This window comes from Deinococcus sp. QL22 (genome assembly GCF_023370075.1).
Taxonomy (GTDB): domain Bacteria; phylum Deinococcota; class Deinococci; order Deinococcales; family Deinococcaceae; genus Deinococcus.
In genome coordinates this window covers 1624922-1675474 of the sequence record NZ_CP097149.1, presented here as the reverse complement: position 1 = coordinate 1675474, position 50553 = coordinate 1624922, and the positions used below count along the sequence as shown (strand labels likewise).

Sequence of the window (50553 nt, the reverse complement as noted above, 5' to 3'; positions counted from 1 at the left end):
TTCGAGCCGTTTCATACGCACCCCAGCAACCCCAGTGCCGCCGCTGCCGAAGCTCTGGACGGTCTGATCTTGCCGGGTAACCTCCGTATTCATTCGGTTCTCCTGCCCGTCGAACCTCACCCCGCCCGCGCCCGATTGCTGCCCTTGCTGGGCGAACTGCGGCCAGACGCCGTGCTGCTGACGGGTCTCGCGGCAGGCAGGCCACAGGTGACGCTGGAGCGGGTGGCCCTGAATGTCATGGATTTTCAGATTCCAGACAACGCGGGGCAAACCTACCGCGATCAGCCTGCCGAAGTGGCTGGCCCCCCGGCGCTGCTGGGCACGCTGCCGATGCGGGCCATGCTGGCGGCGTGGCGGGCGGCGGGCATTCCGGGCGACATCAGCAATACGGCGGGTCTGTATGTCTGCAATTACGTGATGTACCACGCGCTTTACATCCTGCAAACGCAGGGCCGCGCCCACGTGCCCGCCGGGTTTTTGCATCTGCCCGCCAATGCCGAAGTTGCGCTGGCAGTGGCTCCGGACCGCCCGCCGCTTCCCTATTTGCCGCAGGAAGAACTGACGCGGGCGGTGCGGGTGGCGGCGGGGGTGTTGGGGTAAAAAGTGCGTGAAGGCGGAAGGTGAACCCCCGTTGCTGTGCAACGCCCCCCGTAGAGGGGAGGACAAAAGCACTTTCGCTCCCCTTTAAGGGGCTGGCTGTGAAGCAGACTGGGGGTCTACACGCGACTTTAACCGGACTTGGAAGCCAAACCACTTACGGAAACGGCGCACGCCCCGCGACCCATCCCCCCGCCGCTCCCCCGGCCCAGTGCCAGCCCGATACTGACGGTTCGGACGGCTTTTGAGCCAACGCTGCCAGCACTGCGGCCAGTGGCACGCGGCGGGCAAAGCGGGTACGGGCGTGCCACGCGGCCAGCACCGTTTCTGGATGCTTGGGGCGCAGCCCGCGCAAAGCAGCGTCGGCGCGGTTGACCGCCAGATCGAACAGCGCGGGCGGCACGGCCCCCAGCGGCGTCGTGCCACCCGGATCAGGGTCGTGCAGAAAGGGGCGCTCGGTGGGCATCAGGCAAGAACCTGAATTAAGCGGAGCGTTCGCGGCGAGCCAACGCGGCAATCTGTCCGGCGTGCCAGGCGGTGTGGCGGGCGTTCAGGCGCAGCAGTTCGGATACGGTGAGCGGCGTGCCGGAATGCGTGACCAGCAGGCTCAGCGCCGATTCGGGCAGGGCGCGGGCGGCGGCCACTTCCCATGCCATCAGGCGGGTCAGGCCCGCGTCGCCGGGTGGGGGCGGCACAGTATTGCTCCCAGCACTGGCGACACCAGAAATCAGCGTCCAGTACGCCCGTTTGGTGGCCGTCAGGTGCGAGGCCAGCGCCGCAATCCGGGGATGAGGTTGTCCCTCGGCCCCCGCCAACGCCGAGCGAACACTCTCCCAAGGATGTTGGTTGGCCTCGTCCAGCAACGTAGCCAGAGCATCTGCTGAGAAGACCACAGTCATAAGGACCGCCGATTTTGAGCTTGATGCTGCTGGATCAGGCGGTATATGCCGTCGCCATCGTTCAGCAGGCGGCCAGTTTGTACCATGTGCCGGGTCACGGCCTGGGCCTGCGCGGGCGTCAGCGGGCTGCTGGCACTCAGATCGGCCAGCGTAAAGCGTCCGCCTTTGCGGTGTGCCAGGCGGTACACCATGCGCTCCTGCACGTCTGGGCGCTCGTTTCCACCCAGCGCACGCCCCACGCGGCGGCCAAACAGCCACCAGACGAACGCGCCCACCATCAGCCCGATCAGCAGTTCCAGCGGCACGAGGCGCACGGCCACGTCTGGCACGGCAAAACTCTGGGCCACTGCCAACGCCTGTGCTTTGGCCGCCGCCACTTCTGCCGCGCCCGCACCGCTGGCAATGATGTCGCGCAGGTCGCCCCGCGCCCGCAGGAACCGCATCACGCCGCCGAGGTCGCCCTGCACATAGATAACGCCGAACGCAATCAGCGCCGCCGAAAGCCCTGCAATCACCGATAATCCCCACCGCGCCACGTTCACGCCCTGCATGCTACGTGAAGGAGACGCTGGGGAGGGTGTCAGAGACGCAATTGGGCCCCTGAATGCCAGCTTCTAGCGCAGATTCGGGCGGCGGTTCAGTTGCGTCCAAAAGGCCGTAATGGTGGTCATGGCCTCCCGAAACTGAGTGAAATCCAGCGGCTTGATGACGTAGGCGCTGGCCCCGTGTGCATAAGAATCGCTGATGTCGCGGGGTTCACCACTGGTGGTCAGCATCACCACTGGAATATCACGGGTGCGGACGGTGGCGCGAATGGCGTCCAGCACAGCCAAGCCGTCCATCTGCGGCATTTTCAGATCCAGCAAAATCACGTCGGGGAGAAGATTGGACGTCCCACTGGCGTTCAGCAGGGCAATGGCCTCGGCCCCGCTGCTCGCCACGGTTACGTTGTGGAACACCTGCTGATGCTCGCCGCTTTCACGCAACACCGTCAGTGCCAACTCCACATCGTTGGGGTTATCGTCCACCAGCAGAATTCGGCGTTGCTCCACAGTCTCTCCCTTCCCCCTTTTCGTGAAAATGCGTCTTGAACTGCAGTCTATCCCTAGACTATGAAGATTATATCAAGGTTTGATCAGATTTATGTGCTCAAAACACAAAATATGATTTGATTTCTAAATTCTTCTTTACCTACACCAAGGGTGCAATATGAACCTGATCAAGAAATGACTGGGGGTCACCAGTGGAGCGCAGGCCAGGTGTGGGTGGGTGCGGCCTCTGGTTCTGGTCGCCGCCCTACACTGGGGACGTGTTGACTAAGCGCATCATTCCCTGCCTCGACGTCCAGAACGGGCGTGTGGTCAAGAACGTCCGGTTTTTTGAAAACCACCGAGACGCCGGAGATCCCCTGCTGTTGGCGCAGGCCTACGAGGCGCAGCAGGCCGATGAGCTGGTATTTTACGACATCACCGCCACGCACGAGGGCCGCAGCCTGATGCTGGACGTGGCCGCGCAGGTGGCCGAACAGGTGATGATGCCCCTGACGGTGGGCGGCGGCGTGAACCACCTGTCGGATTTCCGGCAACTGCTGATGGCGGGCGCAGACAAAATCAGTGTCAACAGTGGGGCCGTGAAGCGCCCAGAGTTGATCCGGGAGGCCAGCGACCACCATGGGGCGCAGTGCGTGATGCTGAGCATAGACGCCAAACGCCGCGCCAATGGGCAGGGTTGGACGGTGCATGTGGGCGGCGGGCGCGTGGATACCGGGCTGGATCTGATCGAGTGGGCAGTGCGCGGGCAACAGCTTGGGGCGGGCGAACTGTGTCTGAACATCATGGACGCCGACGGTACCCGCGCCGGATTTGCGCTGGACGCCACCCGCGCCGTGTCCCGCGCCGTAGACCTGCCCGTGATCGCGTCGGGCGGGGCCGGGCAACTGACCGACTTCCGCGACGTGCTGCGCGGCGGCGATGAGGGTGGGAACGCCGACGCGGCCCTCGCTGCCAGCGTGTTTCATTTTGGAGAACTGACCGTACCGCAGGTCAAGGCCTACCTACAGGCCGAAGGAATCGCGGTGCGCCCCGACTGGCAGGATACGGATTCTGACAATGTGCGAGGCTACACGGTATGAGTCCCGCTTCTCTTTCCGACCTTAACTTTGGCGCCGATGGACTGATTCCCGTGGTGACGCAAGACGCCCGCACAGGCGCAGTGCTGATGCAGGCCTACGCAGACCGCGCCGCCGTAGAACGCACACTCGCCACCTGCGAGGCCACCTATTTCAGCCGCTCGCGGGGAGCGCAGTGGATCAAGGGGGTCACCAGCGGCCACACCCAGCGCATTGTGGATGTGCGCATGGACTGCGATGGAGACAGCGTGCTGTACCGCGTGGAACAGACCGGGGGGGCCTGTCATACCGGGGAATACAGCTGTTTTTACCGCTCCTTGTTGGAGGGTGAACCGGAAGCGGCAGCCCATCACGCCGCCACAGAGAACGGACTGGACGGCACGCTGGAACGCGTGTACGCCACCATCACCGAGCGCCTCGCCACGCTGCCCGAAACCAGTTATGTGGCCCGCCTGCACGCCGGAGGCCTAGACCGGGTGCTGAAGAAAATCAGTGAGGAAAGCGGCGAAGTGCTGCTGGCCGCCAAAAATGGAGACCGCGCCGAGCTTGCCACCGAAGTCGCAGATTTGCTCTTTCATACGCTGTTTGCGATGGCCGAAGTGGGCGTCGCGCCTGCCGATGTGGCCGCCGTGCTGCGAACCCGCGAGGGCAAAACGGGCCTGAAGGGGCCAAAAGAGATCGGCTGAATCTGAGCATTCTTCATACGGACTCCGATTGAATCCCAAAACTACGGGATCCAATTCGAGCGGAGCGAGTACGAGAAAGTACGGATTCCGTATGATTCCCGTACGGTCAGAACCGCACCGCCTGTCCGTTCATCTCCCGGAATCCTTATCACAACTCCAGGCATGAGAGACACCTAAAGTACCGCCCAAAGCCGCCCTGTGATCCAAATGGGCGGCTTTCGCTTATACCTATCTAAAGCCCCACCCGGAGGTTCCACCCATGAACAAAACACTGACCCGCTTCGCCCTGCTCGCCGCTGTTTCTACTGTTGCCCTTGCCTCTTGCAACTTCACTGCTGTTCCCGAAGCCCCCACCGGGCGCATGGCCTACGGGATCGACGCCACCGGGCAACTCGCCAGCTTTGGCCTGGGCAACGCGGGCGCAAGCTACAGCACCCGCGCTTTCACAGGTCTGGGCGCGGGCGAAACCCTGGTGGACTTGGACTTCTGGAACGTAGACAGCGCCCTGTATGGCCTGTCGAGCAACGGCACGCTGTACAAGGTTGACCCGGCCACCGGCGCACTCACTAAGGATTATGTCGGCACGACGCTGGGCACGCCCACCGCGATGGACTTCAACCCCGTTGCTCGCCGCCTGCGCGTCTTCAACAGCACCGACGACAACTTCCGGATTACGCCGCTGGGAAGCCCCGCCACCGCTGGAACTACTGCGGACGGCAAATTGGTCTACGCGGCAACCGATTCCAAAACCGGAACCAATCCCATGCTGACCGCCGCCGCCTACACCAACTCGTTTGCTGGGTTCACGGCTGCCGACACCGCCACAGTCCTGTACTCCATCGACGCAGGTACGGATTCACTGGTCATGCATACGGTGGGGCCAGCATTCAGCACGTTGAATACGGTTGGGCCCCTGAACATAGACGCCCGTGACGGCGCAACCGGATTTGACATCGTGGGCACGAACGAGGCGTACCTCAGCACCAGCACTGGCAATACCGCCACGCTGTATACCGTCAACCTGACCACCGGAGCCACCACCCAGACGGCCACCATCAACGGCAGCCTGAAGACGTTTGCCGTCAGCCTTCCGGCCCGGCCCGCCGCCGCAACCCCGCTCTCCAAGTAAGCCAGAACCTATCAGAGCAAGTTCGGGAGCAGTCCCGGCTTGCTCTGTTTTGTTGGGTAGACGTTGCATACTTTTGGGGATGCCGCCCAGTTCAGATCTCCCCATTCCAACTGCATCCAAAAGTGAATGGCGGGCGTGGGCGCGGGAAGTTCGGGCAGCTTTACCAGATCAATCACAGGCACTGACCGCTCATCTAGCAGCCTTTTTGCATTTGCACAGAGCGCGGCGTGTGCTGGCTTACCGGGCCTTGCCAGGAGAGCCGGATGTGTCGGCGCTGGCAGGCCAATTTGAACTCTTGGCTCCCCGCGCCCGCTGGAAGCCGGAGCCTCATCTGACCCTCCATGCCTGGGAGACGGCCACCGAACTCAGCCGCTTTGGGGCGCTTCAGCCGCCTGCAAGTGCGCCGCGTGTGTTGCTAGGCAGTGTGGACGCCGTGTTGCTGCCCGCCCTCACCTTCGATGAACAGGGCGTGCGCCTAGGCTACGGCGGCGGCTTCTATGACCGCCTGCTGCCCGGATTTACGGGCCTGACGGTGGGCGTGGTGTGGGCAGACCTGATCGTGCCCACACTGCCCACCGAGGCCCATGACGTGCGGGGACAGTGGTTGGCAACTGAACTGGGTGTCCGTACCACCCGGACGACCACGCCCCCCATTCGCTACAGTTGACGGGTGACCCTGACCCCCGAACAGACGCTGAAGCGCACGCCGCTGCACGCCGCCCACCTGCGTGCCGGGGCCAGAATGGTGCCGTTTGGCGGCTGGGATATGCCCGTCCAGTACAGCGGCGTGAAGGCCGAACACGACGCCGTGAGAACCGGGGCAGGCGTATTCGACGTGTCCCACATGGGCGAGTTCCGGATCACTGGGCCAGATGCCGCCGCCTTCCTGAACCGCGTGACCACCAACGACGTGACCAAGCTGAAGCCCGGACGCGCCGCCTACAACTGGTTGCCCAACGATTCGGGCGGATTGGTCGATGATGTTTATGTGTACCGCGTGGCCGCAGAGCAATTCTTTCTGGTGGTCAATGCGTCGAACATAGAGAAGGACTGGGCGCATTTGCAGCAGCACACAGCGGGCTTTGACGTGACCCTGACCGACGAATCAGACCGCTGGGGGCTGTTGGCGGTGCAGGGGCCACAAGCCGAGGCCATGCTGCAACCGCACAGCAGCGTAGACCTGAACGCTGCCAAAAAGAACGCCTATTTTGCTGCCAAACTGTTTGGCTTCGATGTGTGGCTGGCCCGTACCGGCTACACGGGCGAGGACGGCTTCGAGGTCTTTACCGACGCCTCGGAGGCCGAAACCATCTGGGACAAAATGCTGGCGATCGGCCTGACGCCTGCGGGCCTCGGCGCACGCGACACCTTGCGGCTGGAAGCAGGCTTTCCCCTCTACGGCCATGAGTTCGCCGATCATATTCACCCGCTCAGCAGCACGTACACCTGGGTGGTCAAGAACACCGCCCACCTCGGCGCAGAACACATTCAGACCGCGCCCAAACAAAAGCTGATCGGTCTGGCGCTGGACAAGGTTCCGGTGCGCGAAGGCTACCCGGTGCACCTCGGAGGCGCGGTGGTAGGTCATGTCACCAGCGGCAGCTCCAGCCCCACGCTGGGTCACCCGATTGGAATGGCGCTGGTTGCTGCTGAGGCTGGAAACGCCGACGCCTATGAGGTAGAAGTGCGCGGCAAGCTGCACCCGGCGCGGCGCGTGGAGTTGCCCTTCTACAAGCGGGCCTGAACAGCTCCTGAAGATTTCTGCAAGTCGCCATAGCCGATCCCACACAGCACCACACAGAATTAGGGAGAATAAACCATGCAAACCCCCAACGAACTGAAATACGCGCCGTCGCACGAGTGGCTGTCTGAGGACGGCACGGTGGGCATCTCCGACTTTGCTCAGGATCAGTTGGGCGACGTGGTGTACGTGGAACTCCCCGAAGTGGGCCGGATCGTGACCGCAGGCGAAACCATAGCCGTCGTGGAGAGCGTGAAGACAGCGTCCGACATCTACGCGCCCGCCACCGGAACCATTACCGCCGTCAACGACGCCCTCAGCGGCGGCCCTGAACTGGTCAACAGCAGCCCCTACGAAGATGGCTGGCTGTTCAAGATCGACGTGACCGAAGAAAGCGCCGAACTGCTGAGCGCTGAGGATTACGCCGCCGCTAACAACTAAAAGGCGGTCTAAGGGTCTAAGAACAGCTTGAAAGACCAGTGGGGCGGCTGGCTTGCCCCAAGTCTTGGCCTGTACCCGCCCGCCCTGCCACGCCGAACATCTGCACCTTAGACCTTTAGACCCCAACAGGAGCCATCCCATGCGCCCATTAACCGAACTCCTTCAGACCGACGATTTCACCCGCCGTCACATCGGCCCCAGCGAGGGCGAGCAGGCCGCGATGCTGAATGAGCTGGGTTACGACAGCCTGGAAACCTTCATTCGCACGGTGGTTCCGGCGGCGATTGTGCGGCCTACCGAGATGCAGGTGGGCGGGCCAGTCACCGAAGCCCAGGCTCTGGCTGATCTGAAGGCGGTGGCGGCCAAGAACAAGGTCTTCCGCTCCTATATCGGCATGGGCTACAGCGGCACACACACGCCGCCCGTGGTGCTGCGGAACCTCCTGGAAAACCCCGGCTGGTACACCGCCTACACGCCGTATCAGGCCGAGATTTCTCAGGGACGGCTGGAAATGCTGCTGAACTTTCAGCAGATGGTGATGGATTTGACGGGCATGGAAGTGGCGAACGCCTCGCTGCTGGACGAAGCCACCGCCGCCGCCGAAGCGATGACGCTGGCCAAGCGCACGGCCAAAGCCAAAGGCAACGTGTTCTACGTGGCCGACGACGTTCATCCGCAAACGCTGGACGTGATCCGCACGCGGGCCGAGTTCTTTGGCTACGAGGTGCAGACGGGCGCGGCAAACGCACAGCTTCCAGAAGGAACGTTTGCCGCGCTGGTGCAGACTCCCGGTACCTACGGCGATTTGCATGACCTCTCCCATATTGCTGAGCGGGTGCATACGGGCGGCGCGGCGTTAATCGTGGCAACCGACTTGCTGGCCTGTGCCTTAGTCACTCCTCCGGGCGAGCAGGGAGCCGACATCGTGATCGGCAACTCTCAGCGCTTCGGCGTACCGATGGGCTTTGGCGGCCCACACGCGGCGTTCCTGGCCTGCCGCAGCGCGTACCAGCGCAGCATGCCGGGACGCGTGATCGGCGTTTCCAAGGACAGCAAGGGTAAAACCGCCCTGCGAATGGCGATGCAAACCCGCGAGCAGCACATTCGGCGCGAGAAAGCCACGAGCAACATCTGTACCGCACAGGCATTGTTGGCAAATATGGCCGCCGCCTACGCCGTGTGGCACGGGCCAGAAGGGATTAAAACCATTGCAGAGCGCGTGCATGTTATGACGGGGATGCTGGCGAAGGCTCTGGTCAACTCGGAGTACGAGCCGAACCTGACTTTCTTCGACACCCTTACTTTTGAGGCAGACACCGCCAAACTTCGTCTCCGAATAGAAGCCAGCGGCATCAATGTCCGCTACGAAGACGACCGCATCGGCGTCAGCTTGGACGAGACGACAACCACTGAACAGCTTGCCGATCTGATTCAGGTTCTGACCGGAGAACCTGCCGATCTCGACGCCCTAGATTCCGAATACCTGCTCGGCATTCCCGCCAATCTTCAGCGCACCACGCCCTACCTCACACACCCGACCTTTTCCGCGCACCACTCCGAACACGGCATGCTGCGTTACCTGAAACAGCTGGAGAACAAGGATTACAGCCTGACGCACGGCATGATTCCGCTGGGAAGCTGCACCATGAAGCTAAACGCCACCACCGAGATGATTCCGGTGACGTGGCCCGAATTCGGGCAGATTCACCCGTTTGCCCCCGCCGATCAGACCGAAGGCTACACGCACCTGCTGGCGGAACTGGAAGCGTGGCTGGCCGACGTGACCGGATACGACGCCGTGAGTTTGCAGCCCAACAGCGGGGCGCAGGGCGAGTACGCGGGCCTGCTGACGATTCGCAAATATCACGCGGCCAGAGGCGACAGCCACCGTACCGTTTGCCTGATTCCAGCCAGCGCCCACGGTACCAACCCGGCCAGCGCGGCCATGATGGGCATGAGCGTGGTGGTGGTCAAGACCGACGACATCGGCAACATCGATTTTGAAGACCTGAAGGCCAAGGCCGAGCAGCACAGCGACAACCTCGGTGCGTTGATGATTACCTATCCCAGCACGCACGGCGTCTTCGAGGAAAACGTGCGCGAGGTGTGCGACCTGATCCACGCGCACGGCGGGCAGGTGTATCTGGATGGGGCCAACATGAACGCGCAGGTGGGCCTCACCAGCCCCGGTTTTATCGGCGCAGACGTGAGCCACCTGAACCTGCACAAAACCTTTGCTATTCCGCACGGCGGCGGCGGACCGGGCATGGGGCCGATTGGGGTGAAGGCCCACCTCGCGCCCTATCTGCCCAATCACAGCGTCCGAGCCACATCCGAGAGCCAGACCGGAGCCGTGAGCGCCGCGCCGTATGGCAGCGCCAGCATTCTGCCTATTTCCTACCTGTACATCCGTCTGCTGGGAGCGGCGGGCCTGAAGCGGTCTACCGAGATTGCCATCCTGAACGCCAATTACATCGCCCACCGACTGCGCGGCGCGTACCCTGTGCTGTACACCGGGCCAGATCACGACGGATTGGGCGGGCGCGTGGCCCACGAATGCATTCTGGATATTCGGCCCCTGAAACAGGCCAGCGGCATCAGCGAGGAAGACATCGCCAAGCGCCTGATGGACTACGGATTTCACGCGCCCACCATGAGCTTTCCCGTGCCCGGCACGCTGATGATCGAACCTACTGAGAGCGAGCCGAAAGCCGAACTCGACCGTTTCGTGGCCGCCATGTTGGGCATTCGCCGCGAGATTCAGGAAGTGGAAGATGGCCTGCTGAGCGCCGAGGACAGCCCGCTGAGGCACGCGCCACACACGCAGGGCGACCTGATTTCGGATGACTGGAACCGGGCCTACAGCCGTGAAGTGGCCGCCTTCCCCTCCGCCGCGCAGCGGGCGTGGAAGTACTGGCCCGCCGTGAACCGCGTGGACAACGTGTACGGAGACCGGAACTTCGTGTGTAGCTGCCCACTGATCAGCGAGTATGCAGAATTGCAACTGAGCGAATAAAGGCATTTAGGAAGGTGGGGCCGTTCAGCGCAGAATGGCCCCGCTTCCGTTTATCTTTCCCACCCCGCTTAAACCCTTGTTCAGCCCTTCCCTAACTCGGCAGGAGCCAACGCCAATCTGGTTCTGGGCTGCGGCTCATGCCAGGGCGACAGCCTGAAGCATGCATCCACGCACCCTGAACACCGCCAACCGCGCCGCCAACTTTCTGGGCTGGTTCAGCATCAGCCTCGGCACTCTGGAAGCGGTGGCCCCGGCAGCCCTGGGCCAACTGCTGGGACTGGAGCGCCATCAGACTCTGCTGCGCCTATACGGGGTGCGCGAACTGACCGCAGGCGGGGCGATTCTGACGCAGACGACCACGCCGCAGTGGATCTGGGCGCGGGTGGCAGGTGACGCGCTGGATATTGCCACGCTGGCCCTTGCACTGGGGCCGCAGAATAAGAAGCGGGCCAACGCCGCTGCCGCCCTCGCTGCCGTTGTAGGGATCACGATGCTGGATCTCTGGACGGCGCTTCAATTGACCCGGCATGAGGCGGAAGCCAAGCACCCGGCGTTGAACCCTGTAGGCTGAGCGGGCCTATTCCTCTCCCCTTCTTGGCCTTCCCTGCCATGCCAGCCACACTGCCCATAGGTTCACAGCAGCGGCGGCCAGATGCCACGGCACCAGTTGCCCGCTTGCGGCCCACGCCAGTGCGGTTAACGCACACAGCGCATTCAGTCCTGTACCGATGAGGAAGGTGAGGCGTTCGTGCGGCGTGGAATACATGGGCGTGCGTGGGCTGGGATCGGTCATGGCGTCGTGCGCCTCGGCGTACCGGATCAGACTCAGCACGCCGAAGACCAGAAGCAGTCCCGCCAGCAACATGCCCCACAACCCCAAATACCGGTCTACATTGCCGTAGTCCAGTGCCCCCAATCCAAAGTGCGCCAGCGACCCCAGAATGCTGACCAACGCGAGGCCCAGCGTGCGCGGCGTGGAGTAGTTGGGAGCGTCACCAAGGGGCATTTGGGGCAGTGTAAGGGGCAGAGGGCGAAGGTCAAAGTGTGGAAAGGCGTGTTTTGGGGGCAAGTGTGCGGAGAGGCACTCGCTGGCGCTCACTTCCCCTCACCCCGCTGTTGGCGCAGCGCCCCTCTCCGTGTGAGGCCCCAAGATGCGTGCAACACGCAGGCCAATTCCATGTTCAAGACGACTGGCAGTTCCACTTCAAATGAACGAGCAAGTCGAGTCTAGATGCGACAAGATCAATCCAATCCTCCTCAGCAGAGCGGCAACCTCCCCTGACCCCTGTGGGGCGAGGGCTGGGGGAAGCCATCGCAGTCACCAAAAAAACTTATTTTCCCGGCGAAATCACTTCTACCGCCGTCAACGTCTCCGTGATCCGGTAGGTGTGACTGGCCCCACTCGGCACACAATACGAATCCCCCGGCGCAAGCGAGATCGTCTGCCCATTCACGATCAGTTCGGCGCGGCCCTCTATCACGTAGCCCAGTGTTTCGTAGTCATTCACGCTTTCGGGCTTGGCGGGGTCGGGTTCCTCGCGGTGCCACAGGCGCATCTGTCCCGTTTGGCCGCGAATCAGGTGATGCTCGCCGTGTTCGCCGTGCTGCGTGTCACTCTGGCTGACCTTGTACGTCTGGGTTGTCATGCCTCAGCCTGCGCCCCAATGGCCGCGCCGGGGTGAGGGGAAGCTTCAGGGCGGCAGAGCTTTGGCCGCCAAGCCGCAAGGCCGACGCCCACGCATTTTGTCCGGGAGTCAGCAGAGAGAAACCCAAAAACGCTGTTCTAAACGGTATATTTTTGAATCTGACGCGATTTGGCAAGAAGCCGTTTGGGGGCGTACACTACAGCTCTAACTCTGAAGAAGTTCAGACGAAGCGGACACAACGCCGGGGGGTGGGGCAACAACGTGGGAACCAAAGAAGACGTCCGTTCGCGGCTAAATATCGCGGAGGTCATCGGAGAATATGTGAGCCTCACGCCTGCGGGCAAGGGGCGCATGAAGGGGCTGTGTCCGTTCCACAAGGAAAAAAGCCCCTCGTTTCAGGTGGACACCGAGCAGGGCTATTACTACTGCTTTGGGTGCAAGGCGGGCGGCGACATCTTCAGCTTTGTGCAGCAGACCGAGAACCTCAGCTTTGGCGATTCTCTGCGGAAACTGGCCGAAAAAGCAGGCGTGCAGGTGGAAGCCAAATACGGCGAGAAGTCCAGCCGTGACCTGTACGACGTGAACGCCTTTGCGCTGGCCTATTTTCAGGAGCATCTGCCGGGGCCAGCGCTGGACTACCTACGGGCACGTGGCCTGACCGACGCCTCCATCGCCGCCTTCGAAATCGGTTACGCCCCTGAAGGCTGGGATGGCCTTGTCAAGCGGGCCAAAAGCCGGGGCATTACAGACCGCCTGCTGCTGGAAGCTGGCCTGACCACCGAAAACCCGGAATCGGGCCGAATTTATGACCGCTTCCGGGGTCGGGTCATGTTCCCCATCCGCGACCACTTGGGAAGACTAGTAGGCTTTGGCGGGCGCGTGCTGGACGACAGCAAACCCAAGTACCTGAACACGCCCGACACCGAAGCCTTTAAAAAGGGCGAACTGCTGTACGGGCTGGACAAGGCCAGAAGTCTTATTTCTGGGACGGGCACGGCGGGCGGCGGGGAACTGATCGTGGTGGAAGGCTACATGGACGTGATCAGCCTGCACCAGCACGGCTTCACGGGCGCAGTCGCCAGCCTCGGCACGGCCCTGACCGCCGAACACGCCACGCTGCTGGAACGGCTGGGGGCGCAAAAGCTGACGCTGATGTTCGACCAAGATCAGGCCGGGCTGAAGGCCACCCTGTCGGGGCTGGATCAGGTGTTGGGGGCAAAATTCCGGGTGCGGGCCACCAGTGTGCCCAGCGGCAAAGACCCCGCCGACGCGCTGCTGGCCGGAGACGAGGCGGGCATCCGTCAGGCGCTGTTGGGCGGGCTAGACGAGGTGCATTACCGGGTGCAGGCCGCGCTAGAAAAATACGATGTGGGCACCACCACAGGCAAGCGCAGCATCCTGATGGAACTGCTGCCCCGTATGCAAAACCTTGATCCGCTGGACGAGGGCGCGGAGCAGATGCGCACGATTGCCTGCCACACGCTGGGCATCAAGCCCGAAGCCCTGCTGGAATGGATCGGTTCGAAGGCCAAGCGCCGCACCCTGACCGACACCCACATGGCCGGCATGAGCGCCCACCGGGGCGAAGAAGACCGGGAACTGTCATTACTACGGCAACTGCTGGTCGACCCCAGCCTGCTGTCGAAGTTGGACGGCAGCACGCCCTGGCGCAACGAATCGGTACGCAAGGTGATGCTGGCCGCGCTGGGGCAGGGCGTGGGCGGCGCAAATGCCGATTCCATCCTAGAAATCTTCCGGGGCCAACCCGAAGAGCAACTGCTGATCCGCCTGATGTTCGAGGGCCGCGACACTGGGGCCATTTCCCGCGACACCAACCAGATGTACGAGCAGAAAGTGAACGGCTACGCCGCCGCCGCCGTGGACGATATTCAGGTCAGCATGAGCATCGATTCCATGCGGGCCGAAGTAGACCTACTGAAGCGGCAGGTGGCCGAAGCCGAAGCCGCCGAGCAACTCAGCTTGCTGCGCCAAATCGGGGAATTGCAACGGGCCATAGAAGCGGAGAAGCGGGCGCGGCGGAGTACGGCCTAGTGGGTAAAATAAGCTGAGCAACTAATAAAGATCACACCCGCAAAAGTGGGAGTGTTTCTTTGGTGGGCGGTATAGGACTTGAACCTACGACCTTTCGCGTGTAAAGCGGAATAAAACGAGAAACATACCGTGACATTCGAGAACGCTCAAGCCCATCACCGCCCTCTCAGACAGCATATTTCGAATTGAGTTGTGACATGTGGAGACATGAGAAAACGTTTGAAAACTCCACCCATTACGCACGCCCAAAGTTATCAACACCCCCAAGGTCAGCCTGTGGACAAAAAAAGCTCTCACCCACACACCAGCGCAGGCAAGAGCTTCTTTTGCTCTCTTTGAATCACCCGTCTCTCGTTCCGCCCTTGTCTGGCTGAGGTACGGGTGGTGTAGGCGGCGTAGGCTTGTCTGCTTTCGGCATGGCTCAGCGTGCGCCTGATCCTGTGACAGGAACCTGACGACACCTCACCTGTCCGGTAGCTGGACGGCGTCCAGCTGCGGTACGCGTCCCCCACGCTTCGGCAGGAGCAAGTCTCGCCAACTGCCACCGCGCCCCGCTCTGAACAGGGCGGTTTCTTCGCCGAAGCCCGATGCATGCCTTACATATGAGCTCTATACCGCGCTCTCTTGGAGAGACCAAAGGTGATCCCCCACGGGTCGCCTTTTTCCTTTGCCACGTGCTTCGTGCGCCATCAAGGCACAGAACGCCAACGCCAAGAAAAAGCCCGACCGCTAGAATGGGTCGGACTTCTTGTGGCTGAAGGTTAACGCGGGGTTGTGGAGGTGACGACGCGTTCCTGCTCCGGCTGACGGCGCAAGCCCGCCAGACCCGCCAGGCCCAGAAGACCGAGCCAGCCCCAGTCAAATCCGTCGTTGTTGTCATCGTTCTGGTTGGCCGTCGCGGTGGTGTTGGTGGTATCGGTGGTGTCCTGAGCCTGGGCCACGCCAGGGGCCAGCAGCAGAGAGAGCGCCAATAGAACAGTCTTCGTTTCAGATTTCATGGGTTTACCTCCAGTGGATATGAATTGCTCGCCCGAAGGCTCCAGGACAACTGTGTCAATAAATACCACTGGGCTGATGCGCTATGTCTAAAGCGGCCTTTTTTGACTGTGTGGGAAACCTTGCGGGAACGCGCTTACGCTTGCAATCCGGGAAATTGTGTACTAGCGGGAACCACTTTGCCCACGCTTCAGCGGGAGTAGATCTCCCTATCAGCTGCACCGCCCCGCTCTGAACAGGGCGGGTTTTAGTTGGCAGCAACAGGCCCGCGCTGAGACCTTGCGGCAAGCCACAGCTCTGTTACAGAGTTAAAATGGTGTCGACCAGATCAGCAAAGCCCGTCAATCCCAACGGCTTTTCGAGGTACGCCAGTGCGCCCTGATCGAGCACGGCCTGCACTTCGTCCGGGTGGGCGTGACTGCTCCAACACACCACCTGAAGAGACGCACCCACGTTGCGCCGCAAACTGGCCAAGACGTCCCAGCCCGCCTCTCCCGGTAAATGCATGTCCAGCACCACCAACTGCGGGGGGTCGCTCGACAGGCACCGCGCCACGGCCGTGGTGCCGTCAATCACCGAGTGCACTTCAACGTCCGGAGCCTGCTCTGCAAACGCCATCTCAAGTAAGAGGGTGTCTGCAGCGCTGTCCTCGACAATCAAGACCTGACGGATTAGAGGAATACGTGCCTCTCCCCACTGGTCAACGGCCACATTTTAGGAGCTTAACAGAAAGCTTAGTTTGAGCCCTTTAGGGAGTGATCATTTCGGACCGCGTCGTGACGCGGGCCTGAATCCAAAACTCAATGAACTTCTCGATTTGCTCCAAGGACGTCTGAAACGACGCAGATTTGATCATGTAGGCGCTGGCATGCAGGATATAGGCTTGAGAGACGTCTTTAGGAATGGCCGACGTTGTCAGCATCACGACAGGAATCAACAGCAACTGTGGAGTGTCTTTGAGCTTGGCCAGCAGCTCAAAGCCGTTCATGCCCGGCATGTTGACGTCCAGCAGCAGCACGTCCGGCAACAGGGTCTCCGGGTGGGTGAGCAGCTTCAGCGCTGCCTCACCGCTCTCGGCGGTGACCAAGTCACACGGTCGATCAATCAAGCCAAAGGCTTCTTCGGCCAGCAGGCGATCTGTCAGGTTGTCATCCACCAACAGCACCCGCAGGGGTCGGGCGTGAGTCATGGCTGAAGCCGCGGGACACCTGAGGTCACCGGCTGCATGAATGGGTGGTGGGTCATGTCTACAGATTAATTGAAGCTTCATCAACAAAGCTGGGTATCGTTACAATTCCATTGGGGCTCCGTGGAATTGAAGTCACGATGCAGTGCGCTCTGGAGAGACCACAGGCGGGCTGATTCAGCCACTGAGGTCACTGGCCGGCCAGCCGCTCAAATGCAGGTAAAGATGACGTCCTCTCCCAGCACCCAAGCCCGTTGACCCAACGTCATGGCCCAACTCAACCGCATCCTCTGGCCACTCCATGTCTGTCGCCTTTCTGTCGGCTGATCGACCCGACAGGTGGGAGAGGACGTTAATTCAGTCATCCATCCTCAGTGGAAGGCGCTTGATCAGAGGCTGACGGCAGCCGACCAGCCTCTGACGGCTCAGGGGATTCTGCTGAGGACTGGAGCGCCTGCAGGGCCTCCTGCGTCTCGCCCGCCGCCGTTTCCAACATTCGCCGCTGAACACTGCTGGCGTCCCGTTGCTCTTCCAGGCGGGTGAGCTCCACCCGGTCTTGAACTTCGGCGTGTTCGAGCCGGGCCAGGTACGCTTGGGCTCGTTCGGCCTGGTTGACTAGGTGATGCCTCTGGTCGGCGTGGGTGTAGCCTTGCTGTTCCAACTGCCGGATCTGCTCGAGGGTGTCGGCCGCTTGCCGTTCCAAATGCACCAGGGTGCGTTCGCTCTGGCGATGCTGTGCCTGGCGAAGGCGCTCGGCCGCTTCGGCCCTTACCCGCTCCAGCTCGGCAATCTGGATCAAGGAGCTGGCCTGGGCCACCGCTGCCGAGATGATGTCTTCCAAATTGCTGGCCTGCTGATGCACCGCCTCGCTGAGGGTGTTCAGCAGGTGGCCGCTGACGTGTTCCAGAGGCGTTGCCCGAACCTGGATCAAGGTGTGCTGGATGATCACCTGCAGGTCATAGGCCGTCTGAATTTGGCTGCGCCCGGAAGAGACGATGCCTTCTAAGGTGGCGACATGGACTGCGGCCGCAGAGCCAATTTCGGCCAAAGGCGTGACCCGCAGCTGCTCCAAGGTGGCGTTGACTACCCGTCGCAGCGCTTGGGTCACCACGAGATGTTCCCGGCCCGCGTTAATGATGTGTTCCAGCACATCTTGCTGAATGAATCCCGCCTCCCCCACATGCCGCCGGGCTGCTGAGAACGAGGCCCATTCTTCACGGGGATCAAGCTCACCCGGCAGGTCATCATTGGGAGGACGGATCATACCGCAGTCTACGAGGTGGCTCCTGCCCGCGGGTAGGCTGCCTCCCGAACCGAAGTTCAGATCCTCGCTGCCTCGTTCAGACGCTCGTTTCCTGCGTCAGCCGCTCCAGTTCCTCTGTGATCACGTCGGCATGGCAGGCCAGCGGCGCACACCAGCAAATCAGCAGCAGGCTCTCCCCTGCCCTGATGCGGTTTGCAAGCGCTTCGAGGGCACGGGTTTGCGGCGTGTCGGCGTTGAGGCGAAGTGGGAGCCACTGACGGTACAGCGCGATGGCCTCTGCCCGCGTGCCGTGTTTGCGGAGCGTATAGGGGTTGCCGAGGATGCTGAAATCTGCGCCAAACTCTGGACGGTAGGTGGTCTTGCGGCCCACATAGACGGGGGTACAGCCCTTGGGGATAGGTTTGCGGGCGTTGTGGACAGTGATCGTCATGGTGCAGCTCCTGCACGTCTCAGGGTAATGCTCCAAGAATGACTTCCAGAATCTGACCCTCTTGAAGCGAGGGACGAGCACACTGGAGAGCATCATGGGGAAACAACGGAAAACCTGGACGACCGACGTCAAAGAAGCCATGGTCTTGAGCGTTTTGCGCGGAGAACTGGGCGTGGCAGAAGCCGCCCGACAGCATGATGTCCATGAAAGCCTGATCCACAGTTGGAAAGCCCAGTTCCTGGAGGCGGGCCGTGCCCGCCTCGCCGGAGATCGTCCGGATCAAGGTGTGAGTCTGTTGGAGCGGGAGAACGACCGACTCAAGCGCATTGTGGCGGAGAAGGAACTGGAGTTGGATATCGCGCGAAAAGTGCGGCGGCTCTGACGATGATTGATACGATCGTCCTCCGGCAGAGCCATCCCCAGCTCAGCTTGCGGCGCTTCGCCCACTACGCTGAAATCCCGTATTGGCGACTGCGCGACCATGAGCACAGCGCGCCGGTGCGCTGTGCGCGCCAGCAGCATCGGGATGAACTGTACGCACAGGTGCGCCAGACCGCGTTGTTGCACCCCACCTCTGGCTACCGCTTGCTCTATCAGGAATTCAAGGCTCAAGGCGAAGCCATTGGCTTACACCAGATTCGAGTGGCGCTCGGTGCGCTGCAGTTGAATCCCCCACAACCTCGGAAAACAAGAAACCCTTCCCCTAAAGTGTCCAGTCCTCAGGATTGGCCCGAAGGCCGCCGGGTGCAGATCGACGCCACACGCCTCTCGCTCCCGGATGGTGTCTGCTGGATCTACTTCGTGCTGGACGTCCTTTCACGGGTGGTCTTGGCCAGCCGTGTCGTGCGGAGCCTGTCGATGCACCTCGCCAAGCTCACGCTTGACGAAGCCGTTGCCGTCCTGCGGGCCGAGGGCCACCCGGACACCATCCTCGTGCAAAGCGACGGTGGCAGCGACTTCACCCGTGAGGTCTTCCAACAGGGCTGCTTGAAGTACGGCCGCTGGGTGCGCTCAAAAGTCTCCCAACCCGGCGGCACTGGAATCCTAGAACGACTCAACAGAACCTATAAATATCAATTTGCTTTCCGTCACGACTGGCAGACGATGGCCGAGGTTCGCGCGGCCATGCCCGACGTTCATCACTGGTACAACCACCAGCGCCGTCACTCGGCGCTGGGCTACGCCACGCCTTGGTCTACACTCACCTCATCGGCGAACACTCGTAACGCCGCTTGAAGAAGTTCTTGGAGCACTACCCAGCGTGGTCATCCCTTCGCTGATGTCTTGGAGAAGTCGCCCATCATTCTCTGTCAAAATTGTCGCCGCTTGAAAGGTGTATTCAGGCACGGAGCGGAGAAGCGCGGCATGCTCACTGGACACGCTATAGGCTGCCATCTGCAGTGGACTGACCCCATCTGACAGGACCACAGGCCAAAACACTTTGCCCCATTCAGCGGATACGCTGATTGCATCGCGAAGGAGATCAGATGCCAGGACGAAATCACAGCCGCGACTTCAAACTTGAGGTTGTCAGCCAGATCAACAGCGGGCAGCACACCACGGCCCATCTCAGTCGCCTTCATTCACTGGCTCCGAGCTTGATTCATCGGTGGCGCAAAGAGGTTGAGGCACGTGGGGAAGCCGCGTTTACCGATGGTGCCACGACGGATCGCAGCGACGAACTCCGGATTGCCGAGCTGGAACGGTACTGTGGTCAGCTCGCTCTGGAGAACACGATTCTGAAAAAATCGTTGGCGACGTACCGCTCGAAACACGGCACCAAATGATTGCGGATGCGCGAGTCGCGCATCCCAGGGTGTCGGTACGTCGCTTGTGTGAGCTGCACGCGGTCAGTCGGTCGTGGTATCTGGGTCAGCAGACTCGGACACCGATAGACCCGGATCTTGGGCTGGCCAAAGAGATTGAGGCGGTGGTGTTGAAGTGGAGCGGGTACGGGTACCGTCGTGTCACCCATGAACTGGCCCGCCGGGGACGCCCGACCAATCACAAACGCGTCTTACGCGTGATGCGAGCAGGAGGGTTGTTATGCCGTCCCAAACGGCGGTTTCAGGCCACCACGGACTCGACGCACAGCGAACGTCGTTTTGAAAATCTGTTGCCAACCGTGGTCCCTAAGCAACCCAACCAGGTCTGGCAAGTCGATCTCACCTACGTTCGGGTCAAGCATGGCTTTGTGTACCTCGCCTGCGTCCTCGACAGCTTCACCCGAGAAATCGTGGGCTGGGCCATGTCCAGGTGCATTGACGCGGCGCTGGCCGTGAAGGCACTCAACAACGCGCTTGGGGCGCGTTGCCCAGCTCCAGGTCTCCTCCACCATTCTGACCAGGGGTCTCAATACGCAAGTCGCGTCTACGTGGATCGGCTTCGGGAGGCCGGGTTGATTCCCAGCATGTCCAGGAAGGGCAACCCCTACGACAACGCCCGCATGGAAAGTTTTTACAAAACCCTGAAAACAGAAGAAGTTGATCTCCAGGACTATCTCGACTTCGACGACGCACAGCGCCACATCAACCACTTCATCGGTCAGCTGTACAACCAAGAACGTCTGCATTCCAGTTTGGGGTATGTCCCACCAGCCGAGTTCGCCACCCACTATCATTGCGCCTAGAAGTGACTTGCCTGCTGGCCCGGTACTTTGGGTTCACTCCAGCAGCAAGGTCTGAGAAGGGAGGCCGTAAGCGTCAGTCAGCGTATCGCCGAGGGTCGTGGTCATGCGTTGGCCTCGCGCAACACCACGTCATGCGTCAACCCTCTGTCTTGGCGGTAAGGCGCGTCCAGCAGGTCAGGGAGTTCGACAGAGGTGAGATCACGCGGGTGCATTGAGCCCCACTCAACGCTCGGTCCGCTGCTCGTCCTGACTCGGCCTGCCTCTCCACTGGTTGAGAGCAGCGCAGCATTCAAGCATGAGCCACCTGACGCTGAAGCCAAAGGAGTTTGCTGTTGAGCTCCGCAATCTCAATCAGGGTGTACCGGTGGGCTTGACTGTTGCCCCCCATGATCAAGACGTTGGCCAAACGGTCTTCTGCTTGCTCCACTTGGCGCTGCAGTTGGGCCATGAGCTGTTGGAGTTCGCTCGGCTCTGCTGGCAGATGGTTCACCCACGCTGCCCATTCTCCCGTTTTCATCGTGCACCTACAGGCAGGCCCCAGTGAGGCGAGGAAGTGAGGCAGCTCATGCTTCTCAGGGTAGAGAGGGAAGCTGACTCGACTCCTAGAACCTCATGAAGAGAAGAGAGGTGATCAGAGGCCCCGCCTTCCAGCCGAGGCTGGGGCGGGAGCAATGTCGGATCAGTCCAGTCCGGTGAAGGGCACCAACTCTTAACCCAACCTTTACGCTGGGACTATTTTCTCTACAAACGTTCTCCTTACCCTGAAGGGTGTGCTCCCTCCACCGACTGCCTTCGCGACACCCACTCCTCTCCAGCAACACAGAACCCGACGACAAGTTGCTGAAGTCTTGGCCTTGCTGGCGGCCTCTCCCTATGAGACAGACCTCGCCTGCTGGCTCAAAACGCGGTACCCGAGTTCGGCCCAGTGCGCCCACCAGCTTCGTCAGGTGTACTGCACCGCTCACTATCTGACCCGAGCGGCTCGGCAACCCCGGCACTTCTGGGCGTGATGGCTCTCTTGCATACTCAACAGGTTATGGCCTGAGGTCATCCTCTTGAGGGCGAGGTCTTCAAAAGCATGGTGCACCTTCTGGGGTGACTCTAAAGAGTACCTCGCTCTCTGAACTGCAAGCGAGGCAGCGGGAAGCTGAAGCCTCTCGTCCGGCCGTCCCCACAGCCGAAGCTGGAGCGGGGGCCTTTCGACGGAGGAGACTCTTCAGAGACGCCAGTCTTGATCGTTGGGGAGCATCGTTTGTGCGATTTTTGCGAACGTTCTCTTACGCTACAGGACGTGACTCCTCGACAGACGGACTCCGAGTTGTCCCCATTAGAAGAACAACGGCAAGTCACCCTGGTGGCGATCTTGCACGCTCAACAAGCCCTGACCCGAAGTCCTCTTCCCGAGGTCAGGGTCTTTCAACGCATGGTTTCTCTGTTGGAGACCGCCTTGAAAAGCACCGTACTCTCTGAACTGCAAGCCATTCAGCAGGAAGCCGAAGCCTCCCGTCCAGCTCCTCCGCACAGCTAAGGCTGAGTTGAGGGCATCGTTATGGACAACTCCCAAAGTTAGCAATGTTGACTAGCGTGTGGAACAGACGGGGCTCTGAAGAAGAGCCCAGCGTCTCTAAAGAATGTCTTGAACTTATGACGCTATTAATAATGCCTTTTTCTGTGCACATTCATAACTTTACGGAGATCTCACGCTTTCCGGGGCGTGTTTGGGTTGCTATTCTCGCTACCAACGGCGGCAAATGCCGACTTAACTCAACTACTCTACTTCACATACTCAGACTCTACTAAATGGATTTTCTAGGGAACCTCACATAAATAGCGTGCCGGTTCATTTTCAACTTCACCACACAGTGCACTCAACCTATATGCTTCGGCATGACCGTCATCGTTCGAGTGAAAGGTGAAGAGAATACACTCAGCTACAAAGAGTGGAAAATCTTAGGCAGTGATCATCCCCTGTTTGTTGCTCAACACTGCTCTTTGCAGCTTGGAACTTGGGCTGAAGGAGATGCCATTGCTGACGGCCTGACACAATTTATGAGGGAGAGCGAAATCTGAGCACCCAGCCGCCTTCTAAAGCGTCCACAGAACTGACATGCGATTTCTTGCGACGTCCGGGAGGCGCCGGATCGGCGCCTCCTTGGAGCGTCAGGCGGTTGAGTACTGCCTGCCCCCGGCTCAGCGCGAAGTGGACGCCGCGTAAACCAAGTTTCAAATAGCTCAGGGCGCGGTTCCAATGGGGATCAATGGTTCTGCGCACACCCTGCTGCACGAGCTGGAGTCCTTCGGAGACGAGCAGGAGCGTGGCCACAGAGATCACCAGGATCAGGCGTTCGAGGCTGGCGGCATCACGCAGTTTGGAGTCCTCCAGACCGAAGAGGCCACTCTTATCATCCAAGAATCCTTCCTCTATTTGGAAGCGCTCGCCGTACTCAGCAAACGTTGCACGACTGGTGGGTTCATCGCTCACCACCTGCCACTGCTCTGGGCCGTCCGTGGACGGCCCAGAGCCACATGCACCGGCCCAAATCGGTGTCCGGTGATCGTGACGTTGTGGAAGCAGCGCGTTTCGCGCGCTGCGAGTTTGATTTCCCCGATGGTGCAGACCCGTTGCCCGTCTGGAGCGGCCAGAATCAGGCTCGATTTGATGCGGATGCGGAAGTGCCATCCGCAGACGCGGAGCCAGCCCATCAAGGCCGTGTCGCAAAACCCCGATCCGCCAGGAGTCGAACATCGTGCAGCCCAAGAAAATCCAGCAGGCCTTTGACCTCGGCGAGGACAGGCAGGAGTTGTTCGGTGCCGACCTGAGCACTGGCATGCTCTAGGACGCGGGAGACGAGCGGTACCGCGCGTCCCCGGTAGAGGACGGCCACCCGGATCAGACAGAAGCGTCCGAACAGGATGCTGGTGTCCAGCGCCAGCGTCAGGAATGCGGGCCCCAATCCCGCAAGGCTCGGGTAATCAGGGGGCCATACACACTGCCAGGGGCGATGGCTGGATTCTCCAGCCACCGTCGGCAGCGACGTTCGGTGCTCTGGGCGACCGTGGCCTGGGAGTGGATGTGCGGCAGCCAGGAGGGAATGGAAACGCTCTGGGACAGCACCAAGCCGCTGACCATCCAGGCCAGCGTACGGGCGTTGCGGACGTCGTTCCACAGGGCGGGGTGGAGGTGGGGCAGGATCGCTTGGTACAGTCGGGGGGCGTCCCCGGTGGCATTTTCGGTCTTCACAAACAGAAAGTGTCCCCTACCGGGGACGCTTTCTCATAAATTGTGTCAGGCCATCAGGATGCCATTGTCTATAACCAGCAGATTCTTATTCTCAGGAATCTTCAGTTCACTCCTGCCAAACATGGCTATCAAGTGGCCACCTTTGAGCTAGAGGCTGCCGCGTCAGGTGAATTCAGTTCTTGATCGCCCTGTTCTTGGGGGCCGTCACTGATTCTTCCAATGAGCGTCCGCCCTGTCTGCGCTAGGTCAGCATCGCGGGACGGGCCGGACGGGTCTCTTGTACCGCCGCTGTGGGGCCGGAAAAACCCGCAAAACGCCCCTACCCACAGCCGAAGCTGGGGTGGGGGCTGGTACTGTTCAACAGCTTTAGAGACTGTCTGGAAAGGCAGGGATCAGAGAGAAACTGCGGTTGGCTGGGCAAAAACAGTGAGTCTGCGAATCATACAACGAATGAAAGCCAGGAAAATAAAGGCTTCAGTGGTCTGGGGGAGCAGGTCATATTCACGGTTGAGTCGACGGTCAAAGGACAGCCAGGCGAAGCTGCGCTCCACGACCCAACGCTTCTTGATGACCACGAAGCCACGGTGGCCACGAAAAGTTTTGATCTGCTCCTCCGTCAGTTTCTGCCCCTCTGGGAGCCAATACCCCCGGGTATTGGCATCGGAGCGCTGAGAAGGTCTCTCCGGTGTCGCCGAGGGTCGTTTTGACCCAGCCCTCCCATTTGCCTGTGTCTCCACCGTCGGCGAACAGATGGAGCTTCATCTGGGGCTGGTTCTGGCGCAACTCCTGCAGGAGTTGCTGGCTGCCTTCCCGATCGGTGATCTTCGCGGGCAAGACCTTGACCCCCAGCAGCAAGCCCTGAGGATCAACGATCAGGTGATGTTTTCGTCCGTTGACTTTCTTGCCACTGTCGTACCCTCGGACCCCCCTTGTTGCGAGGTCTTCACGCTCCTCGAATCGACGATCCCCGCTGTGGGCACCGCATTGCGTCCCACAGCCTCTCGCGTGCGGACGCGGAGCGTGTCATTGACGCGCGCCCACAGGCCATGTTTGTTCCACTGTTGAAAATAATCGTAGACCGTTTTCCAGTGCGGGAAGTCAGCGGGCAACATGCGCCACGACACGCCACCGCGTTTCACGTAAAAGATGGCATCGACGATGTCACGGCGAGCGAGGTGAGCAGGCCGTCCGCCAAGTCGTGGGGCAGGGATCAGTGGGCCGAGAATGACCCACTCTTCATCGCTGGTGTCGCTGGGGTAGGTGGGTCGCCGCGTCATTAAAAAAGAGTATCCTACAGGCCATTCCCCAACCAGCACGCTTTCCAGACAGTCTCTTATTGATAGCGGTTCAAATACAAGTTGCTATTTTGGGTGAAGTATGGCCCTTTGGCAACCCTCCAAGTACACCCGCGCTCAACTTGAAGAACGACGGCTCACCGCTCTGCCCGTGATTCAAGCCGGTGGTCAATCCAACCAGCAGATTGCCGATCAGTTCGGCGTTTCCATCCACACCATTTACACCTGGAAGCAGCGTCTCAACAAGCAGGGTGGTCTGGAAGCCACCGTCACGCCCGGTCGGCCGGGCCGCTTGACGCCGGAACAGCGGCAACAGATCGGCACCCTCCTGCAGGAGGGTGCTCACGCCTCCCAGTTTCCGGATGACACGTGGACGACGCCTCGCGTGCGTGAGGTCATCGGTCGTCGGTTCGGCGTGTGGTACCACCCGGATCATGTTCGCAAACTGCTCCATGGCCTCGGGTTTTCACCTCAACGACCGAGCAAAGGAGCGCTCGAGCAGAACGAGACGGCACTGCGAACCTGGGTGCAGACCACGCGCCTAGAGGTCGAAAAAAAAGGTCGCGCTCGGCGCGACCCTGGTGTATCTGGATGAGGTGGGTTTCAGTCTGAAGGGTGTGGTGCGCCGAACGTGGGCCCCAAAGGGAAAGACGCCCATCGTGCGTCTTCCGGCCAGTTGGCAGAAGTTGTCGACCACCTTGGCAATCACTTCTATGGGTCAATTCCTGCAACACACGCAGGCAGGAACCAGCAAGACGAACAATGTGCTGGCATTTTTGCACCATGTCTTGAAGCAGGTTCCAGGCGAGATGGTCGTGGTGCTGGACAACGCGGCCATCCACCGAGCGAAGGCCGTATCGGCCTTCGTGGAAACTGTAGAACGGCTGACCTTGGTTTATTTGCCGCCCTATTCCCCAGAGTTGAATCCCATTGAGAAGGTCTGGGCGTACGTCAAGCGCAATATTCTAGTACGACGTTCAATTAATACGAATGGTTTCATAGTGGCATCCAAGGGTTCGTCGGGCGGCCTGAGTCGAGAACTGCCAGTTGAGCGTGATGGCCGCGCGTGAACGCGCGGCGACCCAGGCCTCGACTTCGGAACGAAGTCGTTCCAGCGAAGGAATCCGCCGATGTCAACACTGCCGCTGAAGAGCGCTGAATTCCAACTCCGCCATGTTCAGCCAAGAGGCGTGTTTCGGCGTGTAGATCCACTCGAATCGGTCCACCAACCGGTGGGCCTGGTCTGGGGACATCCATTTGTAGAAGCTGCCCCCATGGTGGGTATTGAGGTTGTCCTGCACCAGGGTGATCTGAACCGCCTCTGGATAGGCCTGTTCTAACTCCTGCATCAACGCCGTGTACTCCTCGGCCGTTCGTCGGGCACACACCTTGACGAACCGTCGACCCGTCCGAGGCTCCACCGCGAGCAGCACCGCGCCGCTCCCGAATCGTTCGTATTCATAATCTTGCTTTGCAACTCGTCCCGGTTCCATTGGAACCGGGGCCATCACGTCGCCGATCAGGAAACAGGGCTGCTCATCGAAGCACAACACCGGGAAGCACTCATCGTAGGGCCGGACATACACGTCGAGGACACGCTCCATCTCACACAGGAATTTTGCCGTCAGCTGCGCGATGCACCACTACCTTTTGCGGTGCGGCTGGACCGCGTTTTTTTCAGGATGTAGAACACCGTGGACGGCGCAATGCCGTCCACCACGTTCAATTCCACGGCTTTTTCAGCCAGCAGGCGAATACTCCACTGGGCATGGCCTGTCGGGGCCTCACGGCACGCCAGTGCCGTGATGGCCGCCCGATCCTGGCCCGTAAATTTCGCGGGTCGGCCGGTATGCGGGGCATCATAGAGCGCCGCGTCCAACCCTCCGAGCACGAAGTGTTTTCGGATCGACTGCACCATCTGCACACTGATCCCCAGGGCTTCCTTGATCGCCAGATCACCCAGTTGCCGATGGGCCATCAGCAAGATCTGAGCGCGGGTCATGACCCGCGCCTTGTGGGTCCCTTTCGTTGTGATGGCTTTGAGAGTCTGTTCCTGCTCAGGGCTCAATTCCACTTTGTACAGCAGAGGGCGAGGCATAACTAACTCTACTAAATTGCAAAACGCTGTACTAGGCAATTTTTGTGCCAAGACGACCAAAGAACTCAAGGCGCGGCTCCGTGCGGGTTGGCAGCGAGTGCGATACATCAGCTTGCCACAACGGCTCATGGCGGCAACTCCGATTTAAACCGGAATCGATAGGGGAAGCAAGTGAGTCGCGGACTAAAACAAGGCAAGAGAGCCACTTCGATTAGGGCAGGCGCTTGGCCAGTGTGTCATACATAAAATTGACGAACTCACCGCCGTGCTGAAACAGAGTTCCCAGGCCGAAAGTTTCTTGCACGACCATCTGTTGGCCCTCAGGCAACTGAAAGGCGAGCCGTCCGCCCAGCTTGGCCCACGGCACCAGGCTGTTGGGAGCGACGAACGTGGGCGTGACATTGATGGCACCAGGCGTGGCCACCTCCACGATCTTGGCGCTCGGATACCGGCGAACAATGGCGCCCGCTGAATCCCGCTTCATGGCCGCGAGGATGCTGCTGCGCTGTTCGGCGCTCACCAAATTGCTGTTGCCTTCAACCTGAGGCTCCAAGATGGCGTAGGACGCTGTCGCGAGTTGGGCGGTGTTCCACCCGGCAACGACCAGCGTGGGAGGGGTGGCTGCCGCTGCGTAAGGTGCTGGAGCCAAAGCCAGGACGGCGAACAGAGTGTAGGCAGGGGTAAGGGGTTTCATCGCTGTACTGGAACACACTGGGCCTGAGGACAGTGAAGTGGGCGTGAGAGGCTATCGTTGAAGCACGCCAGCACCTGAGCCTGAGAGGCTGCTGTCCTGCCCACTCGACTTAATTTGGGGACTGACACATAGTCCCTTTCTTAAATAAAACAAATGACTACAGCCGAAGCTGGGGCAGGGGCGCTGTCAAGAGTGAGAGCACAGCGGCAGCCCGCTTTAGCGTCAGCCGCGGCAGCGTCCAGACGGACGGAAGCGTGTCCCTCTTCGCCGGGAGCCTCCCAGCCCGTATGCTCAGCGAATGCTCCTTCACTTCCAGAACGTCATCGCGGCGGCCCTGCGCTCAGAGGACACGCTTGCGGCCCGTCTGGCCCGCTTAGAACTCCAGGATTGGGCCGGGGTCGCCGACCGTTTCAGCGCCCTGCTGCCCGAGTTCGCCGCCGTGATCGCGCTCCCCAGTGCTGCGCACCTGGCCTCCCTGTTGAGTGAGGCCCGCGGCGTGCCGACCTTGAATGCCACGCCGGACGCTCAGAGCGGACACTGGACGCTGCTGAACCTCGACCCAGATGTCACGGGAGATGCCATCCTCGTCACTGAACAGTTGGCTGAGGGCATCACCGAGCTGGAAGTGCTCTTACTGGCGGTCTCCCGGCAGCTGAACGTCATCGCTGTGGTGACGGGCGTTGAACGCACCCCAGCGGGAGGCCGCAGCCGGTTGGAACTGCAGGGGGTGACGGTGTGGTCAGCGGTGCAACTGGCCCAGACCCCCAACGGCTGGGTGCTCGAGCGCCGCCTGCCCCCGGCATAGCGGTAAAAAAACCGCCCCGAAGGGCGGCTAAAAGCTGGGTTAGCTCAGGGAGTTTCTTTGCCGTTGAGGAAGGTTTTGGAGTTGCCAGCGGCGCTCATGACGGTGGTGACGGTGAAGTCGTCGTCACCCACTGCGGCCAACGATACAAGAGGTCGTACCCGTGGGGGCTGCAGAAACGCTGAAGGTACCAGTAACACTGTCTGCGCAATCAGCGCCGCCGAGGTCGGTCACGATAGTTCCCGCAGTTTCGCTGCTGCTGTCAGCCAAAGAAGCAACAGCGGCCTTGTATACGTTGGTGTTGTGGGCTTGTCCTGCACGGACAGTAGCGCTCTTGCGGGCTCCCAACAGGTTAGGGATCAAGACTGCAGCCAGAATCCCGATAATAACGATCACGATGAGGAGTTCGATCAGGGTAAAGCCTTGCGTGTGGTTCTTCATGGGTGTCTCCTGAGTGGCCGCCCAGATAAGGCATAGATGAGTCTGGTTGGACGGGTATGGCAGGCAGTGAGCACTCGCTGACTGGTAGAGACATCTCAATTTACGGCTTCTAACAAAATTCTAACAATCCATTTGAGTTAGTCCTTCTAATCAGTCTGACGAGGGAGGGACTTCAAGAACTCCACACTCGGCTCATACACCCCTTGCTGAAGGCGCACTAGCCAACCCTTCTTCATCCGCACGCTGAGCCAGTTGGTGGTGCGGTGGGCCGCTTCGACAAACAGGGCTTGAACAATTTCAGGCCGGGTCGCCGGCCAGGTCACGCGCTCGATCTCCTGCCGGAATCGCAATTTCAGTTCCTGCTCGGCCTCGGCCAACTGGAAGTACTTGGCGGCCCCAAATTCGCTCAGCCGGAATTCCTGCATGATCTGCTCACGGGTGGCCCCTTGCGCGATGCGGGCGTAAATGTCTTGCTGCTGCCCCAGCGTCTTCTGCTCTATCTGGACAATGCCGTGGATGCGGCGCAGGTGTTTGCTGACTGCCATCACTCGGTACCCTCCCGCATTGATGGCAATTTCGGCGTGGCTGTGCCTACGCGCCAACTCATCGCCTACCCAGGCCCGGCTCCAATACAAGGGGAGGCCACGCTCGCGGAGTTCTTCCTCTGTCCAGACCTTGTCCTCGGAGGCAGCTTTTTTATGGATATGCGTGAGTTGGTGCGAGTTTGTACTAAGGCAACGCCAGCTGGATGTCACGGCAGGCGTTCAGGACGGCATTGCGTCCAGATGCCTCCAGGCTCAGGGCGGTGCGCTGGGCCGCGGCCTCTGCGCGGCGGAGTTCTTCAGCAGTGAGGGCAATGGTGATCTTGACACCAGCAGGCATGGGTCATGCTGCCACAGCACCCCCGCCATGCAGCCGAAGAGTCGGAGTCAAAGCGGGGGTGACGGGAAAGATCAGTTCACCCGCACGCGGGCGTGGATCAGCAGCAATTTGCTGTTGAGTTCATTCAGTTGAATTCGGGCGGCCCGCTCCTGTGCCTTGTTGCCTTGCCAGATGGCGGCCCTCAATTGGGCTTCAGTGACCACCGCTTGCCGCTCCAGCTCTGCTCCCACTTCGTGGAGGTGAGGGCGAGTGGAAGGCAAACTCTCCAACCAAGCGCGCCATTCGCTCTCCCTCATGGGGTGCAGGGCTGAACACGCCACAAGCAAGGGGCAGAACTGAGTGTCATGGCTCAGCCTAAAGCTCCGGTTCTGACGCAACTCTCGCAGAGGAAAAGTCAGAGCTCTCATCGCCCCCGCTCCAGCTTGGGCAGAGATCCGAAGTTGTCCGCAGCGATTCGGCCCCCTCCCCTGCTCTGGTTCGCGCACGCTTCGGCGGGAGTAGAGCTTTCCATCAGCTGCTCCGCGATGATTGGCGGGTTTTTTGTTGATGGCCTGTATGAACAGTGGATTGGGAACACGCTCAGTTCACCCTGCCTCAATGGATTGTTCGCTGCTTCAGCCAAAAATCAATAAAGGTCTCGACTTGTTTCAGCGAGGTTTGGAACCGGACGGATTTGATCAGGTACCCGCTGGCGTGCAGCGTGTAGGCCTGAGTCACGTCTTCAGAGTTCGGAGAAGTGGACAGCATCACAACGGGGATCGTCTGCAGGCGAGGGTGTTGCTTCAGGGCAGCCAAGACCTCAAACCCATTCATCTTCGGCATATTGATGTCCAGCAACACGACATCTGGAATGAGGGTGTCGGGGTGCTCCAACAGTGGAGTGCCCCCCAAAAACTGGACGGCGTGAAGTAGAGACGAAAGCTCGCCATTCCAGCCCTGATTTGTCAGGTTGGAAGGCGAGGAGATGTTATGAAACAGAAGCAATTCACGGAAGACCAGATCCGGGAAGTTGCTGCAGGACGCCAAGAAAGGTCAACAGCCCATAGAAGAGTTGTGCCGGGACTTCGGATGCAGCCCAGCGTCGTACTACACGTGGAAAAAGAAGTACGGCGATACCACACCGGATGAAGCTAAGCGGCTGCGCCACTTGGAGAAGGAAAATGCGCGGTTATTGCGGATCGTCGGCCAGCAGCGCCTCGAAATCGAGGCGGTCAAGGAGGTCTTGGCAAAAAAGCGATAACGACCACTGAGAAGCGTGCTTTGGTGCGAGAACTGGTCACGCAGCGGGTCAAGCCCGAACGGGCTTGCTTCTTGGTAGGTCTGCCTAAATCATCGTGGCACTATCGGCCCAAACCGCGCCAGGACCATGAAGTTCGTCGTCGGATTCGCGAACTGGCGGGGCAACATCCGCGACGTGGTTCTCGATTCATCCACGCGCTGCTCGTCAAAGAAGGCAACAAGGTCAACAGGAAGAAAGTGAGACGAATCTGGCGGGAGGAGCAGCTGACGATCAAGAAGAACCCCAGCCGGAAAATGCGCACTGGCAACACCATCCCTATGAAAGCGGAGTGCCCCAATCACGTCTGGACCTACGACTTCATTTTCGACCAAACCCTTGGAGGCACCACCCTCAAAATCTTGACACTTACGGACGAGTTCACCCGGCAATCTCTGGCCATCCGCGTCGCAGAGGCTTTCACGTCCATAGACGTGAAAGCCGTCCTGGACGAAGTCATCAAAGAAAGAGGTGCCCCCAACTTTCTGCGCAGCGACAATGGATCGGAGTTCATTGCTCGTGATTTGGGCATTTGGTTGGCCGTGCAAGACATCAGTACCCGGTTCATAGAACCGGGGAAACCCTGGCAGAACGGTTTTGCCGAGAGCTTCCATTCCCGCTTGCGAGAAGAATGTTTAAGCCAAGAAGTGTTCTATTCGGCCCAACATGCAGGCGTCCTCATTGAAGGCTGGCGAGCGTTTTATAACGCCCATAGGCCACATTCTTCACTGTCCTACCAAACGCCAGACGAGTTCGCCGCCACCTGGCTGGCTCAATCGGCTTCACATCCTGTACCCTGTATCTGAGCCGAGTCTCTACTCGCAGTCGTCCAAACATTGGGGCCAGCCCAACAGTTCCAGCGCCGCCCGGCCACTGTCTGCGGTCACCAGAATGCACGACTCATCCAGCATGCAAAAGGCTTCAGCCGCCAACAGCCGGTCGATGGGATCGTCATCAATCAGCAACACCCTGAGCATGTCAGTCACGGTTGAAGACACGGGTCATGTCCAGCCTCATGCAGTGCGAAGTCTGGAGCGTTCATCCCCGAGTGTAACTGAAGGGTGGCTGAGTCAGAAGGACGGAGATGCTCTTCTCAACCGATTCCCAATCCTCGTTTCGGCGCTCAGGCAGGGTTCTCTCATCAGTATCAGCATCAATCTTGAGCGGCTTGGCCCACCAGTCGCTCCAGTTCCTCTTTGATCACGTCGGCATGGCAGTCCAGCGGCGCACACCAGCAGATGAGCAGCAGGCTCTCCCCTGACCGTACGCGCTCGACTAGACTTTCTAAAGCACGGGCTTGGGGGGTGTCGGCTTGCAGGCGGGTCGGAAGCCACTGGCGGTAGAGGATGACCGTTTCCCTTCGGGTGGCCCTTTGATTGATGACAAAGGGGTTGCCGAGGAGGCTGAAGTCTGCGCCAAACGCCGGTTGATAGGTGGTCTTGCGGCCCACATAGATCGGCGTATACCCCTCTGGAAGGGGCTTGCGGGCGTTGTGAACCGTCACGGTCATGATTGTTCCAATGGTACAGCCGTGGCTGTGCCGTCCCACAGAGTTCCTCCCCCATGACATCGCTCTACCTGCGACTGCGATACGTGCTGTCCCGTCCGTTGGCTCAGCACGCCAGGGATAACGCCCGAGGTCAAGGCTTTTAGCCTTGGGGGGTAGACCAGATCTCCTGTTGCCTCGCTGGGCTCTGCCCTGGCATGCTGTGGCCACGCTTGGGAAGGTCAGGTGCAGCGCTTCGCCGTCGAGTTCGGTTCAGCTGGGACACGGCTCCACGAACTCCACGTCCAGCCAGTATTCGGCCTCGTCTTCGTCCACGTCACCGCCGTCGGCCATCAGCTCTTGCCACGCCATCCACGCTTCAGCTTGGACGTCGGGATGACAGCCGAGGTAATCGGCCAGCTCTACGCGCAATTCCAGATCAGGCCCTTCGCGGGTCAGACCCCGGTCTTGGCGGTAGGCGGCGTCCAGCAGGTCGGCAAGTTCGACAGGCGTCAGGTCACGCGGATGCATAGGCTGAGGGTAAAGGCGTGTGAGAGGTGGCGGGGTCAGCGGGTCTTAATGATTAATCATGCTCACTTCCATAACCAGCGGAAACCAATCAAATGGCGAGCCGGGCTGACCTTTGGGTTAAAAATTCCTTACGGGATAGGCTTAAACATAATGGCAACACCCAATCAGAGGTATGTCATAAATAGAAAATTGTTTAATATTTTATGAAAGCCTCGGAATTGAGGCGAAGCACTTTTCATCTTAAAAGGCATTTTCACAAGTGTCACGGAGTCAAAAGGATACCTATGAAACAAGCACGACAGGATGGTTTTGTGCTGGTGATGGTCTTGAGTCTGACCATGCTGGTGTTGATGCTTGTCTTCGTGACCACGACGACTTCAGTGACTACCTTACAAGCTGTGAACTCCGAATCCAGAAAGATTCCTGCATTCTATGTCGCCAACGCGGGTTTAGAACGCAGCATGGCTCGAATGAACTACTTGCTTAAGGGAACCCCGCCTGCTGTGACGGCAACCACCTCTGCAGCAGGCGCTCTGGCCTTGGCAGCGGCCCTCAATACTACAGGCAGCGGCACGCTGGAGGGCGGCAGTTTCGTCGTTACGGCCACCGCCAACGGCTCCAAAGTGCTGCTGTCTTCTCAAGGAACCTCGGTCGGCGGAGGAACGCGGAAGGTGAGCCTGGAAGTCACCGTGGTGTTGCCGCCGCCCCTCGGAAACGTGAAGCTGATGGCTCCTGCGGCCATCACCACCACGGGCAGCGCTGTAGATAGCGGAAATGCACCTATTCAGGGTGTGGTCGGCGCTCCCATTTCAGCTCAAAAATTCACCATCAGTTGTACGGCCAACACTTTGGGCAAATGCATATCCTGGCGCGTCTGCACCAGCTGGTCTTGTTCGTTTGGGCGTGTGATGATCCGCACCGGAATCAGCGTGAGGATGACCAACACCAAGAAATTGATCAGCGTGAAGGGCAGCTGTTCCGTGCGGGTGATGCCCAGCCAGAAGCCCATAGCAATCACCTGAAAGGTCAGCGCCACATACATCAGGGCGCTCATCGACCGCACGGCCACCAGGGCCACCAGACACAGCACCGCGATCCCCTCGATCCAGAGCACCGTCAGTTTCCAGCTGTTGTCCTGCAGCGCTATGCGGCCCAGTTCTCCGGCCACCCCGGACGCCACCACGCAGGCCAGGAAGAACACCAACAGGACGAAGCCGAGCAGCGCATGCCAGAAGCGCAACTTGGGCGGCTGAAGTGGGTTGTACGCCCGCAGGAAGCGGCTGGCCCGCTCAGCGTGTGGAGTCGTCGGGCGTTGTGGGCTTGCTTTGCTGGTCATCAAGCGGCCCTCCTTTGCGTTTGTTGGCCGCTTCGGCCAGTTTCTTGAGGCCCCCGGTGGCCACCGATTCGGCCCACTCGAAGAGCGTGTCTTTGCCGTTGAGCTTGATCCAGTCCCACAGCGGCGGCCCCAGCACGCCCGCGAGCGCCGAGATAAACCCGATGCCCTCGAACGTGCGCAGGGCCGCGAACGTGCCGCTGAAGCTGGCGATCAGGGCGTCGGGAATCAGCGCCGTCCACGGGCTGAGTGGGAGGTTGCAGCTTTTCTGGGCGTTGCGTTCGCGCCAGATCATCAGCAGTGACATGACGGCGCCCATGCCTGCCGCGTACAGCACCAGGTACCAGTCCACGGCAGCAAAAATAGATGGAGTCACGGCCCCTCCTCATCGTGAAGGCCTTGCAGGAGAGAACGGAGAGGTCATGCCAGGGATGATCACGGGGTAGCTGGCCGCGCCGCTCTGGCTGCGTACCCGCGCCCGCCAGTACCAGGGGGTGCCGGAACGAATGAGAGGCAGACCGGGCCGCACCTTGAACCAACTGTTGCGGGGAAATTGTTCGCCCACGTAGGACTCCAGTCGCACGTTGGCCTGCCCGTTGGGTGGACAGGCGGACGTGACGGCGACGGTGACGGTGTAGATGCCGGGGGTGATGGTGGGCTTCGCACTGGCCTGCACGGTGCAGGAGGGGGGTGGGGCAGGGGCGCTGAAGGCAGCGAGGGGTGCCCGTCCCAGGGTGAGTGCAGCCGCCAGGAGCATCAGCGGCAAGAGGCGTGGAGTTCGGTTCATGGGCCTCCAATCGGCAAGGAAAACCGCCCAGCGGTCAGGCTTGAGCGGGCAAGGATGAACTGAGGTCAGGTCAGACTGAGATAACTTTCTGAAACAGCCCCCACCACGGGGAGGGCCCACAAGACCTCACGTCCATCCCGTAAGTATTCTTCTCGGAGGCCAGCCGCGTTGCGCACCACAATGCGTTCTGCCGTGACATCCAACACCGTCACCGGAAGACGTGCCCAGCCATTTCGAACGTACAGCCTGCGTCCTTTGGTCAGCTCTGTCTGAGGAATACGGCGATCCATAAGGGCCATATCTTCGCTGGACGCGTTGCTGGAAAAGTTCGCCGAATTACAGGATGAACGAGACCTCAAGAAGTGGTCGCAATGGGCGGTGGGATGAAGGGCAAATCATTCTGGCTGCGGGCAAGTGCGCCAACCGTCCAGCTCAAAGACCTCCACTGCAAGGTCGGGGCGGGAGTGTCGGTGCAACCCAACAGCGGGGCGGTGGGTTCAGCGGCAGTCAGGGCCAGCACGCCGCCTTGCAGATTCAGGTGCACGGTCAGGCAGGCTGGATCAGGTGCAGGGAAGGCAGCGGCAACCGCACAGCAACGGGCGGCGAGGCGGATGGGGGGTGGGTGAGCGGTGGCGCACTGCCGACCAACAGCGAGGCGAGCAGAACGAATTTTATGGGCTTCCAATCGGCAAGGAAAACCGCTCAGGCTTGACCTGCTGGGCGGGGGAAGAGGATGAATCATCATGTGAGGTCGGGTCTAGCGACTGACCCCTGAAAGAATGTAAAGTAATCGACATGGATCAGTTACCAAAGGTCGGACGGCATGCGCCTCGGCTCCAAGATTGGGATGAGGTGGACGCTGCCCCACCTGAACCCGTGGTGGCTGAGACAGCTCCGCCTAAGGACACGCCAGCGGCCCCGGAATCCCCTGAACAGGCGCTCGCTCGCAAGCGCTTGGCGCAGGGCTTTTGGACTCTGCCAGGCGAGGCAGCCCCGGTGGCCAAGCCCGCACCTAACCGCCTCGTCTGGCTGATGTTGGCTGTGGCGTTGGTCGTGGGCGTAACCGTGTGGGCTGTCTTGCGCTGAGCCGACTGAGCCCTGTTCTGAATCACATCGTTTCATGGGCCTCCTACCGGCATGAAAAGTCGCCCAGCTTGCCGGAAGCGTGGGCGGGACTTAGCGGGTCGGACGCGGGTAGACGGCCCCAGAGAGGGGGCGGGCATTGGTCAACGTCTGACCAGGTTTACCCGTTCCGGTGGGCGTCTGAAAGGTTTCCGCGTACTTGATCAGGCGGATCATAGAAAAATCGGTTCTGGCGTTGACGGGTACAGGCATACGTCCCCCTTACTGCTTGGCCATCAGAATGTTGCCGCCCAACAGCGTGGTGAGGCGGGCCACTTTGAATGCGCAGGCGGGTGGCCGTCACTTGCCCCGCGACCGCGAAGCGCCCCATGCCGTTCAGCAGGGTTTTGAGTTCGCTGGCCCGCACCGTCTCAGCCTGAACCGAATCCAGAGCGGGTTCGCTCCAATCGAAATCGACCAGGCCCAGCGGCGTTTGAATACGGAGAATCATAGGGTAGAGCAGCAGGGGATCGGTGTCCATTAACAGGTGTCCTCAGTCCACGCCTGATCGCGTGAAGCCAATCGTTTGAGTTGATTCAGAAGGTCTTGGGCATCCACTTCAGGCCCGTGGTTCTCGACCTTGAGGTCGTAGTTGTTGTGGATCGTCACCGTCTTAGATCCGGTGGGGACATTGGCTTTCGGCATGGCCCCGCTCAGGCGGGCATTCACGTCCAGGGTGATGTTGAAGGGACGGCTTAGGACGGCCTGCACCTGTTCCGCAAAGCGTTGGCCCGCCAGTTGGCCTCCCGCTTGAAGTGGCTCAGCCCAGCGGGAGGCATCGATTCCAGTGGCGAGGGGAGTACTGAGGGCGGGAGGGGCGACCTGGGGAGCCGTCTGGGCCACCGTCGCCGTTGGGGCCGGCAACTGGACTGCTGCTGCCGCCAGAGCTTTGACCGCCTCGCTGAAGACGTCCATGCTGGCCCGTTCCTGCGCGGCGAGATCCACCCGCTGCCCAAAGAGGGCGTCCTGATCCATGCCGAAGTCCACCAGGATTTGAGCAAGATCAAGGGCGATTTCACTCTCCTGCTGCACCAGATCCGCCCGCTTCTGCAGGGCGATGGCATCCCGGTCATATTGGATGCCCAATTCATCGACCAGCTTGGAAAGCCGTTCAGTTTCCTTCTGGCCCGTTTTAGCGATCTGGCCGCCATTTTTAGCGAAGTCGTCGTATTGCTTGTTGTAGCGGTCTTGCTGGGTGGCGAGTTCCTGGGTGGCCGCCTGAATCCGCCGCTTGTCGCCGCTCTTGATGGCTGCTGCCAATTCTTTTGGGCCGCATCCCGCCGGGCTTCGATGGCCAGCAGGCGGGCTCTTTCCTCGTTGAAGTTGAAGGGTTTGGCAAGCTTTCCGTCCTTGTCTTCTCCGAAGGCCACCTTCCGCAATTCCGCGCCCGCATCCTGAATGCCTTTCATTTGGCCCAGGAGGTCGGTGTACGAGGTGGCAAGATTCTTCACAGCTGTCCGCCTGCCTCAGCGTCGCTTCAGTCGCGGCGTCATAGCTCTTGCCTGACACCCCTGCGGCTTTACGTAAATCATTCAGGCTGTCCCGCACGTCGCGGGCAGATCCGTCGTAATTGCGGGTGGAGACGCCGAGTTCCTCGATCTCTTTGCGGGCAACGGCGGTCGGGCTGGCGAGCGCCAGCAAAACGGCGCGGAAGGCCTTGGCCCCAATCGTGCTGGCTTTCAACCCCTTGTTATCCAATCCGACCAGGATGGCAGTTGTCTCTTCCAGGCTGAAGCCTGCCCGTGACGCGATAGGGCCAACCACAGCTAAACCTTGCTGAAGTTCTTTCGCGCCCGATGCGGCCAGCAAAGAGCCTTTGGCAAACACGTCCCCGAACTTGGCGGCAGCGGCGGCAGCTTCCGGGCCATCCAACCCAAACTGGCGCAGGTTGCCGAGCAAGAGCTTGCTGCTCTCTGTCAGACTTTGGCCTTCTGCCCCAGCCAGTTTTATGCTGGTGGCCACCAACTTCAGGGCGTCCGCAGACTCCAAACCCTGTTTGGTGAGGTCAGCCACGCCGGTGCCCAGCTGAGCACGGGTGAACTGCTGACCCACCCGTCCGCCCGCGTCTTGCAGGGTACGGATTTGCTCATCAAGACCGTCCCCTAGCCCCGGCCCCTGCGCGTTCAGGGTGTTGACTGCTGCCTGAAATTCCCCCAGTTGCTTGACGCCCACTGTTGCTATTGAGACTCTGAGCTGCCGTGAGACCCGTGAGCGCCCCCGTGAGAGTCGTGGCAGCAGCAGCAAACAGCCCAATCGGCCCCGGAATGAACCCGAACACACCAGTGAGTCGGCTCGTCACCCCCAGATTCATGGCAGCGGCAGTGGTCACCCGCGTGATGCCCTTTTCCACCAGCGCCAGTTGGCCCGGCAAGCCGGTCAGGTTGCCCGCGTTCAGCCGAATGCTGATCGTCCGCACGTTGGCACTGCCCAGCCCGTTGAGCTGTGTCCGGAGCGTAGCAACCTGCGAGAGCGCCCGCGTGACACTGGTGGTGTTCAGGTTGATGTTCCGAACTGCCGTGATGCGGATCATCTCGGCGTCCACCCGCTTGAGCTGGGTCAGGGCGTGGTTGACGTCCAGTAGATACTGATCTTGCAAAATCGCCATGTTCGTACCACCTCTCTTCAGGGCAAAGCGAAACCGCCCATAGAGGGCGGCTCTTAACAGTTGAATGGGTTGAGGGCGGCTGCGTCACCGGATAAGGGAGCAGCAATGCTGAGGTTCAGAAGGATGAACAGGTAGGGTGTGAGTCATGGACAGAAACCCACCGCCACGTGTGACCGCCCGCGAGGAAGAACCGTTGGCCAACCGTGCCGCTCCAGTGCAAACCAGAGCACCCACCCCCCTGTGGTTGGTGGGGCTCATCCTGCTTGGGGCAGGCGCTGCAGTGTGGTTCATGGTCGACACAGGCGTACTCCACATCAAATATTTTACGCAAGCGAAACGGGCTCAAGTCGTCCAGCTCTGTCAAGCACGGGCACAGGCTGAATACGGCCCCATCGACAGGTGGACGAACAATGGCGATGCAAACCGTGTCAACAGGAGTGACTTTGATGTAGATAAGTTCTATTGGTTGGATGAGGCACGCAAAAATGATGGCAAGCCCGACCCCACCCGTGCCTGGATTTCTTGCGATGTCAAAAACGGCAAAATTATAGACTTCAGAGTGTTTGAAGCCAAGTGAGGCCGGTACGACGAGGCCCGCAATCAAGTGAACCTCGTAGTCTTGCCCTGAGTTCAGAGGGTCTCCCGTCAGGGTCTGCCGCTCACCAGTGCTAAGTTGGCGACGCTATGCAGCGCAGACAGACCACACGACGGAAACGACGCCGGAGGCTCCTGCCCGACCGGTGGATCACGGCCCTCTCCCAGGTCTTTCTCGGCATTGATCTCGTTTTGTTTCTGCTCGTTTTGCAACAAACCCAGAGAAACTAAGCATGGAAGAGGGCTTCCTCTCCATAAGTGACCTCTTCATTCTCTCTGAGTGACCTGATACAACACCTTATGGCGTATCTCAAACTCAGTGAGCAGGTTCAAAAACTCAGCAATCCCCAACGCAGTGATGCATTTATCAAGCAATTTCGAACAGCAGTACGTGAAGGCAAGTTTGAAGCAGTCGACCTGCCGGGCGTCCGATTTGAGTTGCCCAAACAGTTCAAGCGTCGAGATGCAGACAAGGCGTCCAGCAAATCGGTCAGAGAGATGATGTTTGAAGCGACACCTGAATTTGAAGCGTGGTTTGAAGAAACAAACGCGCAACTGGAAAAAAGCAGAAACTCTAAAGTTCAGGTTTCCTTAGAGAGCATCGAATCTGGGGCCGTAGACTTTCAAGCGTTGGCGGCGGCCACGCGTCAGAAGATGGAAGCCAGCTACCTCAAGGGCCAGCAGTTGGGGAGCACGACGAGGAGGAAAAACAAAGGCCTCCACAGGAAATAAGTCTCCTTACCTTTCCCCCGCCCAGTGCGGGGGCTTTTCCTTGGTCATCATTCCCTCCAAGAAAAAGGCCCGCGTGATTGCGGGCCCTCCTGCTGTCTTCAGGGCGGTTAGGGCTTGACTGGAGTGACGTAACCAATCCGTTTCAACGTCAGCTGGGTCGTCTTGGAGAACAGCACCAACAACTGGGTATCTCCACTGATGATGTAGCTTTCAGACGCATTCAAGGCCCCATGAAAGGCGCCCGGCAGGGCATATAGGCACCGCTCATTCGGGCGAGGCGGCAACGGCATCACCCGAATCTTGAGCTGATTGTTGGCCGCCGCGATGGTACCCGAGTAGGTGCCGCAACCGATATTGCCTCCAAGTTGCCCGCCCGAAATTACCAGCTGGGTGAGGGGCAAGTTCGGTTCGGTTTTCCCGAACACCTTCATATCTTTGAGTTGCCAGATGCCGTTCAAGGGCGCGGGGACAGCTTGAGCGGAGGCGAGGCCAGTGATCAAGAGGCCAGGCAACAGGAGAAATCGCATAGCTCAACATTGCCGCTTCAGGTGATGAGGATCTGATGTCTTGTCAGGGCTGACCAGTTCGGCAAAGGGCCGCTGGACGAGTGCCCTTCCTTCAGCTGAACCTGTCGGCATCGTTTCCTCCAAGAAAAAGGCCCGCCATCACGCGGGCCTCTTTTTGCGCTCACGGCGCCTGCTCAAACGCCTGCAGCGCTTCCCCCTGCGCCCCGTGCCCTGCCACCTTCAGGTGCAGCACCTGCTGGGTCAATTCTCGCAACCCATTGACTTCAAAGATGGCTTCGAGCATGTCGGGGAGGTCGCTGGCACGGATTCGTTCGACCTCGGCACGGTCGAGCAGACTCAAGGCCTCCGCCGCCGTCAGGCGTTCGTGGGTCAGCCGCGATCCGAGCCCCGTGATCAAGGCATTCAGGTCGGAAATCAGATCCGGCAACACGTCAGGGTGCTCCAGCAGGTCGTCCAGGAGCAAGGCCTGCACGGTCAGGGGGAGACCATCGGAAAGTTCAAGGGTGTGTCTCATGGTGTCCTTTAGGTCCAGAGCGTGAGCATCAGCGTGCGCAGGCGCTCGCGGGTGAGGGTGCGGGCAAACACGGTGGCTGGCCCCAGGTACGGCCCCGGGAGGAGGTACGCCTGCCCCGTGCGGCCAAACCGCAGCAGACCGCCCCTCGGCAGGGTGTCGAGGTACGCCTGCAGCTGGGCGGGCGAGAGTTCATGTGGCCCTGTGCCGTACTCGACCTCGGAGGCATACGGAGCGCGGTCGCCCACGAGGATGCCCAGCGTGCCCAGATTGGCCTGCCCAGAGGCGTAGATTTGGTTCAGCAAGTTATTGGTGCGGGTGTATTGCCCAGGCAGAGTGCCATAGACGTTCAAATTCAATGAGCGTTTGGCCTGCAGCTCGGCACTTCTGGCCCCATCCGCGGCAATCAATCCCAAACTGGCACTCAGCAGGGCCGCCCGGCGCTGAAACACGTTGCGTTGCCCGCGCTTGATGGTCACTTTCATGGGCTCCCTCAGTTCAGCAGGGCATTGCGGAGTTTGCGGTTCTCAGCCGCCAGACGAGCGCCGCGCTCCAGTAACAGTTCCTCGGGCGGCAGGCCCAACCCCTCGCGCTCAAGTGCCCGGTGCCAGCGTTGAAACGGGGTGTTGAGCACCTTATAGGGCAAGGTGCTCGCCGGAACCCGGCCCTTAAGCTCCTGGCCGAGATTGATTTCGTTGCTCATGGCCACGTCCATGAGGTCTTCAGCGCGCTCGCGTTTTCGGCGGCGCTCCAGGGCCTGCAGACGAACCCGGAGCACATCAGGCGGCGTGGCCTGCACTTCCGCCCAAGTCAAATACTCCAGTGCTTGCTCGATCAGGGAGAGGGCGGCGACCCCTGCCGGAACCTCGTCTGCGCCCGCAACTGGCGGGCCAGCGACTTTTTTGCCAGGTCTGCCAGGCCGTTCACATCCCAGATAGCCTGCAGCAGCGGGGCCAGGTCGCAGATCGCAAGGTGCTGGGCATCTTCGGGGCGCGTCAGGCTCAGCTGAAGCACCCGCGCCAGCACAGGCACAACGGCGCCAAGCAGCAAGGGGGACGGCGTCCCGCGCAGAGGGGCCGTCAGGGCGTCAATCACGGCCTGAACATCGGCGGCATGGCTGGCAACATCGCCCAGGCCCCACCCGGTGACCGTGACAGTCACGTGGTTGGCCAGGGTCACTGGATGGGCATATGGCATGGTTATCTCGTGTTGGGGGCGCAGCCCGTACCAAGCGGCACGGGCCGGGAGAGGGTTTAGACGTACGCGATCAGGGCAGTGGCCAGCGTGGTCAGCGCCGCTTCGAGCATGTCGTTCGGGACGTCGTAGACAAAGCCGTCGGGCTTGGCACTTCCAAAGTTGCCCAGGGAGACCGGCGGCGCGAAGCTCCGGTTCTTGGTGGCGGTCATGGTGAACTCGTAGCCGTCAAAATCCTGAATGTCCGGGTTGCCGGTGCCCTGAATATTGCCGTTCGGGAAGATCCGGATCAGGCTGCGCCCGCCTGCACCCTCGCTGTCTTCGGTGCTCTGCACGATGATGAAGCCACCTGTGGCGATGTTTGCGGCGTTGCTGTAGGCGTAGATGCTGTTTTCTTCCTGGGTGCCCACATCCTGGAAGGTGGCCGTTCCACTGACGACCAGGGCGCCGTAGGCCGTGGGCCACACGGGTTCGGCTGCTCCCGTGACGCCGGCCACGGTCACGCGGTATACCCGTCCGGCTTCGTCCACGATGTCGCCCACGTCTACTGGGTCACTCACCGTGAAGGCCACCGTGGCGCGGGCCGTGACCATGGCGGTGGAGCCCTGGAACCACTCGCGGACAGCGGTATCGGCGGTGCTGGAGGTCTGGAAGGTGGCCGTGAACGTGCTGCGGTCGATCAGTTCCTTGTAGGTTTCGCTCTTGCCCCGGCGGTGGCCCGTCAACGTCCGCTTCTCTTCGTCGCGGGCCACCTCGAGGGACTCGATCAACCCAAAGTCGGTCATCAAGGTCTCGCCCGCACGGACGCCGTAGACCTCGCGGCCTGCAGTGACAAATTTGGAGCCGTCCAGGACACCGGGGTTTTTTAACAGGAATAGGCATAGGTCTTACCTCGCGTGGATGGTGTGCACCTGAAATTGCAGCGTGACGCGGGTGCTGACGCGGTCACTCGTCGCCTGAGCGGGCGTGAAGAGCTTGACGCGGCCCCCGGTGCGGGGGGTGCCGCTGATGCGCCGAATGAGCTGGGCCAGCGCCCGAGCCTGAACGCAGGTGGACGCGACCGCGTCCACCGTGCCCCAGTGCTGATCGCGCACACCCCGGTCGGTCAGGGCGGCCATCGGTTCGTAGACCTGCACGTACCCGTTGGGGGCCTGCTGCGCCAGATAGAGATGCAGGCCGCGCTCGCCCTTGGCCTTGGGACGCCCTTGGTCATCCAGCTCAGCCCACTCGACAGGCAGCAGAGCGTCATGTGGCCAGAGGAGGGGGACGGTCAGGGCCAATCCCTGCAGGCGGCTCACGACCAACACCAAGGGGTCTTGGCTGGTCATCACCGCTCCAGCACACAGGTACCAAGACTGGTTCCGGTGAAATCGCTGGCCTGACTCCATTCGCGGACGACCAGCGTGCCGCCGTCCCAGTGGATGGACGCGCCCACGGCGGGCAGGGTGTCTTCGGGATGAACCTTCAGCAGCCGGATGTCCTGGTACGCCACGTTGAAGCGCTGCGCGGCGGCGGTCGCAGCATCCATCGCACTGCGGCCCAGCTTGTCCGGGTCTTTCACACTGAAGCGGGTCTTCGCCCAGGTTGAGCTTTTCAGTGTGAAGGTGCCCGTATGCCGGTAGAGCAGGTCGGCATAGGCGATCAAGGTGCCGCGGGACAGAGCCTGGAGCTTCGGCAGCCGGGTCATGCTTCCACACCCCACGCCGTAATCATGGGAGCAAATCCCAAGCCGCCCCCATCGCCCACCGGCACCATCGCCGCCAACGCCACGTCCCGCAACGCCGTGAGCCGCGCGATGCGGTTCATGACGCTGAGTTTGACCTTGATCTCCCCCACCGCCTCGAACTCTTCGACCTGCGATTCGAGCACCACGATCCGCGCCCCGTAAATCAGGGCCAAGGCGTGCTGCCGCTGCGCTTCCGTGGGCTGGAGCGCAGGCTGAACGGGGTCGCGGACGAACCCGGCCAGGTGCAGGTATTTTCCGAGACGCGCGCGGAGGGCCTCCTCTGTTTCCAAGCCCAACCGTTCCGGCGTCAGTGGTTCCGGATCGAGCAACAAGCGGTCGACCGGATTCACGGCTTACCTGCCTTGAGGGGCAGGCAGGCAGGCAGGGCGCCAGTTCGCGGATTTTAGTCAGCAGACCCTCGGCAATGCCGTCCAGATCGATCAGGGTGGCGTCGTCATTGGCCTGCACCACGTCCAGAGTGTAATACCCGTTGTCGAACAGGATTTTGCGGGCTGGAAACCCTGGGGGCAGCAACTCACCCACAGCCCCGCGGTAGTCGGCCAGCAGCGCCACATCTTCGGGCTTGGCCGCTGCCGCCTGGGCCGTGGCAAGTTCGGTCTGTAAGCGGGTCTGGTCGGCCCCCAGCCGCTCCACCTCGGCCTGCGCCTGAGTCAGCGCGTCTCTGGTGGTCTGGAGTTCCGGTTCAGTCCCAGTGGTTTCCAGCGTCGCGAGCATGGACTCAGGAACTGGTGGGCAGGATTGACGATCTCTGCGCCCTGGGTATCTTCTAGCATCCCTTTGCGGGCGTGCTTTTCGTAATCGAATCCCGGCAGGTCGCCGGGCACCGGGCTGCCCGGAGGCAGCCACTTTCCACCCGCAAAGAGGCCGGTGGGCGTCTGTAAGTTTTTCATGTGAGCTCCAGAAGAAAAGAGGCGAGGGGGAAAAGCTCAGGCCGGGGCTTTAGTTGCCTTGGGCGATGGCGACGCCGTAGGGATCGCGTGCGGTCGCGCCCACGATGTCGTGCACCTTCATGGCGAAGTTCCGGTTCTCGAAATCGCCTTCGAGGTCGGTTTCGTCCACGTTCACGATCCGGGTGAAGACCTTCGGCCCGCCCTGATAGCCGGTGAGGGTCGCCAGTTCGAACGGCAGGTTGCACCCGTCTATCACCAGATAGTCGTCGGCGCTGATGCCCTTGGCGGCGTAGCGCTCGGGGTATTCCGCCAGCAGGTCAGCGATCAGGTCTTCGACGTGCACGGTGCCCAGTTGATAGGCGGGGTTGCGGTTGGACATCAGCGCGAGCGGCGAGCTTGCACCACCGACAGGTACGAGGTATTCGCTGGCCATGCTCGCCGTGGCCTTGCGATCCCAGCGGGTGGGCACGAACAGATCCGTGATGCGGCGGCCTGCACGACGGCCCGTGGCGCTGTCCACCTGATTCCCGAAAAATTCGGCGATCTTGTCTAGGTTGTCCGGTGTGGGCCCCTGCTCCCCATCGACCAGCAGAATGCGGGTGGCCCGGCGCAGCGCCGTATCCACGATCACGGACGCCCGCGTGCGGCGGGCCACATTGCCCAGATCCGCCGCCGTGAAGTCGCCGAGATCATCGTGGAGGTACGCCTCGAAAGTGAAGGTCAGCGCCAGCGCGTAGTCGGCCACCGTGTAGCCTTCGTCGCTGGTGAAGAACTTCGAGTACTCGATATTCGTGCTTTCGGGACCTACAGGCAAGAAGCGGTGGCCGATTGCGCCAGGCCGTGCGCCTTTGAGCACCTTGAAGTCGGTAGCCGTGCGCGGGCCGCGAACTTGGGCAAGTCGCTTTCGGGGAAGGTATAGCTGGGACGCTGGGCGGCTTGACGCGCACGGGCCACCGCCAAGGGAAAGTCACTGGTGGTGAGCGTTCCGCGGTGGGCACGGCGGGTCTTCTCAAAATCGAGAATCAGGCCTTCCATGACCAGCAGCGCGGCTTCTTTGGCGCTGTGATCCAGAGCCCGGACGTTGTCCAGTTCTTTGTCGAGCAGTTCACCGAAGTAGGCCTTGTGGAAGTGCTGCTGAGCGGCTTCCAGCACAGTCTGAATGGTCAGGGCCGTGACGCGGTGCTCAGGGATGACGCCTTTATCAGCGAGATGGGTCAACTCGTGCTTGATGTCTTTAATAGACATTGCGGCCCTCCTAAGGGTGCAACAAGAAGGCCCGCTCCAGAGAGGCAGCGGGCAAGGTGAGGGGCCGGAGGGCAGAAGGAGATTTAGTTCGAGCGCAGGCCGAGGGTGGTGGCGCCGAGACGGTAGCCCACGAAGGTGTTGCCTGCCGCTGTCACCGTGTATGTCTTGTCGGGGGCCAGGTAGACCTTGGCGTAATCGGCAATGCCCGTCAGGGCAGCAGGCGGCACGCTCAGGCTCATCACGATGCCGGGGAGAAACACACTGGCCTGGTTCTCGACCAGGCCTTGGGGAGCCAGACCTTTCGTGACCTGATCGGCGGTGGCCACGTCGGTTTGGGCCACCCCATATAGGCCATCTGCATCTGCACCGAATTTGACGATGTCACCGCTTTTAGTGCCTGCGGCAACGATCAGGGCGAGGGTAATGGCACCACCGGTATAGGCCCAATGCTTCTTGTTTTTCATAAGCGTTCTCCAAAAGCAAACACCCGCCGGGGCAGGCGGGTGAGATGAGGGGTGAGACTGGGGATGAAACCAAAGGAGGGAGAGCTGCCCTACTCTGGCGGCGTCATCCGCGCTTGACTCCAGAAAGCGACAAACCGTTCAATCTGGTTCAGGAATGCTTGAAACTCGATGGATTTGATTAAATAGGCGTTGGCGTGGAGGGTATAGGCTTTACTGATGTCTTGAGGCGCAGAGGACATGCTGAGCATGACCACTGGAATGGGACGCAGATGAGGTTGGGCTTTCATGGCATCTAAGACCTCGAACCCACCGATTCCTGGCATGTTGATATCCAGCAAGACCACATCGGGCCGCACGGCGTCTCGGGCCATCAGCAGGGCCAACGCTTGCTCACCGCTGGCCGCCGTTGTGACCACGCAGGGCTGAGTCGTCAGAGAAAAGGCTTCTTCAGCCAGTTCGCGGGCCATACGGCTGTCATCGACCAGCAGCACTTGGAGCGGGCGCCTCACGGCCGGGCCGGCGAGGGTACTGAAAGGCGAAGTTGAACGGATTGAGTCATCTGTTGAGCGTACGGGCTGCCGCCTGAGCGCCGCCTCACAAACAGTGATCTTAAATTAATCCAGAGCGGCTACGAATGCTCTCAAACTGCCGGGTCTGCCCAGTCTGGGTGCGCTCCGCTCCGGTTTGCGTGCAGCTGTTGTCGCCTGCAGGCAGCTTCAGTCCATTCTGGGGACGCTGTGCAGGAGCGCTTTCGCGTTGGCCGAGGACACCACGGCGCGTCGCGATCTTCTCGTCTACCACTGTTTTGGCGCTGTCGTCGTTCTCGGCAGTGCGGGCGGTTTGGATCAGTTCGGTGCGGAAGCTGGCGTCCAGATCAGTTTTGGTTTCACCGTGCTTGACCTTGCCCGCACTCGGCAGTCGAGCGGCTTCAAGCGCAGTGATGGCGATCGCGTCGCGCCGGGCGTTCAGATTGTCAGCGGTCAGCGTGTTCACCGTGCCACGTAATTCGACCACCGTGGATTCCAGCGCCCGGTAATCGGCCAGGCTCATCGTGCCCGTTTCGGGAGCAGGAACAGGGGCAGGATTGGGCTTGGGGGCAAGAGGATTCAGGCTCTCCTGCATCAGTTCTTCCAGCACGCTGGCGTACTCAGCGGGCGCTTTGGCCTTCAGTGCGTCGAGCGTGGTGACGCCATGTTTTTCCATCAAGGCTTGGATCTTGGGGTTCATGCTGCCCTCCTGTGGGCCGGGGGTGGGGGGACGGTGGCGACGCTGCCGCTGGTTGAGCCAGTGGGTCGGTGCCGCCGGGTTGCAGTCGGCCAGCAACTGCTGGTAGGACATCACGCCGTTCCGCAGACGGGTGGTCATGCTTTCCCAGTCGTCTTCGTGGAACTCAGTCGCCTCAAAAGCACAAATGACGTCGTATTCCGAGGACATGATCTTGATGGCCTTATCCATCCCGCCCACCACCAGTTCGCTGCCGTTGGAATACTTGTAACTGCGGCGCACGTTGCGCTGCTGGTTTTCGGTGTCGCAGGCGGGGTGTACATGGTCTTCAAAGGTCACGAGGGTGGTGTCGGTCAGGCTGGCCCGCGTCTTGCGGACAATCAAGCCGCGCATCCCGGGGTACTTCAGCGCCAGGGCGTTGAGTTTCTCCAAGATGCTTCTACTTTTTCCCGTACCCGCCGGGCCGTCAAGTACCACTTCGGATTCCCTTGCGAAAAACAGTTCGCGGGCTGACCCAAATGGCTCGTAGACCAAGGCCCCCGGTGGGAATTGACGCCCCTGCACCTGAATTTGCCCGGTCACAGGGCACTCTCCGGAATCCCAACGAGGAACTTCATCGGCGAACCATCGGCGTTCTCCAGAGCGAGGCGGTCGCCCCACAGTCGGTAGTGCTTGCCCAGCAGTTCACGGGCACTGGCCGCGTCTTGCAGCTCGACTTCCAGCCCAAACTTCGTTTCCTTGAGCTTTTTGATGAGGTGGAGCTTGCCCGCCTGACGGGCCTTCTCTAAGTCGATCCGCACCACGACGCGTTCTTTGTGCTCGACATCAATCGCGACTTCCGGCGTCCCGTTGTCTTCCTCCGCCTTTTCCATGGCGCGGCCGCATTTGCGCTCCAGGCGTTTGAGCCGCTTGATTTCCTTGGCGATCCACTCGGAGCGCTCCCCGCCCGCGCTGCCGAGTTCCTCACTCAGGTCGGCCAGCGTATCCGTCAGCAGGGCAAGGGCTTCCCCTGCGTCCATGACCACGGTTTCGGTGTAAGGCACCCGTTCGATGGTCAGGAAGTCTTCCAAGGAGGCGGCGGCCACCTCGGCGGTGCGTGCCCGAACCTCGTGCTTGCCCATGGTCTGCTCAAAGCCCAGTTCGACGGCTTCGGCAATCTGAGGTTTTCTGAGGTTCTCGGCACCGATGGCGTAGGCCGTCGCGTCGCTGTAGCCGGCCTTTTTCGCCGCTTTGGTGGCGTTCGGTTCCTGCACGTAAGCTTTGACAAATTGGCGCTGCTTGGCCGTCAGCTTCGCGAGCAGTTGCCGGTAGGTCTTGGCTCCGTCCGGCACGCCGGAGGGCGGGGCCAGGGCCGCGTCATGCTCAGAGCGGGCCTGCGGTTGAGGCTGAGGTGTCGTGGGGGGACTCACCCGCTTCTGCACGGGCTTTGGCGGCGGAGTGGATTTGGTCGGCATCGGCGGGGGTCATCTCCAGAGGTGGACGGGGAACGCTCAGGCGTGGGGGCCAGGCACGCGGAATGCTCCTCGAAAGGGATGGGGGAAAATTATTCCCCCAGTAATTTCAAAACTGCGCTGGAACGCTCAACTCAGGCCGCGCCTGTGTCAAAAGAGTCAGAGGTGACCTGCAAAGCTGCGGTATGTCGGCAACCTCCATGACCATCACCCACGGCAAGATGTCCCGCAATGGTTCGCACATCGCTTGGGTGGACTACCCCGATGAACCCCTGTCCCAAGAGGCCCAAGCCTTGATTCTCGCCAGCACCAACAACAAAGTGGTGCTGCTGCATGGGCCAGACTTCAGCATTCAGGGCAGAGTCAAAGTCACCTCTATCGGCGGCGGAGCCAGCTTCCGCATCCTGCAGTTCGACGGCTGAGCCTGCAACACGGGGGAACGCTGGGCGCAACAGTGGGTCTGGGTTGCAGTCTTGACGGCACGGAACGGGCAGGCTGAAGCGGTGACCTCCGCTCAAATCCCGCTCCACGAAGCCCTGGC

Annotated in this window: 79 protein-coding genes, 1 tRNA gene and 1 pseudogene (2 of these 81 only partly in view); 27 read left to right on the top strand and 54 right to left on the bottom strand. The window is 60.7% G+C overall.

What is annotated here, in order from left to right:
- A protein-coding gene (locus tag M1R55_RS08305; protein WP_249391352.1) for a pyroglutamyl-peptidase I crosses the window boundary here: on the top strand, positions 1-600 show its 3' portion. It extends 39 nt beyond the left edge of the window; 600 of the gene's 639 nt are visible here — the last part of the coding sequence; its start codon lies beyond the left edge, outside the window; its stop codon occupies positions 598-600.
- A gap of 154 nt (positions 601-754) precedes the next feature.
- Here the strand turns inward: M1R55_RS08305 and M1R55_RS08300 are convergent, their stop codons facing one another.
- The 4 genes from M1R55_RS08300 to M1R55_RS08285 all read right to left on the bottom strand — a co-directional run bounded on the left by M1R55_RS08300 (position 755) and on the right by M1R55_RS08285 (position 2548).
- Positions 755-1063, bottom strand: coding sequence for a hypothetical protein (locus tag M1R55_RS08300; RefSeq protein ID WP_249391351.1), 309 nt, complete (start codon positions 1061-1063; stop codon positions 755-757).
- 16 nt (positions 1064-1079) lie between these two features.
- Positions 1080-1496, bottom strand: coding sequence for a DinB family protein (locus tag M1R55_RS08295; protein ID WP_249391350.1), 417 nt, complete (start codon positions 1494-1496; stop codon positions 1080-1082).
- A complete protein-coding gene (locus M1R55_RS08290) occupies positions 1493-2047 on the bottom strand; it encodes a hypothetical protein (RefSeq protein ID WP_371827092.1) in 555 nt (184 codons plus the stop codon). The genes M1R55_RS08295 and M1R55_RS08290 overlap by 4 nt, the downstream gene beginning before the upstream one ends.
- 63 nt (positions 2048-2110) lie before the next feature.
- The gene (locus M1R55_RS08285; RefSeq protein ID WP_249391348.1) at positions 2111-2548 is read right to left on the bottom strand and encodes a response regulator; all 438 of its coding nucleotides are present in this window, start codon (positions 2546-2548) and stop codon (positions 2111-2113) included.
- Between the two features lie 257 nt (positions 2549-2805).
- Here M1R55_RS08285 and hisF point away from each other — a divergent pair, with 257 nt between their 5' ends.
- The 8 genes from hisF (at position 2806) to M1R55_RS08245 (ending at position 11208) form a co-directional block, all read left to right on the top strand.
- A complete protein-coding gene (gene hisF, locus M1R55_RS08280; RefSeq protein ID WP_249391347.1) occupies positions 2806-3627 on the top strand; it encodes an imidazole glycerol phosphate synthase subunit HisF in 822 nt (273 codons plus the stop codon).
- Positions 3624-4310 carry a bifunctional phosphoribosyl-AMP cyclohydrolase/phosphoribosyl-ATP diphosphatase HisIE gene (hisIE, locus tag M1R55_RS08275; protein WP_249391346.1) on the top strand — a complete coding sequence of 229 codons (687 nt, stop codon included), beginning with the start codon at positions 3624-3626 and terminating at the stop codon, positions 4308-4310. The genes hisF and hisIE overlap by 4 nt, the downstream gene beginning before the upstream one ends.
- 259 nt (positions 4311-4569) lie before the next feature.
- Positions 4570-5439: a DUF4394 domain-containing protein gene (locus tag M1R55_RS08270; RefSeq protein WP_249391345.1), complete on the top strand. Its 870-nt coding sequence runs from the start codon at positions 4570-4572 to the stop codon at positions 5437-5439.
- 79 nt (positions 5440-5518) lie between these two features.
- Positions 5519-6106: a 5-formyltetrahydrofolate cyclo-ligase gene (locus M1R55_RS08265; protein ID WP_249391344.1), complete on the top strand. Its 588-nt coding sequence runs from the start codon at positions 5519-5521 to the stop codon at positions 6104-6106.
- A 3-nt stretch (positions 6107-6109) separates the two neighbouring features.
- Positions 6110-7183 (top strand): glycine cleavage system aminomethyltransferase GcvT, encoded by a 1074-nt coding sequence (gene gcvT, locus M1R55_RS08260; protein ID WP_249391343.1) that lies wholly within the window; start codon positions 6110-6112, stop codon positions 7181-7183.
- Positions 7184-7258: 75 nt separating this feature from the next.
- Positions 7259-7621: a glycine cleavage system protein GcvH gene (gene gcvH, locus M1R55_RS08255; RefSeq protein WP_249391342.1), complete on the top strand. Its 363-nt coding sequence runs from the start codon at positions 7259-7261 to the stop codon at positions 7619-7621.
- Between the two features lie 139 nt (positions 7622-7760).
- Complete coding sequence (gcvP, locus tag M1R55_RS08250) at positions 7761-10637, top strand: aminomethyl-transferring glycine dehydrogenase (RefSeq protein ID WP_249391341.1); 2877 nt, start codon at positions 7761-7763, stop codon at positions 10635-10637.
- A gap of 160 nt (positions 10638-10797) precedes the next feature.
- Positions 10798-11208: a hypothetical protein gene (locus M1R55_RS08245; protein ID WP_249391340.1), complete on the top strand. Its 411-nt coding sequence runs from the start codon at positions 10798-10800 to the stop codon at positions 11206-11208.
- A 6-nt stretch (positions 11209-11214) separates the two neighbouring features.
- Here the strand turns inward: M1R55_RS08245 and M1R55_RS08240 are convergent, their stop codons facing one another.
- Together M1R55_RS08240 and M1R55_RS08235 are read right to left on the bottom strand one after the other, a co-directional pair.
- The gene (locus M1R55_RS08240) at positions 11215-11643 is read right to left on the bottom strand and encodes a hypothetical protein (RefSeq protein WP_249391339.1); all 429 of its coding nucleotides are present in this window, start codon (positions 11641-11643) and stop codon (positions 11215-11217) included.
- A 325-nt stretch (positions 11644-11968) separates the two neighbouring features.
- Positions 11969-12283: a cupin domain-containing protein gene (locus tag M1R55_RS08235; RefSeq protein ID WP_249391338.1), complete on the bottom strand. Its 315-nt coding sequence runs from the start codon at positions 12281-12283 to the stop codon at positions 11969-11971.
- A gap of 261 nt (positions 12284-12544) precedes the next feature.
- Between M1R55_RS08235 and dnaG the strand changes: the two genes are divergently transcribed.
- Positions 12545-14335: a DNA primase gene (dnaG, locus tag M1R55_RS08230; RefSeq protein ID WP_249391337.1), complete on the top strand. Its 1791-nt coding sequence runs from the start codon at positions 12545-12547 to the stop codon at positions 14333-14335.
- 60 nt (positions 14336-14395) lie between these two features.
- On the opposite strand, the gene M1R55_RS08225 is transcribed toward dnaG, so the two are convergent.
- The 6 genes from M1R55_RS08225 to M1R55_RS08200 form a co-directional block, all read right to left on the bottom strand.
- Positions 14396-14499: transfer RNA gene (locus M1R55_RS08225), tRNA-OTHER, on the bottom strand.
- 597 nt (positions 14500-15096) lie between these two features.
- Positions 15097-15333 carry a WGxxGxxG family protein gene (locus M1R55_RS08220; RefSeq protein WP_249391336.1) on the bottom strand — a complete coding sequence of 79 codons (237 nt, stop codon included), beginning with the start codon at positions 15331-15333 and terminating at the stop codon, positions 15097-15099.
- 298 nt (positions 15334-15631) lie between these two features.
- Entirely contained in the window at positions 15632-16042 is a 411-nt protein-coding gene (locus M1R55_RS08215; protein ID WP_249391335.1) for a response regulator, read from the bottom strand.
- A 37-nt stretch (positions 16043-16079) separates the two neighbouring features.
- Positions 16080-16520: a response regulator gene (locus tag M1R55_RS08210; protein ID WP_249391334.1), complete on the bottom strand. Its 441-nt coding sequence runs from the start codon at positions 16518-16520 to the stop codon at positions 16080-16082.
- 358 nt (positions 16521-16878) lie between these two features.
- Complete coding sequence (locus tag M1R55_RS08205) at positions 16879-17781, bottom strand: hypothetical protein (RefSeq protein WP_249391333.1); 903 nt, start codon at positions 17779-17781, stop codon at positions 16879-16881.
- Between the two features lie 76 nt (positions 17782-17857).
- Positions 17858-18211, bottom strand: a complete 354-nt coding sequence (locus tag M1R55_RS08200; RefSeq protein ID WP_249391332.1) for a DUF4326 domain-containing protein — start codon at positions 18209-18211, stop codon at positions 17858-17860.
- A gap of 94 nt (positions 18212-18305) precedes the next feature.
- Between M1R55_RS08200 and M1R55_RS08195 the strand changes: the two genes are divergently transcribed.
- The 4 genes from M1R55_RS08195 to M1R55_RS08180 all read left to right on the top strand — a co-directional run bounded on the left by M1R55_RS08195 (position 18306) and on the right by M1R55_RS08180 (position 20840).
- Positions 18306-18593, top strand: a complete 288-nt coding sequence (locus M1R55_RS08195) for a transposase (protein WP_249391331.1) — start codon at positions 18306-18308, stop codon at positions 18591-18593.
- A gap of 2 nt (positions 18594-18595) precedes the next feature.
- Positions 18596-19447: an integrase core domain-containing protein gene (locus tag M1R55_RS08190; RefSeq protein ID WP_249391330.1), complete on the top strand. Its 852-nt coding sequence runs from the start codon at positions 18596-18598 to the stop codon at positions 19445-19447.
- A gap of 251 nt (positions 19448-19698) precedes the next feature.
- Complete coding sequence (locus M1R55_RS08185) at positions 19699-19998, top strand: transposase (RefSeq protein WP_249391329.1); 300 nt, start codon at positions 19699-19701, stop codon at positions 19996-19998.
- On the top strand, positions 19995-20840 hold the full coding sequence (locus M1R55_RS08180) for an IS3 family transposase (protein ID WP_249391328.1): 846 nt from the start codon (positions 19995-19997) through the stop codon (positions 20838-20840). The genes M1R55_RS08185 and M1R55_RS08180 overlap by 4 nt, the downstream gene beginning before the upstream one ends.
- 289 nt (positions 20841-21129) lie before the next feature.
- Here the strand turns inward: M1R55_RS08180 and M1R55_RS08175 are convergent, their stop codons facing one another.
- Positions 21130-21357 carry a hypothetical protein gene (locus M1R55_RS08175; RefSeq protein ID WP_249391327.1) on the bottom strand — a complete coding sequence of 76 codons (228 nt, stop codon included), beginning with the start codon at positions 21355-21357 and terminating at the stop codon, positions 21130-21132.
- A 774-nt stretch (positions 21358-22131) separates the two neighbouring features.
- Here M1R55_RS08175 and M1R55_RS08170 point away from each other — a divergent pair.
- The gene (locus M1R55_RS08170) at positions 22132-22368 is read left to right on the top strand and encodes a hypothetical protein (protein ID WP_249391326.1); all 237 of its coding nucleotides are present in this window, start codon (positions 22132-22134) and stop codon (positions 22366-22368) included.
- Positions 22369-22727: 359 nt separating this feature from the next.
- Positions 22728-22910: a hypothetical protein gene (locus tag M1R55_RS08165; RefSeq protein ID WP_249391325.1), complete on the top strand. Its 183-nt coding sequence runs from the start codon at positions 22728-22730 to the stop codon at positions 22908-22910.
- On the opposite strand, the gene M1R55_RS08160 is transcribed toward M1R55_RS08165, so the two are convergent.
- From M1R55_RS08160 to M1R55_RS08135, 7 genes are all read right to left on the bottom strand, one after another.
- Positions 22888-23322, bottom strand: a complete 435-nt coding sequence (locus tag M1R55_RS08160) for a hypothetical protein (protein WP_249391324.1) — start codon at positions 23320-23322, stop codon at positions 22888-22890. The genes M1R55_RS08165 and M1R55_RS08160 overlap by 23 nt on opposite strands.
- Positions 23319-23543 carry a hypothetical protein gene (locus tag M1R55_RS08155; RefSeq protein ID WP_249391323.1) on the bottom strand — a complete coding sequence of 75 codons (225 nt, stop codon included), beginning with the start codon at positions 23541-23543 and terminating at the stop codon, positions 23319-23321. The genes M1R55_RS08160 and M1R55_RS08155 overlap by 4 nt, the downstream gene beginning before the upstream one ends.
- On the bottom strand, positions 23543-23794 hold the full coding sequence (locus M1R55_RS08150) for a hypothetical protein (protein WP_249391322.1): 252 nt from the start codon (positions 23792-23794) through the stop codon (positions 23543-23545). The genes M1R55_RS08155 and M1R55_RS08150 overlap by 1 nt, the downstream gene beginning before the upstream one ends.
- The gene (locus M1R55_RS08145; RefSeq protein WP_249391321.1) at positions 23776-24081 is read right to left on the bottom strand and encodes a hypothetical protein; all 306 of its coding nucleotides are present in this window, start codon (positions 24079-24081) and stop codon (positions 23776-23778) included. Before M1R55_RS08145 ends, M1R55_RS08150 begins: the two co-directional genes overlap by 19 nt.
- A gap of 392 nt (positions 24082-24473) precedes the next feature.
- On the bottom strand, positions 24474-24656 hold the full coding sequence (locus M1R55_RS32080) for a transposase (protein ID WP_371827091.1): 183 nt from the start codon (positions 24654-24656) through the stop codon (positions 24474-24476).
- Positions 24601-24954: a hypothetical protein gene (locus tag M1R55_RS32075; RefSeq protein WP_371827184.1), complete on the bottom strand. Its 354-nt coding sequence runs from the start codon at positions 24952-24954 to the stop codon at positions 24601-24603. Before M1R55_RS32075 ends, M1R55_RS32080 begins: the two co-directional genes overlap by 56 nt.
- Complete coding sequence (locus M1R55_RS08135; RefSeq protein WP_249391320.1) at positions 24954-25358, bottom strand: transposase; 405 nt, start codon at positions 25356-25358, stop codon at positions 24954-24956. Before M1R55_RS08135 ends, M1R55_RS32075 begins: the two co-directional genes overlap by 1 nt.
- Positions 25359-25458: 100 nt before the next feature.
- Between M1R55_RS08135 and M1R55_RS08130 the strand changes: the two genes are divergently transcribed.
- Positions 25459-25971 (top strand): transposase, encoded by a 513-nt coding sequence (locus tag M1R55_RS08130; RefSeq protein ID WP_249391319.1) that lies wholly within the window; start codon positions 25459-25461, stop codon positions 25969-25971.
- The gene (locus tag M1R55_RS08125) at positions 25958-26446 is read left to right on the top strand and encodes an IS630 family transposase (RefSeq protein WP_371827090.1); all 489 of its coding nucleotides are present in this window, start codon (positions 25958-25960) and stop codon (positions 26444-26446) included. Before M1R55_RS08130 ends, M1R55_RS08125 begins: the two co-directional genes overlap by 14 nt.
- Positions 26447-26509: 63 nt before the next feature.
- On the opposite strand, the gene M1R55_RS08120 is transcribed toward M1R55_RS08125, so the two are convergent.
- Both M1R55_RS08120 and M1R55_RS08115 read right to left on the bottom strand, forming a co-directional pair.
- Positions 26510-26980 (bottom strand): IS630 family transposase, encoded by a 471-nt coding sequence (locus tag M1R55_RS08120; protein ID WP_249391318.1) that lies wholly within the window; start codon positions 26978-26980, stop codon positions 26510-26512.
- 20 nt (positions 26981-27000) lie between these two features.
- Complete coding sequence (locus tag M1R55_RS08115) at positions 27001-27474, bottom strand: helix-turn-helix domain-containing protein (RefSeq protein WP_249391317.1); 474 nt, start codon at positions 27472-27474, stop codon at positions 27001-27003.
- A gap of 28 nt (positions 27475-27502) precedes the next feature.
- Here M1R55_RS08115 and M1R55_RS08110 point away from each other — a divergent pair.
- A pseudogene (locus tag M1R55_RS08110) lies at positions 27503-27622 on the top strand (IS630 family transposase); the annotation flags it as partial.
- A 63-nt stretch (positions 27623-27685) separates the two neighbouring features.
- Here M1R55_RS08110 and M1R55_RS08105 read toward each other — a convergent pair.
- The gene (locus tag M1R55_RS08105; protein ID WP_249391316.1) at positions 27686-28168 is read right to left on the bottom strand and encodes a hypothetical protein; all 483 of its coding nucleotides are present in this window, start codon (positions 28166-28168) and stop codon (positions 27686-27688) included.
- Positions 28169-28466: 298 nt separating this feature from the next.
- On the opposite strand from M1R55_RS08105, the gene M1R55_RS08100 reads away from it, so the two are divergent.
- Positions 28467-28973 (top strand): hypothetical protein, encoded by a 507-nt coding sequence (locus M1R55_RS08100; protein ID WP_249391315.1) that lies wholly within the window; start codon positions 28467-28469, stop codon positions 28971-28973.
- 123 nt (positions 28974-29096) lie between these two features.
- On the opposite strand, the gene M1R55_RS08095 is transcribed toward M1R55_RS08100, so the two are convergent.
- From M1R55_RS08095 to M1R55_RS08075, 5 genes are all read right to left on the bottom strand, one after another.
- Entirely contained in the window at positions 29097-29411 is a 315-nt protein-coding gene (locus M1R55_RS08095) for a prepilin-type N-terminal cleavage/methylation domain-containing protein (RefSeq protein ID WP_249391314.1), read from the bottom strand.
- Between the two features lie 146 nt (positions 29412-29557).
- Positions 29558-29956, bottom strand: coding sequence for a hypothetical protein (locus M1R55_RS08090; RefSeq protein WP_249391313.1), 399 nt, complete (start codon positions 29954-29956; stop codon positions 29558-29560).
- A 184-nt stretch (positions 29957-30140) separates the two neighbouring features.
- Positions 30141-30293 (bottom strand): hypothetical protein, encoded by a 153-nt coding sequence (locus tag M1R55_RS08085; protein ID WP_249391312.1) that lies wholly within the window; start codon positions 30291-30293, stop codon positions 30141-30143.
- 71 nt (positions 30294-30364) lie between these two features.
- Entirely contained in the window at positions 30365-30553 is a 189-nt protein-coding gene (locus M1R55_RS08080) for a hypothetical protein (RefSeq protein WP_249391311.1), read from the bottom strand.
- Between the two features lie 334 nt (positions 30554-30887).
- Positions 30888-31166, bottom strand: a complete 279-nt coding sequence (locus M1R55_RS08075) for a response regulator (protein WP_371827089.1) — start codon at positions 31164-31166, stop codon at positions 30888-30890.
- A gap of 136 nt (positions 31167-31302) precedes the next feature.
- Between M1R55_RS08075 and M1R55_RS08070 the strand changes: the two genes are divergently transcribed.
- Complete coding sequence (locus M1R55_RS08070; protein ID WP_249391310.1) at positions 31303-31533, top strand: transposase; 231 nt, start codon at positions 31303-31305, stop codon at positions 31531-31533.
- 23 nt (positions 31534-31556) lie between these two features.
- Positions 31557-32375: an IS3 family transposase gene (locus M1R55_RS08065; RefSeq protein WP_249394170.1), complete on the top strand. Its 819-nt coding sequence runs from the start codon at positions 31557-31559 to the stop codon at positions 32373-32375.
- Between the two features lie 9 nt (positions 32376-32384).
- Here M1R55_RS08065 and M1R55_RS08060 read toward each other — a convergent pair whose 3' ends face one another.
- The 7 genes from M1R55_RS08060 to M1R55_RS08030 all read right to left on the bottom strand — a co-directional run bounded on the left by M1R55_RS08060 (position 32385) and on the right by M1R55_RS08030 (position 36391).
- Complete coding sequence (locus M1R55_RS08060) at positions 32385-32567, bottom strand: hypothetical protein (protein ID WP_249391309.1); 183 nt, start codon at positions 32565-32567, stop codon at positions 32385-32387.
- A gap of 155 nt (positions 32568-32722) precedes the next feature.
- Positions 32723-33079: a DUF4326 domain-containing protein gene (locus tag M1R55_RS08055; RefSeq protein ID WP_249391308.1), complete on the bottom strand. Its 357-nt coding sequence runs from the start codon at positions 33077-33079 to the stop codon at positions 32723-32725.
- 249 nt (positions 33080-33328) lie between these two features.
- Positions 33329-33586 carry a hypothetical protein gene (locus tag M1R55_RS08050; RefSeq protein ID WP_249391307.1) on the bottom strand — a complete coding sequence of 86 codons (258 nt, stop codon included), beginning with the start codon at positions 33584-33586 and terminating at the stop codon, positions 33329-33331.
- 814 nt (positions 33587-34400) lie between these two features.
- The gene (locus M1R55_RS08045; protein ID WP_249391306.1) at positions 34401-34922 is read right to left on the bottom strand and encodes a hypothetical protein; all 522 of its coding nucleotides are present in this window, start codon (positions 34920-34922) and stop codon (positions 34401-34403) included.
- A complete protein-coding gene (locus M1R55_RS08040; RefSeq protein WP_249391305.1) occupies positions 34876-35295 on the bottom strand; it encodes a hypothetical protein in 420 nt (139 codons plus the stop codon). The genes M1R55_RS08045 and M1R55_RS08040 overlap by 47 nt, the downstream gene beginning before the upstream one ends.
- A 9-nt stretch (positions 35296-35304) precedes the next feature.
- A complete protein-coding gene (locus M1R55_RS08035) occupies positions 35305-35706 on the bottom strand; it encodes a hypothetical protein (RefSeq protein WP_249391304.1) in 402 nt (133 codons plus the stop codon).
- A gap of 355 nt (positions 35707-36061) precedes the next feature.
- A complete protein-coding gene (locus M1R55_RS08030; protein WP_249391303.1) occupies positions 36062-36391 on the bottom strand; it encodes a hypothetical protein in 330 nt (109 codons plus the stop codon).
- 110 nt (positions 36392-36501) lie between these two features.
- On the opposite strand from M1R55_RS08030, the gene M1R55_RS08025 reads away from it, so the two are divergent.
- Positions 36502-36792, top strand: coding sequence for a hypothetical protein (locus M1R55_RS08025; protein ID WP_249391302.1), 291 nt, complete (start codon positions 36502-36504; stop codon positions 36790-36792).
- A 157-nt stretch (positions 36793-36949) separates the two neighbouring features.
- Here the strand turns inward: M1R55_RS08025 and M1R55_RS08020 are convergent, their stop codons facing one another.
- From M1R55_RS08020 to M1R55_RS08010, 3 genes are read right to left on the bottom strand one after another with little or no spacing between them, the layout of a single operon-like run.
- Positions 36950-37309: a hypothetical protein gene (locus tag M1R55_RS08020; protein WP_249391301.1), complete on the bottom strand. Its 360-nt coding sequence runs from the start codon at positions 37307-37309 to the stop codon at positions 36950-36952.
- Complete coding sequence (locus M1R55_RS08015) at positions 37309-39000, bottom strand: phage tail tape measure protein (RefSeq protein WP_249391300.1); 1692 nt, start codon at positions 38998-39000, stop codon at positions 37309-37311. The genes M1R55_RS08020 and M1R55_RS08015 overlap by 1 nt, the downstream gene beginning before the upstream one ends.
- Positions 38918-39433, bottom strand: coding sequence for a hypothetical protein (locus tag M1R55_RS08010; RefSeq protein ID WP_249391299.1), 516 nt, complete (start codon positions 39431-39433; stop codon positions 38918-38920). The genes M1R55_RS08015 and M1R55_RS08010 overlap by 83 nt, the downstream gene beginning before the upstream one ends.
- Positions 39434-39602: 169 nt before the next feature.
- On the opposite strand from M1R55_RS08010, the gene M1R55_RS08005 reads away from it, so the two are divergent.
- Together M1R55_RS08005 and M1R55_RS08000 are read left to right on the top strand one after the other, a co-directional pair.
- Positions 39603-40010: a hypothetical protein gene (locus M1R55_RS08005; protein WP_249391298.1), complete on the top strand. Its 408-nt coding sequence runs from the start codon at positions 39603-39605 to the stop codon at positions 40008-40010.
- 317 nt (positions 40011-40327) lie between these two features.
- Positions 40328-40759, top strand: coding sequence for a hypothetical protein (locus tag M1R55_RS08000; protein WP_249391297.1), 432 nt, complete (start codon positions 40328-40330; stop codon positions 40757-40759).
- 107 nt (positions 40760-40866) lie between these two features.
- On the opposite strand, the gene M1R55_RS07995 is transcribed toward M1R55_RS08000, so the two are convergent.
- From M1R55_RS07995 to M1R55_RS07920, 16 genes are all read right to left on the bottom strand, one after another.
- On the bottom strand, positions 40867-41286 hold the full coding sequence (locus M1R55_RS07995) for an META domain-containing protein (protein WP_249391296.1): 420 nt from the start codon (positions 41284-41286) through the stop codon (positions 40867-40869).
- Positions 41287-41446: 160 nt separating this feature from the next.
- Positions 41447-41800, bottom strand: a complete 354-nt coding sequence (locus tag M1R55_RS07990; RefSeq protein WP_249391295.1) for a hypothetical protein — start codon at positions 41798-41800, stop codon at positions 41447-41449.
- Between the two features lie 8 nt (positions 41801-41808).
- Positions 41809-42282, bottom strand: coding sequence for a hypothetical protein (locus M1R55_RS07985; RefSeq protein ID WP_249391294.1), 474 nt, complete (start codon positions 42280-42282; stop codon positions 41809-41811).
- 8 nt (positions 42283-42290) lie between these two features.
- Positions 42291-42611 carry a hypothetical protein gene (locus M1R55_RS07980; protein ID WP_249391293.1) on the bottom strand — a complete coding sequence of 107 codons (321 nt, stop codon included), beginning with the start codon at positions 42609-42611 and terminating at the stop codon, positions 42291-42293.
- Between the two features lie 20 nt (positions 42612-42631).
- Positions 42632-42994, bottom strand: coding sequence for a hypothetical protein (locus M1R55_RS07975; protein ID WP_249391292.1), 363 nt, complete (start codon positions 42992-42994; stop codon positions 42632-42634).
- Between the two features lie 56 nt (positions 42995-43050).
- Complete coding sequence (locus M1R55_RS07970; RefSeq protein ID WP_249391291.1) at positions 43051-43776, bottom strand: hypothetical protein; 726 nt, start codon at positions 43774-43776, stop codon at positions 43051-43053.
- 102 nt (positions 43777-43878) lie between these two features.
- Positions 43879-44319 carry a hypothetical protein gene (locus M1R55_RS07965; protein WP_249391290.1) on the bottom strand — a complete coding sequence of 147 codons (441 nt, stop codon included), beginning with the start codon at positions 44317-44319 and terminating at the stop codon, positions 43879-43881.
- The gene (locus M1R55_RS07960; protein WP_249391289.1) at positions 44319-44678 is read right to left on the bottom strand and encodes a hypothetical protein; all 360 of its coding nucleotides are present in this window, start codon (positions 44676-44678) and stop codon (positions 44319-44321) included. The genes M1R55_RS07965 and M1R55_RS07960 overlap by 1 nt, the downstream gene beginning before the upstream one ends.
- On the bottom strand, positions 44675-45067 hold the full coding sequence (locus tag M1R55_RS07955; RefSeq protein ID WP_249391288.1) for a hypothetical protein: 393 nt from the start codon (positions 45065-45067) through the stop codon (positions 44675-44677). The genes M1R55_RS07960 and M1R55_RS07955 overlap by 4 nt, the downstream gene beginning before the upstream one ends.
- 321 nt (positions 45068-45388) lie before the next feature.
- Complete coding sequence (locus tag M1R55_RS07950) at positions 45389-45628, bottom strand: hypothetical protein (protein WP_249391287.1); 240 nt, start codon at positions 45626-45628, stop codon at positions 45389-45391.
- A 49-nt stretch (positions 45629-45677) separates the two neighbouring features.
- Entirely contained in the window at positions 45678-46484 is an 807-nt protein-coding gene (locus M1R55_RS07945) for a hypothetical protein (protein ID WP_249391286.1), read from the bottom strand.
- Complete coding sequence (locus M1R55_RS07940) at positions 46433-46873, bottom strand: hypothetical protein (protein WP_249391285.1); 441 nt, start codon at positions 46871-46873, stop codon at positions 46433-46435. The genes M1R55_RS07945 and M1R55_RS07940 overlap by 52 nt, the downstream gene beginning before the upstream one ends.
- An 83-nt stretch (positions 46874-46956) precedes the next feature.
- Positions 46957-47337: a hypothetical protein gene (locus M1R55_RS07935; protein ID WP_249391284.1), complete on the bottom strand. Its 381-nt coding sequence runs from the start codon at positions 47335-47337 to the stop codon at positions 46957-46959.
- A gap of 89 nt (positions 47338-47426) precedes the next feature.
- Entirely contained in the window at positions 47427-47846 is a 420-nt protein-coding gene (locus tag M1R55_RS07930; protein ID WP_249391283.1) for a response regulator, read from the bottom strand.
- 100 nt (positions 47847-47946) lie between these two features.
- The gene (locus M1R55_RS07925) at positions 47947-49143 is read right to left on the bottom strand and encodes a phage terminase large subunit (RefSeq protein WP_249391282.1); all 1197 of its coding nucleotides are present in this window, start codon (positions 49141-49143) and stop codon (positions 47947-47949) included.
- Positions 49140-49970 (bottom strand): terminase small subunit, encoded by an 831-nt coding sequence (locus M1R55_RS07920; protein ID WP_249391281.1) that lies wholly within the window; start codon positions 49968-49970, stop codon positions 49140-49142. Before M1R55_RS07920 ends, M1R55_RS07925 begins: the two co-directional genes overlap by 4 nt.
- A 227-nt stretch (positions 49971-50197) precedes the next feature.
- Here M1R55_RS07920 and M1R55_RS07915 point away from each other — a divergent pair, with 227 nt between their 5' ends.
- Together M1R55_RS07915 and M1R55_RS07910 are read left to right on the top strand one after the other, a co-directional pair.
- A complete protein-coding gene (locus M1R55_RS07915) occupies positions 50198-50434 on the top strand; it encodes a hypothetical protein (protein WP_249391280.1) in 237 nt (78 codons plus the stop codon).
- 81 nt (positions 50435-50515) lie between these two features.
- A protein-coding gene (locus M1R55_RS07910; protein ID WP_249391279.1) for a hypothetical protein crosses the window boundary here: on the top strand, positions 50516-50553 show its beginning. The gene runs 241 nt beyond the window's last position; 38 of the gene's 279 nt are visible here — the first part of the coding sequence; it begins with the start codon at positions 50516-50518; its stop codon lies beyond the right edge, outside the window.

Excerpts from the sequence above, each read along its gene's own strand:
- M1R55_RS08245 (WP_249391340.1), top strand. The coding sequence starts at position 10,798 with ATGCATCCACGCACCCTGAACACCGCCAACCGCGCCGCCAACTTTCTG.
- M1R55_RS08085 (WP_249391312.1), bottom strand. The coding sequence starts at position 30,293 with ATGCCTGCTGGTGTCAAGATCACCATTGCCCTCACTGCTGAAGAACTC.
- M1R55_RS08185 (WP_249391329.1), top strand. The coding sequence starts at position 19,699 with ATGCCAGGACGAAATCACAGCCGCGACTTCAAACTTGAGGTTGTCAGC.
- M1R55_RS08300 (WP_249391351.1), bottom strand. The coding sequence starts at position 1,063 with ATGCCCACCGAGCGCCCCTTTCTGCACGACCCTGATCCGGGTGGCACG.
- M1R55_RS08120 (WP_249391318.1), bottom strand. The coding sequence starts at position 26,980 with ATGGAGCGTGTCCTCGACGTGTATGTCCGGCCCTACGATGAGTGCTTC.
- M1R55_RS07950 (WP_249391287.1), bottom strand. The coding sequence starts at position 45,628 with ATGAAAAACTTACAGACGCCCACCGGCCTCTTTGCGGGTGGAAAGTGG.
- M1R55_RS07975 (WP_249391292.1), bottom strand. The coding sequence starts at position 42,994 with ATGCCATATGCCCATCCAGTGACCCTGGCCAACCACGTGACTGTCACG.
- M1R55_RS08025 (WP_249391302.1), top strand. The coding sequence starts at position 36,502 with ATGGATCAGTTACCAAAGGTCGGACGGCATGCGCCTCGGCTCCAAGAT.
- M1R55_RS08000 (WP_249391297.1), top strand. The coding sequence starts at position 40,328 with ATGGCGTATCTCAAACTCAGTGAGCAGGTTCAAAAACTCAGCAATCCC.
- M1R55_RS08105 (WP_249391316.1), bottom strand. The coding sequence starts at position 28,168 with ATGAAACCCCTTACCCCTGCCTACACTCTGTTCGCCGTCCTGGCTTTG.
- M1R55_RS07985 (WP_249391294.1), bottom strand. The coding sequence starts at position 42,282 with ATGAAAGTGACCATCAAGCGCGGGCAACGCAACGTGTTTCAGCGCCGG.
- M1R55_RS08195 (WP_249391331.1), top strand. The coding sequence starts at position 18,306 with ATGGGGAAACAACGGAAAACCTGGACGACCGACGTCAAAGAAGCCATG.
- hisIE (WP_249391346.1), top strand. The coding sequence starts at position 3,624 with ATGAGTCCCGCTTCTCTTTCCGACCTTAACTTTGGCGCCGATGGACTG.
- M1R55_RS08200 (WP_249391332.1), bottom strand. The coding sequence starts at position 18,211 with ATGACGATCACTGTCCACAACGCCCGCAAACCTATCCCCAAGGGCTGT.
- M1R55_RS07940 (WP_249391285.1), bottom strand. The coding sequence starts at position 46,873 with ATGTCTATTAAAGACATCAAGCACGAGTTGACCCATCTCGCTGATAAA.
- gcvH (WP_249391342.1), top strand. The coding sequence starts at position 7,259 with ATGCAAACCCCCAACGAACTGAAATACGCGCCGTCGCACGAGTGGCTG.
- M1R55_RS07970 (WP_249391291.1), bottom strand. The coding sequence starts at position 43,776 with ATGACCGACTTTGGGTTGATCGAGTCCCTCGAGGTGGCCCGCGACGAA.
- M1R55_RS08155 (WP_249391323.1), bottom strand. The coding sequence starts at position 23,543 with ATGGGCTGGCTCCGCGTCTGCGGATGGCACTTCCGCATCCGCATCAAA.
- M1R55_RS08090 (WP_249391313.1), bottom strand. The coding sequence starts at position 29,956 with ATGGCAGTCAGCAAACACCTGCGCCGCATCCACGGCATTGTCCAGATA.
- M1R55_RS08265 (WP_249391344.1), top strand. The coding sequence starts at position 5,519 with ATGCCGCCCAGTTCAGATCTCCCCATTCCAACTGCATCCAAAAGTGAA.
- M1R55_RS08100 (WP_249391315.1), top strand. The coding sequence starts at position 28,467 with ATGCTCCTTCACTTCCAGAACGTCATCGCGGCGGCCCTGCGCTCAGAG.
- M1R55_RS08290 (WP_371827092.1), bottom strand. The coding sequence starts at position 2,047 with ATGCAGGGCGTGAACGTGGCGCGGTGGGGATTATCGGTGATTGCAGGG.
- M1R55_RS08175 (WP_249391327.1), bottom strand. The coding sequence starts at position 21,357 with ATGAAAACGGGAGAATGGGCAGCGTGGGTGAACCATCTGCCAGCAGAG.
- M1R55_RS08210 (WP_249391334.1), bottom strand. The coding sequence starts at position 16,520 with ATGACTCACGCCCGACCCCTGCGGGTGCTGTTGGTGGATGACAACCTG.
- M1R55_RS08045 (WP_249391306.1), bottom strand. The coding sequence starts at position 34,922 with ATGACCAGCAAAGCAAGCCCACAACGCCCGACGACTCCACACGCTGAG.
- M1R55_RS08020 (WP_249391301.1), bottom strand. The coding sequence starts at position 37,309 with ATGGACACCGATCCCCTGCTGCTCTACCCTATGATTCTCCGTATTCAA.
- M1R55_RS08055 (WP_249391308.1), bottom strand. The coding sequence starts at position 33,079 with ATGACCGTGACGGTTCACAACGCCCGCAAGCCCCTTCCAGAGGGGTAT.
- M1R55_RS07915 (WP_249391280.1), top strand. The coding sequence starts at position 50,198 with ATGTCGGCAACCTCCATGACCATCACCCACGGCAAGATGTCCCGCAAT.
- gcvP (WP_249391341.1), top strand. The coding sequence starts at position 7,761 with ATGCGCCCATTAACCGAACTCCTTCAGACCGACGATTTCACCCGCCGT.
- M1R55_RS08190 (WP_249391330.1), top strand. The coding sequence starts at position 18,596 with ATGATTGATACGATCGTCCTCCGGCAGAGCCATCCCCAGCTCAGCTTG.
- M1R55_RS08165 (WP_249391325.1), top strand. The coding sequence starts at position 22,728 with ATGACCGTCATCGTTCGAGTGAAAGGTGAAGAGAATACACTCAGCTAC.
- M1R55_RS08115 (WP_249391317.1), bottom strand. The coding sequence starts at position 27,474 with ATGCCTCGCCCTCTGCTGTACAAAGTGGAATTGAGCCCTGAGCAGGAA.
- M1R55_RS07965 (WP_249391290.1), bottom strand. The coding sequence starts at position 44,319 with ATGACCAGCCAAGACCCCTTGGTGTTGGTCGTGAGCCGCCTGCAGGGA.
- M1R55_RS08010 (WP_249391299.1), bottom strand. The coding sequence starts at position 39,433 with ATGGCGATTTTGCAAGATCAGTATCTACTGGACGTCAACCACGCCCTG.
- M1R55_RS08240 (WP_249391339.1), bottom strand. The coding sequence starts at position 11,643 with ATGCCCCTTGGTGACGCTCCCAACTACTCCACGCCGCGCACGCTGGGC.
- M1R55_RS08270 (WP_249391345.1), top strand. The coding sequence starts at position 4,570 with ATGAACAAAACACTGACCCGCTTCGCCCTGCTCGCCGCTGTTTCTACT.
- M1R55_RS08035 (WP_249391304.1), bottom strand. The coding sequence starts at position 35,706 with ATGAACCGAACTCCACGCCTCTTGCCGCTGATGCTCCTGGCGGCTGCA.
- M1R55_RS07960 (WP_249391289.1), bottom strand. The coding sequence starts at position 44,678 with ATGACCCGGCTGCCGAAGCTCCAGGCTCTGTCCCGCGGCACCTTGATC.
- M1R55_RS08235 (WP_249391338.1), bottom strand. The coding sequence starts at position 12,283 with ATGACAACCCAGACGTACAAGGTCAGCCAGAGTGACACGCAGCACGGC.
- M1R55_RS08135 (WP_249391320.1), bottom strand. The coding sequence starts at position 25,358 with ATGACGCGGCGACCCACCTACCCCAGCGACACCAGCGATGAAGAGTGG.
- M1R55_RS07995 (WP_249391296.1), bottom strand. The coding sequence starts at position 41,286 with ATGCGATTTCTCCTGTTGCCTGGCCTCTTGATCACTGGCCTCGCCTCC.
- M1R55_RS07935 (WP_249391284.1), bottom strand. The coding sequence starts at position 47,337 with ATGAAAAACAAGAAGCATTGGGCCTATACCGGTGGTGCCATTACCCTC.
- M1R55_RS08095 (WP_249391314.1), bottom strand. The coding sequence starts at position 29,411 with ATGAAGAACCACACGCAAGGCTTTACCCTGATCGAACTCCTCATCGTG.
- M1R55_RS07990 (WP_249391295.1), bottom strand. The coding sequence starts at position 41,800 with ATGAGACACACCCTTGAACTTTCCGATGGTCTCCCCCTGACCGTGCAG.
- M1R55_RS08180 (WP_249391328.1), top strand. The coding sequence starts at position 19,995 with ATGATTGCGGATGCGCGAGTCGCGCATCCCAGGGTGTCGGTACGTCGC.
- M1R55_RS08130 (WP_249391319.1), top strand. The coding sequence starts at position 25,459 with ATGGCCCTTTGGCAACCCTCCAAGTACACCCGCGCTCAACTTGAAGAA.
- M1R55_RS08205 (WP_249391333.1), bottom strand. The coding sequence starts at position 17,781 with ATGATCCGTCCTCCCAATGATGACCTGCCGGGTGAGCTTGATCCCCGT.
- M1R55_RS08220 (WP_249391336.1), bottom strand. The coding sequence starts at position 15,333 with ATGAAATCTGAAACGAAGACTGTTCTATTGGCGCTCTCTCTGCTGCTG.
- M1R55_RS08050 (WP_249391307.1), bottom strand. The coding sequence starts at position 33,586 with ATGCATCCGCGTGACCTGACGCCTGTCGAACTTGCCGACCTGCTGGAC.
- M1R55_RS08295 (WP_249391350.1), bottom strand. The coding sequence starts at position 1,496 with ATGACTGTGGTCTTCTCAGCAGATGCTCTGGCTACGTTGCTGGACGAG.